The sequence below is a fragment of the Nonomuraea ferruginea genome (genome assembly GCF_039540635.1).
GTDB classification, from domain to species: Bacteria; Actinomycetota; Actinomycetes; order Streptosporangiales; family Streptosporangiaceae; genus Nonomuraea; species Nonomuraea ferruginea.
On record NZ_BAABFD010000022.1, the window covers coordinates 1 to 53,501 of the forward strand.

64 protein-coding genes (1 of these 64 running past the window's edge) are annotated in these 53,501 nt (G+C 70.5%); 31 read left to right on the forward strand and 33 right to left on the reverse strand.

Features of this window, described 5'->3' with window-relative positions; genetic code table 11:
• Positions 1 to 205: 205 nt before the first annotated feature.
• Positions 206 to 880 (forward strand): hypothetical protein, encoded by a 675-nt coding sequence (locus ABD999_RS34515; RefSeq protein WP_271275176.1) that lies wholly within the window; start codon positions 206 to 208, stop codon positions 878 to 880.
• Between the two features lie 8 nt (positions 881 to 888).
• Here ABD999_RS34515 and ABD999_RS34520 read toward each other — a convergent pair whose 3' ends face one another.
• The gene (locus tag ABD999_RS34520) at positions 889 to 1,182 is read right to left on the reverse strand and encodes a DUF6204 family protein (RefSeq protein ID WP_271275177.1); all 294 of its coding nucleotides are present in this window, start codon (positions 1,180 to 1,182) and stop codon (positions 889 to 891) included.
• Complete coding sequence (locus ABD999_RS34525) at positions 1,170 to 1,355, reverse strand: hypothetical protein (RefSeq protein ID WP_271275178.1); 186 nt, start codon at positions 1,353 to 1,355, stop codon at positions 1,170 to 1,172. The genes ABD999_RS34520 and ABD999_RS34525 overlap by 13 nt, the downstream gene beginning before the upstream one ends.
• A gap of 178 nt (positions 1,356 to 1,533) precedes the next feature.
• On the opposite strand from ABD999_RS34525, the gene ABD999_RS34530 reads away from it, so the two are divergent.
• A complete protein-coding gene (locus tag ABD999_RS34530) occupies positions 1,534 to 1,782 on the forward strand; it encodes an SHOCT domain-containing protein (protein WP_148036604.1) in 249 nt (82 codons plus the stop codon).
• A 19-nt stretch (positions 1,783 to 1,801) separates the two neighbouring features.
• Here ABD999_RS34530 and ABD999_RS34535 read toward each other — a convergent pair whose 3' ends face one another.
• On the reverse strand, positions 1,802 to 2,479 hold the full coding sequence (locus ABD999_RS34535) for a winged helix-turn-helix transcriptional regulator (RefSeq protein ID WP_271275179.1): 678 nt from the start codon (positions 2,477 to 2,479) through the stop codon (positions 1,802 to 1,804).
• A 134-nt stretch (positions 2,480 to 2,613) separates the two neighbouring features.
• On the opposite strand from ABD999_RS34535, the gene ABD999_RS34540 reads away from it, so the two are divergent.
• Positions 2,614 to 3,453 (forward strand): class I SAM-dependent methyltransferase, encoded by an 840-nt coding sequence (locus ABD999_RS34540; protein WP_271275180.1) that lies wholly within the window; start codon positions 2,614 to 2,616, stop codon positions 3,451 to 3,453.
• Between the two features lie 7 nt (positions 3,454 to 3,460).
• On the opposite strand, the gene ABD999_RS34545 is transcribed toward ABD999_RS34540, so the two are convergent.
• A complete protein-coding gene (locus ABD999_RS34545; protein WP_271275181.1) occupies positions 3,461 to 4,126 on the reverse strand; it encodes a response regulator in 666 nt (221 codons plus the stop codon).
• A complete protein-coding gene (locus ABD999_RS34550; RefSeq protein ID WP_271275182.1) occupies positions 4,123 to 4,995 on the reverse strand; it encodes a sensor histidine kinase in 873 nt (290 codons plus the stop codon). The genes ABD999_RS34545 and ABD999_RS34550 overlap by 4 nt, the downstream gene beginning before the upstream one ends.
• Positions 4,996 to 5,465: 470 nt before the next feature.
• Here ABD999_RS34550 and ABD999_RS34555 point away from each other — a divergent pair, with 470 nt between their 5' ends.
• Positions 5,466 to 6,140 (forward strand): hypothetical protein, encoded by a 675-nt coding sequence (locus ABD999_RS34555; protein ID WP_271275183.1) that lies wholly within the window; start codon positions 5,466 to 5,468, stop codon positions 6,138 to 6,140.
• 9 nt (positions 6,141 to 6,149) lie between these two features.
• On the opposite strand, the gene ABD999_RS34560 is transcribed toward ABD999_RS34555, so the two are convergent.
• Both ABD999_RS34560 and ABD999_RS34565 read right to left on the reverse strand, forming a co-directional pair.
• Positions 6,150 to 6,842 carry a hypothetical protein gene (locus ABD999_RS34560; RefSeq protein WP_271275184.1) on the reverse strand — a complete coding sequence of 231 codons (693 nt, stop codon included), beginning with the start codon at positions 6,840 to 6,842 and terminating at the stop codon, positions 6,150 to 6,152.
• A gap of 89 nt (positions 6,843 to 6,931) precedes the next feature.
• Positions 6,932 to 7,510: a hypothetical protein gene (locus ABD999_RS34565; RefSeq protein WP_271275185.1), complete on the reverse strand. Its 579-nt coding sequence runs from the start codon at positions 7,508 to 7,510 to the stop codon at positions 6,932 to 6,934.
• 99 nt (positions 7,511 to 7,609) lie between these two features.
• Here ABD999_RS34565 and ABD999_RS34570 point away from each other — a divergent pair, with 99 nt between their 5' ends.
• The gene (locus ABD999_RS34570) at positions 7,610 to 7,837 is read left to right on the forward strand and encodes a hypothetical protein (protein ID WP_148036611.1); all 228 of its coding nucleotides are present in this window, start codon (positions 7,610 to 7,612) and stop codon (positions 7,835 to 7,837) included.
• Positions 7,838 to 7,902: 65 nt separating this feature from the next.
• Here ABD999_RS34570 and ABD999_RS34575 read toward each other — a convergent pair whose 3' ends face one another.
• From ABD999_RS34575 to ABD999_RS34585, 3 genes are all read right to left on the reverse strand, one after another.
• Positions 7,903 to 8,607: a class I SAM-dependent methyltransferase gene (locus ABD999_RS34575; RefSeq protein WP_271275186.1), complete on the reverse strand. Its 705-nt coding sequence runs from the start codon at positions 8,605 to 8,607 to the stop codon at positions 7,903 to 7,905.
• 86 nt (positions 8,608 to 8,693) lie between these two features.
• Entirely contained in the window at positions 8,694 to 9,131 is a 438-nt protein-coding gene (locus tag ABD999_RS34580) for a VOC family protein (RefSeq protein ID WP_271275187.1), read from the reverse strand.
• A 25-nt stretch (positions 9,132 to 9,156) separates the two neighbouring features.
• Positions 9,157 to 9,993: an inositol monophosphatase family protein gene (locus ABD999_RS34585; protein ID WP_271275188.1), complete on the reverse strand. Its 837-nt coding sequence runs from the start codon at positions 9,991 to 9,993 to the stop codon at positions 9,157 to 9,159.
• 100 nt (positions 9,994 to 10,093) lie between these two features.
• On the opposite strand from ABD999_RS34585, the gene ABD999_RS34590 reads away from it, so the two are divergent.
• The 6 genes from ABD999_RS34590 (at position 10,094) to ABD999_RS34615 (ending at position 15,577) form a co-directional block, all read left to right on the forward strand.
• Positions 10,094 to 11,659, forward strand: a complete 1,566-nt coding sequence (locus ABD999_RS34590; protein WP_271275189.1) for a BCCT family transporter — start codon at positions 10,094 to 10,096, stop codon at positions 11,657 to 11,659.
• A 298-nt stretch (positions 11,660 to 11,957) separates the two neighbouring features.
• Positions 11,958 to 12,656, forward strand: a complete 699-nt coding sequence (locus ABD999_RS34595) for a helix-turn-helix domain-containing protein (protein ID WP_148036616.1) — start codon at positions 11,958 to 11,960, stop codon at positions 12,654 to 12,656.
• 55 nt (positions 12,657 to 12,711) lie between these two features.
• Entirely contained in the window at positions 12,712 to 13,257 is a 546-nt protein-coding gene (locus tag ABD999_RS34600) for a dihydrofolate reductase family protein (protein WP_148036617.1), read from the forward strand.
• A 79-nt stretch (positions 13,258 to 13,336) separates the two neighbouring features.
• Positions 13,337 to 14,296 carry a PQQ-binding-like beta-propeller repeat protein gene (locus ABD999_RS34605; protein ID WP_271275190.1) on the forward strand — a complete coding sequence of 320 codons (960 nt, stop codon included), beginning with the start codon at positions 13,337 to 13,339 and terminating at the stop codon, positions 14,294 to 14,296.
• 29 nt (positions 14,297 to 14,325) lie between these two features.
• Positions 14,326 to 14,502, forward strand: a complete 177-nt coding sequence (locus ABD999_RS34610) for a hypothetical protein (RefSeq protein WP_271275191.1) — start codon at positions 14,326 to 14,328, stop codon at positions 14,500 to 14,502.
• Positions 14,503 to 14,572: 70 nt separating this feature from the next.
• Complete coding sequence (locus ABD999_RS34615) at positions 14,573 to 15,577, forward strand: 1-aminocyclopropane-1-carboxylate deaminase (protein ID WP_271275192.1); 1,005 nt, start codon at positions 14,573 to 14,575, stop codon at positions 15,575 to 15,577.
• Between the two features lies 1 nt (position 15,578).
• On the opposite strand, the gene ABD999_RS34620 is transcribed toward ABD999_RS34615, so the two are convergent.
• The 7 genes from ABD999_RS34620 to ABD999_RS34650 all read right to left on the reverse strand — a co-directional run bounded on the left by ABD999_RS34620 (position 15,579) and on the right by ABD999_RS34650 (position 21,678).
• Complete coding sequence (locus ABD999_RS34620) at positions 15,579 to 16,406, reverse strand: phosphotransferase enzyme family protein (protein WP_271275193.1); 828 nt, start codon at positions 16,404 to 16,406, stop codon at positions 15,579 to 15,581.
• Between the two features lie 108 nt (positions 16,407 to 16,514).
• Positions 16,515 to 17,285, reverse strand: a complete 771-nt coding sequence (locus tag ABD999_RS34625) for an alpha/beta fold hydrolase (RefSeq protein ID WP_271275194.1) — start codon at positions 17,283 to 17,285, stop codon at positions 16,515 to 16,517.
• Positions 17,286 to 17,367: 82 nt separating this feature from the next.
• Positions 17,368 to 18,342, reverse strand: coding sequence for a sigma-70 family RNA polymerase sigma factor (locus tag ABD999_RS34630; protein WP_271275195.1), 975 nt, complete (start codon positions 18,340 to 18,342; stop codon positions 17,368 to 17,370).
• Between the two features lie 214 nt (positions 18,343 to 18,556).
• The gene (locus ABD999_RS34635) at positions 18,557 to 19,984 is read right to left on the reverse strand and encodes an aldehyde dehydrogenase (RefSeq protein ID WP_271275196.1); all 1,428 of its coding nucleotides are present in this window, start codon (positions 19,982 to 19,984) and stop codon (positions 18,557 to 18,559) included.
• Positions 19,981 to 20,178 (reverse strand): 2-hydroxymuconate tautomerase, encoded by a 198-nt coding sequence (locus ABD999_RS34640; RefSeq protein ID WP_271275197.1) that lies wholly within the window; start codon positions 20,176 to 20,178, stop codon positions 19,981 to 19,983. The genes ABD999_RS34635 and ABD999_RS34640 overlap by 4 nt, the downstream gene beginning before the upstream one ends.
• Positions 20,165 to 21,163, reverse strand: coding sequence for an amidohydrolase family protein (locus tag ABD999_RS34645; protein WP_148036624.1), 999 nt, complete (start codon positions 21,161 to 21,163; stop codon positions 20,165 to 20,167). The genes ABD999_RS34640 and ABD999_RS34645 overlap by 14 nt, the downstream gene beginning before the upstream one ends.
• Positions 21,160 to 21,678 (reverse strand): MarR family winged helix-turn-helix transcriptional regulator, encoded by a 519-nt coding sequence (locus ABD999_RS34650; RefSeq protein WP_219546115.1) that lies wholly within the window; start codon positions 21,676 to 21,678, stop codon positions 21,160 to 21,162. Before ABD999_RS34650 ends, ABD999_RS34645 begins: the two co-directional genes overlap by 4 nt.
• 81 nt (positions 21,679 to 21,759) lie before the next feature.
• Here ABD999_RS34650 and ABD999_RS34655 point away from each other — a divergent pair, with 81 nt between their 5' ends.
• On the forward strand, positions 21,760 to 22,824 hold the full coding sequence (locus ABD999_RS34655; RefSeq protein WP_271275198.1) for a class III extradiol ring-cleavage dioxygenase family protein: 1,065 nt from the start codon (positions 21,760 to 21,762) through the stop codon (positions 22,822 to 22,824).
• Between the two features lie 11 nt (positions 22,825 to 22,835).
• Here ABD999_RS34655 and ABD999_RS34660 read toward each other — a convergent pair whose 3' ends face one another.
• Entirely contained in the window at positions 22,836 to 23,741 is a 906-nt protein-coding gene (locus ABD999_RS34660) for an RpnC/YadD family protein (protein WP_271275199.1), read from the reverse strand.
• Positions 23,742 to 24,311: 570 nt separating this feature from the next.
• Between ABD999_RS34660 and ABD999_RS34665 the strand changes: the two genes are divergently transcribed.
• Positions 24,312 to 24,830 carry a P-loop NTPase family protein gene (locus ABD999_RS34665; RefSeq protein ID WP_148036626.1) on the forward strand — a complete coding sequence of 173 codons (519 nt, stop codon included), beginning with the start codon at positions 24,312 to 24,314 and terminating at the stop codon, positions 24,828 to 24,830.
• Here ABD999_RS34665 and ABD999_RS34670 read toward each other — a convergent pair whose 3' ends face one another.
• Together ABD999_RS34670 and rplK are read right to left on the reverse strand one after the other, a co-directional pair.
• A complete protein-coding gene (locus ABD999_RS34670; protein ID WP_271275200.1) occupies positions 24,831 to 25,778 on the reverse strand; it encodes a DNA polymerase domain-containing protein in 948 nt (315 codons plus the stop codon).
• 30 nt (positions 25,779 to 25,808) lie between these two features.
• Positions 25,809 to 26,234 (reverse strand): 50S ribosomal protein L11, encoded by a 426-nt coding sequence (rplK, locus tag ABD999_RS34675; protein WP_219546123.1) that lies wholly within the window; start codon positions 26,232 to 26,234, stop codon positions 25,809 to 25,811.
• A gap of 38 nt (positions 26,235 to 26,272) precedes the next feature.
• On the opposite strand from rplK, the gene ABD999_RS34680 reads away from it, so the two are divergent.
• Together ABD999_RS34680 and ABD999_RS34685 are read left to right on the forward strand one after the other, a co-directional pair.
• A complete protein-coding gene (locus ABD999_RS34680; RefSeq protein ID WP_148036629.1) occupies positions 26,273 to 27,187 on the forward strand; it encodes a helix-turn-helix domain-containing protein in 915 nt (304 codons plus the stop codon).
• Positions 27,188 to 27,208: 21 nt separating this feature from the next.
• Positions 27,209 to 27,766, forward strand: coding sequence for a DUF305 domain-containing protein (locus ABD999_RS34685; protein WP_271275201.1), 558 nt, complete (start codon positions 27,209 to 27,211; stop codon positions 27,764 to 27,766).
• A 56-nt stretch (positions 27,767 to 27,822) separates the two neighbouring features.
• On the opposite strand, the gene ABD999_RS34690 is transcribed toward ABD999_RS34685, so the two are convergent.
• The 3 genes from ABD999_RS34690 to ABD999_RS34700 form a co-directional block, all read right to left on the reverse strand.
• Complete coding sequence (locus ABD999_RS34690; protein WP_148036631.1) at positions 27,823 to 29,955, reverse strand: carbon starvation CstA family protein; 2,133 nt, start codon at positions 29,953 to 29,955, stop codon at positions 27,823 to 27,825.
• 3 nt (positions 29,956 to 29,958) lie between these two features.
• Positions 29,959 to 30,285 carry a hypothetical protein gene (locus tag ABD999_RS34695; protein WP_271275202.1) on the reverse strand — a complete coding sequence of 109 codons (327 nt, stop codon included), beginning with the start codon at positions 30,283 to 30,285 and terminating at the stop codon, positions 29,959 to 29,961.
• Between the two features lie 108 nt (positions 30,286 to 30,393).
• Positions 30,394 to 30,894 (reverse strand): bactofilin family protein, encoded by a 501-nt coding sequence (locus ABD999_RS34700; protein WP_271275203.1) that lies wholly within the window; start codon positions 30,892 to 30,894, stop codon positions 30,394 to 30,396.
• Between the two features lie 116 nt (positions 30,895 to 31,010).
• On the opposite strand from ABD999_RS34700, the gene ABD999_RS34705 reads away from it, so the two are divergent.
• The 4 genes from ABD999_RS34705 (at position 31,011) to ABD999_RS34720 (ending at position 35,131) form a co-directional block, all read left to right on the forward strand.
• Positions 31,011 to 31,586, forward strand: a complete 576-nt coding sequence (locus ABD999_RS34705) for a DinB family protein (protein WP_222709286.1) — start codon at positions 31,011 to 31,013, stop codon at positions 31,584 to 31,586.
• Positions 31,587 to 32,493: 907 nt separating this feature from the next.
• Entirely contained in the window at positions 32,494 to 33,897 is a 1,404-nt protein-coding gene (locus ABD999_RS34710; protein ID WP_271275219.1) for an AAA family ATPase, read from the forward strand.
• Between the two features lie 32 nt (positions 33,898 to 33,929).
• Positions 33,930 to 34,370, forward strand: a complete 441-nt coding sequence (locus ABD999_RS34715; protein WP_271275204.1) for a hypothetical protein — start codon at positions 33,930 to 33,932, stop codon at positions 34,368 to 34,370.
• A gap of 164 nt (positions 34,371 to 34,534) precedes the next feature.
• Positions 34,535 to 35,131, forward strand: coding sequence for a PadR family transcriptional regulator (locus ABD999_RS34720; RefSeq protein ID WP_271275205.1), 597 nt, complete (start codon positions 34,535 to 34,537; stop codon positions 35,129 to 35,131).
• A gap of 51 nt (positions 35,132 to 35,182) precedes the next feature.
• Here ABD999_RS34720 and ABD999_RS34725 read toward each other — a convergent pair whose 3' ends face one another.
• From ABD999_RS34725 to ABD999_RS34745, 5 genes are all read right to left on the reverse strand, one after another.
• A complete protein-coding gene (locus tag ABD999_RS34725) occupies positions 35,183 to 35,788 on the reverse strand; it encodes an energy-coupling factor transporter transmembrane component T family protein (RefSeq protein ID WP_219546130.1) in 606 nt (201 codons plus the stop codon).
• Positions 35,785 to 36,459: an energy-coupling factor ABC transporter ATP-binding protein gene (locus tag ABD999_RS34730; protein ID WP_271275206.1), complete on the reverse strand. Its 675-nt coding sequence runs from the start codon at positions 36,457 to 36,459 to the stop codon at positions 35,785 to 35,787. The genes ABD999_RS34725 and ABD999_RS34730 overlap by 4 nt, the downstream gene beginning before the upstream one ends.
• A gap of 77 nt (positions 36,460 to 36,536) precedes the next feature.
• Positions 36,537 to 37,883, reverse strand: coding sequence for a thiolase family protein (locus ABD999_RS34735; protein ID WP_271275207.1), 1,347 nt, complete (start codon positions 37,881 to 37,883; stop codon positions 36,537 to 36,539).
• Positions 37,884 to 38,116: 233 nt separating this feature from the next.
• Positions 38,117 to 39,691, reverse strand: a complete 1,575-nt coding sequence (locus ABD999_RS34740) for an ANL family adenylate-forming protein (protein ID WP_271275208.1) — start codon at positions 39,689 to 39,691, stop codon at positions 38,117 to 38,119.
• Between the two features lie 7 nt (positions 39,692 to 39,698).
• Positions 39,699 to 40,286 carry a biotin transporter BioY gene (locus tag ABD999_RS34745; protein WP_148036642.1) on the reverse strand — a complete coding sequence of 196 codons (588 nt, stop codon included), beginning with the start codon at positions 40,284 to 40,286 and terminating at the stop codon, positions 39,699 to 39,701.
• Positions 40,287 to 40,463: 177 nt separating this feature from the next.
• On the opposite strand from ABD999_RS34745, the gene ABD999_RS34750 reads away from it, so the two are divergent.
• Complete coding sequence (locus tag ABD999_RS34750) at positions 40,464 to 41,096, forward strand: DedA family protein (protein ID WP_271275209.1); 633 nt, start codon at positions 40,464 to 40,466, stop codon at positions 41,094 to 41,096.
• Between the two features lie 6 nt (positions 41,097 to 41,102).
• On the opposite strand, the gene ABD999_RS34755 is transcribed toward ABD999_RS34750, so the two are convergent.
• Positions 41,103 to 41,705 carry a dienelactone hydrolase family protein gene (locus tag ABD999_RS34755; RefSeq protein WP_148036644.1) on the reverse strand — a complete coding sequence of 201 codons (603 nt, stop codon included), beginning with the start codon at positions 41,703 to 41,705 and terminating at the stop codon, positions 41,103 to 41,105.
• Positions 41,706 to 41,774: 69 nt separating this feature from the next.
• Here ABD999_RS34755 and ABD999_RS34760 point away from each other — a divergent pair, with 69 nt between their 5' ends.
• Positions 41,775 to 42,968: an FUSC family protein gene (locus ABD999_RS34760; protein ID WP_148036645.1), complete on the forward strand. Its 1,194-nt coding sequence runs from the start codon at positions 41,775 to 41,777 to the stop codon at positions 42,966 to 42,968.
• Positions 42,969 to 42,977: 9 nt separating this feature from the next.
• Here ABD999_RS34760 and ABD999_RS34765 read toward each other — a convergent pair whose 3' ends face one another.
• The 3 genes from ABD999_RS34765 to ABD999_RS34775 all read right to left on the reverse strand — a co-directional run bounded on the left by ABD999_RS34765 (position 42,978) and on the right by ABD999_RS34775 (position 47,695).
• On the reverse strand, positions 42,978 to 43,346 hold the full coding sequence (locus ABD999_RS34765) for a hypothetical protein (RefSeq protein WP_148036646.1): 369 nt from the start codon (positions 43,344 to 43,346) through the stop codon (positions 42,978 to 42,980).
• 85 nt (positions 43,347 to 43,431) lie between these two features.
• Positions 43,432 to 46,884: a tetratricopeptide repeat protein gene (locus tag ABD999_RS34770; protein ID WP_271275210.1), complete on the reverse strand. Its 3,453-nt coding sequence runs from the start codon at positions 46,882 to 46,884 to the stop codon at positions 43,432 to 43,434.
• Positions 46,885 to 47,002: 118 nt separating this feature from the next.
• Positions 47,003 to 47,695 carry a response regulator transcription factor gene (locus ABD999_RS34775; protein ID WP_148036648.1) on the reverse strand — a complete coding sequence of 231 codons (693 nt, stop codon included), beginning with the start codon at positions 47,693 to 47,695 and terminating at the stop codon, positions 47,003 to 47,005.
• 175 nt (positions 47,696 to 47,870) lie between these two features.
• Between ABD999_RS34775 and ABD999_RS34780 the strand changes: the two genes are divergently transcribed.
• The 9 genes from ABD999_RS34780 (at position 47,871) to ABD999_RS34815 (ending at position 52,438) form a co-directional block, all read left to right on the forward strand.
• Entirely contained in the window at positions 47,871 to 48,122 is a 252-nt protein-coding gene (locus tag ABD999_RS34780) for a MoaD/ThiS family protein (protein ID WP_271275211.1), read from the forward strand.
• Between the two features lie 65 nt (positions 48,123 to 48,187).
• Positions 48,188 to 48,853: an LmeA family phospholipid-binding protein gene (locus ABD999_RS34785; RefSeq protein ID WP_271275212.1), complete on the forward strand. Its 666-nt coding sequence runs from the start codon at positions 48,188 to 48,190 to the stop codon at positions 48,851 to 48,853.
• Positions 48,854 to 48,890: 37 nt separating this feature from the next.
• Complete coding sequence (locus tag ABD999_RS34790; protein ID WP_148036651.1) at positions 48,891 to 49,403, forward strand: sigma-70 family RNA polymerase sigma factor; 513 nt, start codon at positions 48,891 to 48,893, stop codon at positions 49,401 to 49,403.
• Complete coding sequence (locus ABD999_RS34795; RefSeq protein ID WP_271275213.1) at positions 49,400 to 50,245, forward strand: zf-HC2 domain-containing protein; 846 nt, start codon at positions 49,400 to 49,402, stop codon at positions 50,243 to 50,245. Before ABD999_RS34790 ends, ABD999_RS34795 begins: the two co-directional genes overlap by 4 nt.
• 28 nt (positions 50,246 to 50,273) lie before the next feature.
• Complete coding sequence (locus ABD999_RS34800; protein WP_219546141.1) at positions 50,274 to 50,714, forward strand: TlpA family protein disulfide reductase; 441 nt, start codon at positions 50,274 to 50,276, stop codon at positions 50,712 to 50,714.
• A 32-nt stretch (positions 50,715 to 50,746) separates the two neighbouring features.
• Positions 50,747 to 50,830: a putative leader peptide gene (locus ABD999_RS44025; RefSeq protein WP_350668905.1), complete on the forward strand. Its 84-nt coding sequence runs from the start codon at positions 50,747 to 50,749 to the stop codon at positions 50,828 to 50,830.
• 62 nt (positions 50,831 to 50,892) lie between these two features.
• Entirely contained in the window at positions 50,893 to 51,306 is a 414-nt protein-coding gene (locus tag ABD999_RS34805) for a DUF4395 domain-containing protein (protein ID WP_219546142.1), read from the forward strand.
• Positions 51,303 to 52,142 (forward strand): sulfurtransferase, encoded by an 840-nt coding sequence (locus tag ABD999_RS34810; RefSeq protein ID WP_148036655.1) that lies wholly within the window; start codon positions 51,303 to 51,305, stop codon positions 52,140 to 52,142. The genes ABD999_RS34805 and ABD999_RS34810 overlap by 4 nt, the downstream gene beginning before the upstream one ends.
• On the forward strand, positions 52,139 to 52,438 hold the full coding sequence (locus ABD999_RS34815; protein WP_148036656.1) for a DUF1416 domain-containing protein: 300 nt from the start codon (positions 52,139 to 52,141) through the stop codon (positions 52,436 to 52,438). The genes ABD999_RS34810 and ABD999_RS34815 overlap by 4 nt, the downstream gene beginning before the upstream one ends.
• Positions 52,439 to 52,523: 85 nt before the next feature.
• On the opposite strand, the gene ABD999_RS34820 is transcribed toward ABD999_RS34815, so the two are convergent.
• On the reverse strand, positions 52,524 to 52,958 hold the full coding sequence (locus ABD999_RS34820; protein ID WP_271275214.1) for a hypothetical protein: 435 nt from the start codon (positions 52,956 to 52,958) through the stop codon (positions 52,524 to 52,526).
• Between the two features lie 135 nt (positions 52,959 to 53,093).
• Between ABD999_RS34820 and ABD999_RS34825 the strand changes: the two genes are divergently transcribed.
• Positions 53,094 to 53,501: the 5' portion of a helix-turn-helix domain-containing protein gene (locus ABD999_RS34825; protein ID WP_271275215.1), read on the forward strand. It continues 396 nt past the right edge of the window; only the first 408 of its 804 coding nucleotides appear in the window; the start codon lies at positions 53,094 to 53,096; its stop codon lies off the right edge, out of view.

Genomic DNA, 53,501 nt, shown 5'->3' on the forward strand with positions numbered 1-53,501 from the left:
GCCACCGAGAAAAAGGATGAAGAAGACATAGATGATGCAAGTGTGACAATGAATGGTATTGCTGCTTAAATAGCACCAGATCGCAGAGTGGCCTCATTCTCATACACCACGATCTTGGACGCGGCCCGACAGAGTGATCGCCCGGCCCGTCTCTGACAGGCTCGCCCCCGTGAAAACGCTCTTTCCCGGACGGTGGATCGGCGGTGTGACACTCGTCTTGGGGCCGGTGGTCATGTGCGCCGGATATCTGCTGCGTTACCTGAGCACAGTCACCGCCCTCACCCCTCAGCAGCAGGGGTGGGCCGAGGCGCAGCCGTTCGCCGCCTACGGTCAACTCCTCGCATACACCTCCGAACCCGCCCTTCTCACCCTCGCTTACGCGGTCTTCGCGCTGGGAGCGGTGCTGCTCTTCCCCGCCTTCGTCGCGCTGGCTCAGCGGGTCGGTGGCGGCCTCGCCTTCTGGGGCGCCGCCCTGCTGGTCGCCGGGCTTTTCTCCCGCCTGTACTTCGCCGGCGCCGACCAGACCGCCTTCCAGCTCACCGAGGTCATCGGGCTGGACCAGGCGACGAATGCGATCATGAAGGAGTACGTCGACATCTCCTACGGGCCGTGGCGGATCCCGGTCTGGGCCTCGGTCGGCCAGTACGCGGGCTCGCTCCTCTTGGCCGTCGCCGCCTGGCGCTCAGGCCTCTTCGGCACCGCCCGAGCCGCGATGCTGCTGCTGGCAGGAGGCACCTGGATGGGCGTGCTGAAGGGCGCATCCATCCCCGACGTCCTGGTCACCGGCCTGCTCTGCGTGGCCCTGGTCCCGCTGGGCGCGCAGGTGCTACGGGACCGGCTGCCTGCCCCAACCGGGCGTTCGAAGATACTCAGCTGGTAGGACAGTGGTCATCGTGCGGGACGCCGGCGCATCTTGATGTCGCGCATGTCGGTCACCGCGACACGCAGGACGTCGTACGCCTGACTGTAGGCGTCGAGCGCCGCGAGGGCGCGCCGGGTGGCGTCGTGCTCGCCGTCGTCCGGCCCGGCCGGCACCTGGCAGCGGAAGGTGAACGCGGACAGGGTGCCGTCGTGGGTGAAGGCGCCCCGCTCGGTGAAGCCCACCTCGGACGCGGCGAGTACGGCGGCGCGGCCGGTCTCGTCGAGATCGCCGAACTTGCCGGAGACGATCACTCTGAACACTGTGGGTCCTTCCTGACGGCGTAGGTGAGGATGTGGCCGCCGAGCAGTTCCTCGGCCGCGTCGAGGATGCCGAGGACGGCCGCGGCGATGGTGTCGGGCTCCTTCCCGATGGCCGTGCGCCGGCCGATCTCCGTGTACACGAGTGAGTGCAGGGCGCCGATCTGCCAGGCCACCACGCGGGGCGGTGAGGGACGCGCCGATCTCCTCGGCGAGTGGGGAAATTTTAAGCTGACTCTATATTTGGAGTCCACTGGATTTTTCTGCAGGGGTGCTGCCGACGGCCCTACCGATCAGCCTCGCCGTCGTGGCATGTTGAAAGGGAGGAACCTCCTGGGAGGAGGGTCGGGGGACATGATGTGGGATTACGGGGCCGGCTCCTGGTTGGTCGGGGGCATCACCATGATCTTGATCTGGGCGCTGATCATCACTGCGATTGTGGCGCTGGTCCGCTACATCGGCGGCTCCCGGAACACGGGGATGCCGTGGAACCGGCAGGGATCGCTGCGGCCCGAGGACGTGCTCGCCGAGCGGCTCGCCCGAGGAGAGGTCGACGTCGACGAGTACAAGCGTCGTCTGGAACTGCTGCAGGGGCGAAGATGAGTTCCACGCGACACCGGCGCTAGGCAGGACGGGGCACGGAGGCCCACTCGGGGAGGGTGAACCACCGGGGCACGGCGCGGCGTAGCGCCTCGGGACCCTGCACCTCGACCGCCTGGAGGCGCAGGGCGTCCGGCCAGCTCAGGTTGCCGCGCCAGACCTCGACCATGCTGCGCACATCGGCGGTCACCGTCACGGTCACGGCGTGGCCGGGGTCCGTGTCGCAGACGTCGACCTCGTCACTGGTGATCACGAGCCACCAGCGGCGACTGTTGGACGGCACGTCCGGGAACCGGAACTCGATGACCGTCCGCCCGTCCGGAACGGCGGTCCGGTCGACGTTGCGGTGCATGTCCCACAGCAGCAGCTTCGGGTCCAGGTCCTCGTCGCCCAGCTCTCCGATCCAGCGGATGCCCCAGGCGGCGAGTGCCTCGACCACGGGGCGCAGCTCGTGGCCGGCCTGGGTCAGGACGTATCGCACGTCGTTGTCCTTGACGTGCCTCTCCACGATGCCTGCCTGGGTGAGCTGGTGCAGCCGCCGGGACAGCAGCGTGGGGGACATGCGCGGCAGTCCGCGGCGCAGCTCGTTGAAACGCTCGGTCCCGCACACCAGCTCCCGGATGACGAGCAGGGTCCAGCGTTCGTCGAGCAGTTCGACGGCCTTGGCCACGGGACAGAACTGGTGGTAGGAGGAGCCCATGTCCCGGAGTCTAGATTCGGCCGCCACGAATGCCAGTGGCAGCCGGATGCCGGTACAGATCGTGTACTAGATAGCGCATCCGCCCCTCCTTACCGTCGATTCCAGTCCACCGATCACGACGAGGGAGCAGTGCGATGACCGTCCCGAGCGACCCGACAGAGGCCGACCGTGCCCTGAAGGCCAAGCACCGCGCCATGTGGGCGCAGGGCGACTACGCCGCGGTCGCCGCCGAGGTCATCCCCGACCTGGGCGCGATCCTGACCGAGGCCTGCGGGGTGGGGCCCGGGGACCGGGTGCTGGACGTGGCCGCCGGGTCCGGCAACGCCGCCATTCCCGCCGCGCTGGCCGGGGCGAGCGTGGTGGCCGGCGACCTGACCCCCGAACTGCTGGAGGCCGGACGGGCCCTGGCGGCGCGGCGCGGCGCGGAGGTCGAGTGGCGGCAGGCCGACGCGGAGGCCCTGCCGTTCGCGGACGGCGAGTTCGACACGGTCGTGTCCTGTGTCGGGGTCATGTTCGCTCCCCACCACCAGGCCAGTGCCGACGAGCTGGTCCGGGTCTGCCGCCCGGGAGGCACGATCGGCCTGCTCAACTGGACGCCGGAGGGGTTCATCGGCCAGATGTTCGCGACGATGAAACCGTTCGTGGCCCCGCCTCCGCCCGGCGCGCAACCCCCTCCGCTGTGGGGCGACGAGGACCACGTCCGTGCGCTGCTCGGGGACGCGGTCACCGAGGTCGTCGCGCGCCGGCAGCTGGTCACGGTCGACCGGTTCGCTCACCCCGGCGCGTTCCTCGACTACTTCAAGGCCAACTACGGCCCGACCATCGCCGCCTACCGGGGGATGGCCGGGGACCCCGAACGGGTCGCCGCCCTGGACCACGCTCTCACCGAGCTGGCCCGCGACCATCTGCGAGGTGAGGAGAAAGCGGTGATGGAATGGGAGTATCTCCTCCTCACAGCACGCAAGCGCGCCTGACGTCGCCTCACCACTCGCGCGCCGCGCGCCGGGGCAGCACCACGCCGACCTCGTACGCGAGCACCACCGCCTGCACGCGGTCCCGCACGCCGAGTTTGGCGAAGATGCGGTTGATGTGCGTCTTCACGGTCGCCTCGCCGAGATGCAGCTCACCGGAGATCTCCCGGTTGGAGAGTCCCCGAGCCAGCAACCGCAGCACCTCGGCCTCCCGGGCGGTCAGGTCGGTCAGGCCAGGAGCGCTGACCGGTGGCGCCAAGGAGGTGTAGTGGTCGATCAGACGGCGGGTGATCTCGGGTGAGAGCAGCGTGTCTCCACGGACGACGGCGTGCAGCGCGCCCGCCAGCTCCTTCGGCGGAGTGGTCTTGAGCAGGAAACCGCAGGCGCCTGCGCGTAACGACCGGTAGACGTACTCGTCGAGGTCGAACGTGGTCAGCATGACGACGCGGCGGTCGGGGCGGTCCGCGAGGATCCGCTCCGTCGCGGCCACGCCGTCGAGCCTCGGCATGTGGATGTCCATCAGCACGACGTCCGGCTCGTGCCGGGCAGTCAGTCTCAGCGCCTCCTCGCCGTCCGCGGCCTCCGCGACCACCTCGATGCCGGGCTGGGTGCCGAGGATCATCCGCAGGCCGGTGCGTACGAGCACCTCGTCGTCCGCGATGAGGACGCGCGTCACACCGACGCTCCCGTACGCGACGGCGTGGAGCTTCCGCTCAAGGGCAGCTCCACCCGCACCTCGAACCCGCCGCCCTTCCCCGGACCGGTGGTGGCCGTGCCTCCGAAGAGCTCGACACGCTCGCTGATCCCCGTCACCCCGAGACCACTGCCGTCGCTCCGGCGGACGATCCGGGGGCCGTCGTCGACGACGTGGATCCTGAGATCGGTGTGTCCGACCTCGATCGCGACGGAGACCGCGGCCCCCGGGGCGTGTTTGACCACGTTGGTGAGGGCCTCCTGCAGCACCCGGTAGCCGCTGACGTCGACGGCCGCGGGAACCCTGCCGAGGTCGCCGTCGGCGGTGACGTCGACCCGCACGCCGGCGGCCCGGACTCCGCTCAGGAGCGGATCGAGGTGCCGTAACGAGGGCAGCCGCTCCAGACTCCCCTCAGCCCGGAGGACGACGAGCAGGCGGCGCAACTCGGTGACGACGTCACGACCGACGTCCTGCACCGCGTCCAGTGACTCATGGGCCTGCCGGACGTCGGAGTCGAGCACGGCCTGGGCGGCTCCGGCCTGCAGCACCATCACGGCGACGCCGTGCGAGACGATGTCGTGCAGCTCGCGGGCCACCCGGAGCCGCTCGTCGGTGCGGGCGGCGGCCTCCCGTTCGGCGGCGAGCGCGACCAGGCGTTCGGCCTCGGCACGCCGCATGCGTACGGCGTAGGCCGGTCCCATGACGGCGAGCGCGACGAAGACGATGAAGGCCCAGTCGGGGTCGTCCGCGATCGTGGTCTCGATCCCGGCCGCGAGGAAGTAGGAGACGGCGGCGATCACCGGCCCGTGGCGGCCGCCCACCGCGACGCACGCGAAGCAGACGACGACCAACGCCGCGAGCGGCGTGACCGGCGATTCGGGGAAGGAGCGGCGTGAGGCTCTGCGCGACGAAGCAGGCCCCGGCCAGGACCACCGCGGCCCGTGGGTAGGTGCCGCAGGCGGCGACCGCGAGGCAGTAGCCGGCGAGCAGCACGGTCAGCACGGCCATCCAGCCGCCGGACAACTCGGTGGGGCTGGGACCGTCGCCCTCGACGTACGGGGCGAGCGGCACGTAGAGCTCGGCCAGGCCGAACCCGAACAGCGCGAGACCCGCGGCGACAGTCACGAGGTCACGCCGCCCGATGCCCCGGAGCCATCCCATGGCAGGGAGCGTATGCGAACCGCCCGCCGCCTGGCATCAACCCACGGGTTGATCGGCGTCCCGCGGAATCAACCCGTGGTTCAACGTCCCGGCCGACGACCTGGGCGGTGCGGCGCTCCTAGCCTCTGCGTCGTCGGCCGGATCATGACAGGAGATGTCGATGGATGACCAGACCACCAGACCGTACGGCTCGCGTTTCGCGGCGGTCGCGATGGCGGGCGGCGGTGTTCTCTACAGCGCGGCCGGCGCCTTCTACTGGGCGATGTTCCCGGACGAGGTGTCCGAGACCGCGGCGAACGCGGACGTGGCCGCTTCCGCCCTCGGCGCCTGGCGGGTGGAGACGCTCCTCTTCGCGCTGGCGCACCTGCTGCTCCTGCCCGCGATGGCGGGTCTGATCGTGGCGGTCGGCCGCCGCAAGCGCCTGGTCGCCACCATCGGCGGGGCCTTCGTCGTTCCCGCTCTCTACTTCTCGGCGGTCCACCTCTGGTACTACAACGCCTTCTTCGGGGCCCTCGCCGGAGGGGGCGTGACGGCGGACGCGGCCCGGCCGGTCGTCGACGCCCTCGACAACGACCCGCTGGTGGTGGCGTCGTTCCTGGTCTGGATCCTGGGCTGGCTGATCGGGCTCCTGATCCTGACCTTCGGCGCGTGGCGAGCACGCCTCGTGTCCCTGTGGGTGCCGCTCGTCCTCACCGCCGGCATGGTGCTCGAGGCCGTCTCCAGCGGCCTGGCGCCCAAACTCGGGGTGAGCGCGCTGATGGCCGCCGGGCTGATCGGGCTGGCGCGGGGTCTCCGCCCGAGCCGCGTGGAGAGCGTGTCGGTGGCCGGGCGGTAGCCGCCCCGCTCAACCGGCCATGCCCAGGAGCACCGCCGCGGTGCCCATGGCGAGGGCCAGAGGATAGGCCCACCATCGCGGAGCCGGGCCGTCCTTGAGCACACGCACCCCTAGCGGCACGAGCGCCACGCACAGGCCGGCAGCGGCGACGACGGACATCGGTCCGGTGCCTTTGAGCACGCCGATCGGCAGGGCGCTCATCGATGCCAGGGCCACGGATCCGGTGATCCCCAGCACGCGCGCCCGCCACGTCCCCACGGCCAGCACGACCCAGCCGAAGAAGATCGCGAAGGACAGGGCGTGGAACACGTGGAAGGCGCTGTAGGAGGCGGCGACGGCCTGCTGAGCCGTCCGCAGGCCCTGGACGTCGACGAGCTGGAAGGCGAGATGGTCGACGCCGGCGTGGAAGGTCCGGGCGAACAGGCCGAACAGGACCAGCACGCCGCCCCACAGCGCCCATCGCGGCTGCGTCACCCACACCCGCCGGACCAGGGCGATGACCGCGGGCCACAGCAGGACGTTCCCGGCGACGAAGGCGCTGTACGACAGGCTGATCCGGCCCGGGCTCGTGGCGAAGGCGGCGAGCTGCGCGGGGAAGAAGCCGTCCGCGTCCACGCGGAGGAGGACGCCGACGAGCATCAGAAGCGGCCCGAGGAGAAGCCCTGCCGCCTCGACCCAGCGACCGGGGAATGCGGTTGTCATGCCGTCGATCCAAGCGGTGGCGCCCTCGTCGCACATTGGCGGAAGGGCGAGCCTTCCGGGTAGCCCCGGCACTACCCCGGCTCCCCGCGTCAACGGGTGAGGCGGTCGTTGACCAGGCGCCGTCGTTCCGGAGACAGACCGCGAGCCGTCATGGCCCGCTCCAGGAGGTCGGGGTCGAAGCCCCGCCGCGCCATGTGGTCGATGAGGGGTTCGTACCGGTCGGCCCGGTCGCGCAGGAGCTCGGTGGCCAGCCGCAGTTCCAGGCGCACCACGGGAACGCGATGCGAGCCACAGTCGACCAATACGTAGTGCTGCCACGGGCCGCTGCCGATGCACTCCATCACGTCGGAGTCGGTCTCATGCTCGACCGTGCTGATCTCCACCTGGACCCCGTCGACCTCGTACCTGGTGAAGTACTGCGAGGCTCCCGGGAGCCAGGATGCCGCGTACAGGCAGGGAAAGGACGACAGAGCGGCGGCGAACGTGTCCACGTCCTCCCGCCGAGCCACCAGGAGATCGACATCCCCGGCGGGAAGCCGGACACCTTGCAGCAGAGCGGCACTCGTGCCGCCCACGCGGTATGTCGGGCCGGCTCCCAGGGCGGTCAGAGCCGTCTCCAGCGCCGCCGTCACGTCCTCCAGCCGCAGAGACGCCCCACCTGTGCTCATGACGGCCAGCGTATCGAGCGCCGGGAAGATCTTGATCATTTTGGACGATTTCAGTCCCCCGGTGGCGAGCGTTCTCACGGGCGGCACATACTGGAGGGGATGAAGCCAGCCAGCGGTGCGTCCCATCGCCACCTGCCCACAAGTCCCTTCAAGCCCCGGCCTCCCGCCCCGCCTGTCGAGCGGTTCAGCGTGGACGACCGAGTGACCCACGATCGGTACGGTCTCGGCGTCGTCATCGCCGTGGAAGACGAGATCGCCGTGTTCGTCGATTTCGGATCGCGCCAGGAGCGGATCACTACACCGTTCAACAAGCTGTACAAGCTCTGAGGCCCGCCCGACGGAGGAGAAGCTGCCGGACCTGAGCCCGGCAGCCATGTCGTGTCCCGCCCGACTCAGGCGAGCCGCCAGGCGAGGAGCCCCTCAGGCGCGTCCGCTTGCGCGAAACCCGCCGTGACCAGCTCTTCCTGGATCACCTCCCGCCCAGGACGGTAGGCGTTGCCGACGATCTCCTCCTCGCTGAGCACCTTGTCGCCCTCGGTGACCCGGTAGAGGTAACGGGCCTTGCAGGCTTCCCCGCTGGACTCGATGATCTCCGACAGGACCGTGTAGGTGTGCCGGCCCACCTGGCGTGACTCCAGCTCCCGGAGGGGAGACGGGGCCGGAGGGCCGCCGTCGCGCCAGGTGAAGATCAGCAGGCCACCCGGCTCCAGATGTGCCGCCAGCACCGGCCAGAGGCGCCGGCGATAGTCCGGTTCCAGGGCGTACATCACTCTGATCATCACCATGGCCTCGACCGGCTCGTCCAGGTCCAGGCTCAGCGCGTCACAGGAGAGCACGGTCACGCGTTCCAGCAGTTCCGCGCGCGCGTTCAGCCGTGACAGCAGCATCCCGCGCATGCCTGCCGAGGGCTCCAGGGCGAAGATCTCGGCCGGTGTCGAGTCGGCCAGCGACGTGGTGATCAGGCCGGTTCCCGCACCGATCTCCAGGATGCTCCGCCGTACGCCTGAGAGAAGCGAAGGCAGTTTCCGGCGGATCTCGACCCCGTGCTCGTTCTCGTGGAACAGGTCATAGAAGGGAAGGGAGACGAAGTCGGTCATGGCGGGCCACGCTACTCCCGTACGAGATTCCTGACAGGCGGGAAGTCCTCTTCGCCTCTCACGGGCGGAGGCACGACGAGAGCGCGTCACACCAGGCAGAACTCGTTTCCCTCAGGGTCGGCCATCACCACGTGATCCGGTCTTTCCCGCAGGTCGTCCTGGCGGATCACCGTCGCGCCCGCGGCGGTCAACCGCTCGACCGCCTCGACCACACGCGGCCACCGCACCTCCCAGGGCGTGCCGCGGCCTCCGCCGACCTGTACGTCGAGGTGCAGCCGGTTCTTGACCACCTTCGACTCCGGCACCTGCAGGAAGGACAAGTCAGGACCTACCCCGTCGGGATCGGACAGATAGGCGCCCTCATCCCACTCCTCCTCCGGGACGTCGTGATGCGCGAACCACTCCTCCCAGCTGTCGAAGCCCGCCGGGGGCGGCTTCTCGACATATCCCAAGGCAAGGGCCCAGAACCTCGCCAGCTTCGCCGGCTGCGCGCAGTCAATCGTCAGACTCCATCTGGTCGCCAAAGGACTCTCCTCTTCGCAGCCACGCTCAGACTTCAGGATGATCGCCCAGTGAGAAGGCCCGCGTATGGGCAGTGAACTGGGTGGCGATCAGTTCCAGCAAGGCGGCGTGTGTCTCTTCGTCGGCGGCCGCGACCAGGCCGCCGGCGCCGGTGTGGGGCGGCCGGCCGTGCAGGTCGGTCACCACGCATCCGGCGGCCCGGCACAGCGCGATCCCGGCGGCGAAGTGGACGCTGTCCTGGAGATGGCCGTCGGTGACGTACGCGGCTCGCCGGCCGGCGGCGACCCAGGCCACGGCGAGGGTCGTGGAGACGACGCGGGGGCGGAACCGCTCGGCGAACGCGGGCTCGGCGAGCAGCCGCACAGCCCGGAAGGCCGGGTCATTGGGGAACGGCGGGTCGAGGTTGACGTCGACCAGGCGCGTGTCGGGCGACGGTGTGAGCCGCTCGTCCGCGCCGTCGTGGCGGAGGTACGCGTGAGCGCCGTCCGTCCAGAAGACTTCGCCGGCGAACGGATCGGACGAGGCCGCCACCGTGATGTCCGGGCCCACCCGCAGGGCGACGTTCACCGCCACCAGCATGTTCCGCGCGGCGTAGTTCAGCGTGCCGCACAGGGGGTCGACCAGCCACATGCGCTCCGCGGCTCCTGAACCCGTGCGGCCGCTTTCCTCACCGGTGACGGAATCGTCCGGCCGAGCCGTACGGATGACGTCCAGGATGGCCTGCTCCGCTTCGAGGTCGGCGGAGGTGGCGAAGTCGCCCCCGGATTTCGGGAAGCGCGCCAGCGGCGCGCCGTATCGGGCCGCCACGACGGCCGCTCCCGCCTGCGCCGCCTTGACGGCCACTTCCTCGTCTGTGATCAGCACGCGTGCAGGATAGGCGGGGTCTCCGGGCGGGGGTGGAGCGGGGTTAGGGGTATTGACGGAGGGGATTACTGGTCTCACCGAGAGTAGTGATCCTGGAGGTATGATGCGCCGGCAGAGGCCCGATCTCCCGCTGCTGGCCGTCGCCGTCGGGTTGCTGCTGGCGGTGGTCCTGTGGGGGGCGGTCTTCACCGAGTCCCTCACCGTGGCCGGGGACGCCGCGCTCGGCTGGGTGGTGGGCAACTTCGGCTGGTTGTTCGTGGTGGCCGCCGACTTCTTCCTGATCCTGGCAGTGGTGCTCGCGCTCAGCCGGTACGGGCGGATCCGGCTCGGCAAGGATGACGACGTCCCGGAGTTCAGCAACCTGGCCTGGACGGCGATGATGTTCAGCTCCGGGATGGGCATCGGGCTGATGTTCTACGGCGTCGGCGAGCCGATCACGCACATGCTCAGCCCGCCGCCCGGCCTGGGCATCGAGGCGGGCTCGCCCCTGGCCGCGCGGACGGCGATGGAGTACTCCCTGTTCCACTGGGCCCTGCACCCGTGGGCCATCTACGCCGTCACCGGCATGGCGCTGGCCTACTCCACCTTCCGCATGGGACGGGGCAACCGGTTCAGCGAGGCGTTCACCCCGCTGTTCGGCGGACGGTCCAGGCCGATGGTGGGGCGGGCGCTGGATCTGCTGGCGATCCTGGCCACGGCCTTCGGCACCGCGACCAGCCTGGGCCTGGGGGCGCTCCAGGTGGAGTACGGCCTGAACGAGCTGCTCGGGATCAGCGGGCGGCGGCTGGAGGTGGCCGTCATCGTCGTGCTGACGGGCGCGTTCGTCCTCTCGGCGTTCACCGGGGTGCACCGCGGCGTGCGCGTGCTCAGCACGGTCAACGTCTACCTGGTGGCCGTGCTGGCGGTGTTCATCTTCCTGTTCGGCCCGACCGTGGCGATACTCAACCTGATCCCCGCCTCGCTCGGCGGCTACCTGAACGACCTGCTCGCGCTGTCGTCCCGTACGGGCGTGTTCGTCGACAAGGCCTGGCTCGGCACCTGGACTCTCTTCTACTGGGCGTGGTGGATGTCCTGGGCGCCGTTCGTGGGCGCCTTCATCGCCCGGATCTCCCGGGGCCGCACCATCCGCGAGTTCGTCATCGGCGTGCTGCTCGTCCCGTCCGGCGCCAGCCTGCTGTGGTTCTCGATCAGCGGCGGCAGCGCCGTCTGGATGCAACTGTCGGGTACGGCGGACTTCACGGCGGAGATCGCGCAAGGCGCCGAGGCGGCGTTGTTCGCCCTCCTCGACCAGCTGCCGCTCGCCCTGCTCTCCACCGTGCTCGTGGTGGTGCTGGTCGGGCTCTACTTCGTGACCAGCGCGGACTCGGCCTCTCTGGTGCTCGGGTCGCTCTCCGCCCGGGGCTCGCTCGATCCCTCCCGGCTCCTGGTGGTGATGTGGGGCGTGCTGGTCGGGGTGGTCGCGCTGGCGCTGCTGCTGGCCGGCGGCCTGACGGCGCTGCAGCAGGCGACGATCGTGGTCGCGCTGCCGTTCATGATCGTCATGCTCCTGCTCTGCCTGGCGCTGGTGAAGGAGCTGCGCGAGGACCCCGGCGCGGGGCCGCTGCCGCGCCGCGCCCCGCGCGGCCTGCCGGGCGCGTTCCGCCGGGTCGGCGGCGAGGACGAGTGAACGGGTCGGTCCTGGTGGAGCCGGAGCAGCCGGGCGGCGTCGTCCTTCGTGATCAGTGACCTCCCCTCGTCTTTGATCTCCAGCTCGGCGAAGTCGGCCGGCCACCGGTCCGGCCTGATCAGGTTGTGGTCGGAGCCGAACAGCGAGTTCGCCTGCCGGACGAGTTGCGGCACGCTGGGGTGGAACGTGAAGCCCGCACACCGTACTCCTCGACCAGGCGGCGACCACGGTGTGCGGCTGTGCGGGATCCGTGACGTCGTACTGTGGAAGCGGCTGTCCCGGGAGGAGGTCGACGCGGATGGGTCTGGAGGTCGAGAGCCGGCCGTCCGATTCGCCGTACATCGAGCGGGTGTGGCGGAGCAGCAGCGGCGACGGGCTCGAACGGATGACGTCGGTGGCCACGGCCCACGGGGAGCTGGTCCTCTGGGAGGAACGCGGCCGGGTCAGCGTCTCGGTCCGGGGGCCGGAGACGCGGGCGAGCCGGGCTCCGGTGCCCGAGGACGCCACGTTCTTCGGGATCGTCTTCTCCGCCGGCACGTTGATGCCGCACCTGCCCTTCCACCGGCTCGTCGACCTCGACGTGGAGATCCCCGAGGTGACGCGCAGGTCGTTCTGGCTGAAGGGGTCCGCCTGGCATCTTCCCGGTTACGACAACGCGGAGTCGTTCGTACGGCGGATGGTCCGTGAGGGCGTGCTGGAGCGCGACCCGATCGTCGCCGAGGTGCTCCGCGGCGCGTCGCCGGACCTGTCCGAGCGCACGATCCAGCGGCGGTTCGTGGCGGCCACCGGGCTCACCCGCGGCGCCATCCGGCAGATCGACCGGGCCAGGCGGGCGGCCGTCCTCATCCAGGAGGAGGTGCCGATCCCCGACGTGATCGACCGGCTCGGATACTTCGACCAGCCACACCTGGCGCGGTCGCTCTCGCGCTACATCGGGCGGACCGCCACGCGGCTGAGCGACCCGTCGGAGCCGCTGTCGCTTCTGTACAAGACCTGAGCGTCCCTTCGCACCTAGTCTCCACTGTCGATCCGAACGACAGAGGAGCAGAGTCATGGCGAAGATCATTTCTAACTTCTTCATCTCGCTGGACGGCGTGGTGGAGTCGCCGGACCAGTGGCACTTCCCGTACTGGAACGACGAGATGGGCGCCGTGGTCCAGGCGGGCCTGCAGAGCCAGGCGGCGATGCTGATGGGCCGCAAGCTGTACGAGGAGTCGTCGGCCTACTGGACCACGACCGACCAGGACCAGGAGATCGCCGCGCTTTTCAACGCCGCCCCCAAGTACGTCGTGTCGAGCACCCTGGAGAAGGCCGACTGGAACAACACCACGGTCATCGGCGGCGACGTCGCGGCCGGGCTTCGCGAACTCAAGGAGCGGCTCGACGGCGACATCCAGATGTCCGGCTCCGCGACGACCGTGCGGTGGCTTCTCGCGAACGGGCTGCTCGACGAGCTGAAGCTGCTGGTCCACCCGATCGTCGTCGGCCGTGGTCAGCGGCTGTTCGAGGACACCCCGACCCACCCGCTCAAGCTGGTCGAGTCCCAGACGTTCCAGACCGGGGTTCTCAACCTGACCTACGTCCCGGACACCGACTGACGTCGTCGCCGTTCCTGTCGCCCAGGTGCTCTAGTCTCCAGCCATTGATCAAGCCCGGCGAGTCTGGAGAAGCACGGACATGAAGGCCGGCCAGACGAAGGTCACCGCCTCCCCACCGCGGCAGGCCGCGGCGGCGAAGAAGATCGGCGAGAAGACCCGCAAGGGCTACGCGCCCGCCGTGCGCGGGGTGCGGCAGCGCCGGGCCGTGACCCGCCGCGCCATCACCAGCACCCGCTCGACCGCCCGGCAGGCGCCGGTCCTGTGGCGCTTCGACAGCGGCGCGCCCGCGTTCGGCATCTTCGTGGAGGGCGAGCGCTGCTGGGTCGGCAACCAGCGCGGCGACGTCTGCACCGTCACCCACTCCGGCACCGTGACCGGCCGCTTCCGGCTGCCCGACGGCGTCAAGTGCATCGTGGCCGACGACTTCTGGATCTACGCCGGGTGCGACGACGGCCGCGTGTACGACCTGAGCGGCAAGGTGCCCAGGTCCGCGTACGAGATCGCCGCCGGTGTGGACATCTACTGGCTGGACATCCACGACGGCGTGCTCGGCGTCTCCGACCGGGCGGGGCGGATCACCACGATCGACTACGAGGACGAGTTCCAGTGGGCGCGGACCGGCGCCGGCGACTCGGCCTGGATGGTCCGGTGCGACGAGGACGCCCTCTACCACGGCCACTCGAACGGCGTCGCCCGCTACGACGCCGCCGACGGGACGCTCGTCTGGGAGAACAAGGTGGCCGACGACGTGCTGTTCGGCTGGCAGGAAACGCACTCGGTCTACGCCGGCACGGCCCGCCGCACCGTGCACGAGGTGGTCCTGGAGACCTCCGGCGGGGGCGACGGCGTGGTGGTGGAGTGCGTCAGGGACGGCGAGCGGCTCCGGGTCCGCGTGGTCAGCCCCGGCTACGAGTCGTGGAACGTACAGTTCCCGAAGGACATCCGCGAAGCGGGCGCCCGCTACCTGGTCGACGGCGTGCGCTCGGCCGGCCGCGGCGGTTTCTACCGCGCGTACGGCGAGATCAGGCGCCTGCTCTGACCCGATCCGCCCCCCGAAAGGACGAGACAGTGACTGAACCAGGACAGGACCGGTACCGATCCGTCGCCATGATCGGCCTGGTGAGTTCGGTGAGCTTGAGTTGCCTGGTGGGCTGGGCGGAGCTGCCCGCCGTCATCGTCGTCTTCCTGGCCGTTCCCGGGCTCCTGTGCGTCGTCTACCTGCTCTGGGCCATCCTGCGGGAGTGAGACCGCTCTTGACAGTTGGCCGAATGATGCATGCAATATATTGCACATCGCCAACCCGAGGAGCTGCGGCGTGTCCATCGACGACTTCGAGCGCTACCCCCTGACCTTCGGCCCCAGCCCCGTCCACCCCCTGGAGCGGCTCAGCGACCACCTGGGCGGGGCGCGGATCTGGGCCAAGCGCGAAGACTGCAACAGCGGCCTGGCCTTCGGCGGCAACAAGACCCGCAAGCTGGAGTACCTGATCCCCGACGCGCTCCGGCAGGGCGCCGACACGCTGGTGACCATCGGCGGCGTGCAGTCCAACCACACCAGGCAGGTCGCGGCGGTGGCGGCCAAGCTCGGGCTGAAGGCCGTCCTCGTACAGGAGAGCTGGGTCGACTGGCCCGACGCGGTCAACGACAAGGTGGGCAACATCCTGCTGTCGAGGATCATGGGCGCGCAGGTCCGGCTCGTCGAGGCCGAGTTCGGCATCGGCTACAAGGACAGCTGGACCGACGCCATCGAAGGCGTCCGATCCTCGGGCGGCACCCCGTACGCCATCCCGGCGGGCGCCTCCGACCACCCGCTCGGCGGGCTCGGCTTCGCCAACTGGGCGTACGAGGTGCGTCAGCAGGAGCGCGAGCTGGGCGTCTTCTTCGACACCATCGTGGTGTGCAGCGTGACCGGCAGCACCCAGGCCGGGATGATCGCCGGTTTCGCCGGGCAGGACCGCCCGCGCCGCGTCCTGGGCATCGACGCCTCCGCCAAGCCCGCCGAGACGCGGGCCCAGGTGGAGAAGATCGCCCGCGCCACCGCCGAGCTGATCGGCTTGGGCCGCGACCTGCGCGACGACGAGATCACGCTGCTGCAGGGATGGGCGGGCGACCTCTACGGCGTTCCCGTACGGTCCACGACCGACGCCATCCGGCTCACCGGGAGCCTGGAAGGGGTGATCCTCGACCCCGTCTACGAGGGCAAGTCCATGGCCGGGCTCATCGACCTCGTACGGAACGGCGACATCCCCAAGGACGGCAACGTCCTGTTCGCCCACCTCGGCGGCCAGCCCGCACTCAACGCCTACAGCGGGGCCTTCTGACTCACGCGAGAGCCGCGCGGATCTGTCCGAGCCACTCCATGCCCAGCCGGCGTCCGTCGGGGAGCTGGTCGCCCCGATCCCAGCGCCAGGTTGTGATCATCGCCAGCATGAGGATCCGGCACTCGCGCAGCAAGTCCTGGTCGACACCCGGGTAGTGCTCGCCGACCTCTTCGGGCGCGTGGGCGAGGTCGAACTCGACAGGTCCGCGGCAGCACGTCTCGAGGTCGACGAACAGCAGGCCGTTCCTCGTGGTGAGCACGTTGCCCGGGTGCGGCTCGCCGTGCAGCAGCTGCTCGGCGCCGCCGCGTTCGCCGATCGCCCGTTTCAGGCTGCTCAGCGTGCCGGCGAGCAGCTCCCGGTCGGCGTCGGCGAGCGCCGGAGTACGGTCGCGGCTCGCCACGAGTCGCTGAGCCTGCTCGACCCGGTCCGTGAAGTGCGGCGCCGGGACGTCGAGCTTGCGCATGCCGGCATGCAGCCGCCCGAGCGCGTCGGCGTAGTCGGCCGGTGGGATCTCCCGGCGTGACACGGGTTCGTGGTAGGTCCACAGCGTGACCATCAAACCGTCACGCTCATGGACGCGTGGCTCCACCCGGGGGTCGAGCGCGGCCACCGGGCACCCTGCCTCGACGAGCCGTTGCGCGAGCTCGACCTCGAACCGCGCGACCGGCTGCGCCACGGGCGCCACCCGGGCCACGACGTCGCAGGGCAGCAGACGCAGGGTGAGCGCGTTCGAGTCGTGCAGAACGATCGCGTCGTCCGCCGTCAGGCCGAGTGACGAGGCGACCGACGTGGCCGCGGCCACCGCACGCGTGGCATCTGCTGTCTGCATCGTCGCGAGCCATCCTCCCCAAGCGGTGCAACCCGGGCACCCTACCAACGGCCCCCGACGCGGAAAAAGCGGTTTAGCGGCTGCCCAGGGTGGCGTCGGTACGGGAGATCAGCTCGGGCTTGCCGGTGACCTTCGGAGAGGCATCCAGGTGGGCTGGGGGCCGGTGGTCAGGAAGTCCTCGACCACTCTGGTGCACCAGTCGGGCTTCTCCTGGAGGAGGGTGTGGGACGTGCCGGGGACGACGGTCAGATAGCCGTCGGGCAGGCTCCGATACAGCTCCACGGTGTGCTCCAGCGTCACGATGTCGTCGTCGGCGGCCATGACCAGCGCCGGACAGGTCACGGCACCGAGATCAGCCGGCTTCAGCCCGCGGTCCTCGGCCACCGCCCGCACGATCTTGGCCACCACCACCGGAAGATGGTCGGCGCCGTCAGGGGACACCTCCGCGTACGCCTCCACCAGGGGCGGAGGCAGCGGCCCCTCACCGGAGGGCCGCACGATCATGCCCTCCATGTCGAAGGCGCCACTGATCAGGACAAGCCGGTCGACGAGGTCGGGGCGGCGCACGGCCACCCACAGCGCCACGGTCGCACCGGCGCTGTAGCCGACGAGCCGCACCGGCCCGCCGACGACCTCGTCCAGGAACGCGATGGTGTCCTGCGCCATCAACTCGACCGTGATCGGCCCCGGCACGTCGGCCGTGTGACCGTGACCGCGGCGTTCGGGCAGCAGCACCCGGAAACGGCCGGCCAGCGCGCCGAGGTTGCCGTGGAAGTCCCTGCTGTCGGAGAAACCGCCGTGCAGCAGCACCAGCGGCTCCCCTTCGCCGCGCTCGTCGTACCAGGTGCGCACGCCGTTCACAGCCACATAGCCCGCCATCGGGTCGTCCCTTCGTCGCCGCCCCGGTGACCGTCACCGGGGTACACAGGTCATACGGCGCGGAGGGCGGAAACTCATCGCTTCAGGACACGGTTTCCAGCACACCGGGCAGGCCGAACAGCGGGAACAGCCGGTCGGCGTCGAGGTGGGTCGTCACCTCCGTGATCAGCCCGCCGGACAGGGTGAGGGTCACCAGCGCGAACCGCTCAAGCCTGCCGTCAGGTCCCGGCAGATACTGGGCGAACGCGGGCGAGCCGTTGGCCGCGGTCGGCACGAGGCGCGCGCCCGCGCAGGGATGCCCGGCGGCGAGCAGCGTCCGGCGGATCTCCGCCCGCCCGCGCAGCCACCACCGGAACGGCGGCATCGACATGACGACGTCCTCGTGCAGCAGCGCCGCCATGGCCTCGACGTCGTACCGCTCGAAGGCGTCGCAGTAACGGGCGAGGAGCCGCCGCTGCGCCTGGTCGAGCGGAGGGTGGGGCTCGTCGGGGCTCACGGAGGCGGCCCGCAGCTTCGACCGGGCGCGTTGCAGCGCGCTGGTGACGGACGCGACGGAGGTGTCGAGCAGCCGGGCGACCTCGTCAGCTCTGCAGCACAGCACGTCGCGCAGGATCAGCACCGCCCGCTGCCGGGGCGGCAGCCGCTGCAGCGCGGCGACGAACGCCAGCCGGATCGTGTCACGCCGCGCGGCCAGCTCCGCCGGATCGCCGCCGGCCGGCAGCACGCGGGCGTCGGGGACCGGCTCGACGAACGCGCTGTGGGGGAGCGGCTCACCGAGGTCGGGACCGGCCTGCGCGGACGGGCCGAGGTCGATCGCCCGGGCCCGGCGCCGCGCGCCCCGCAGCAGGTCGAGACAGACGTTGGTGGCGATGGCGTAGAGCCACGACCGCATCGGCGCCCGGCTCTCGTCGAACCGGTCGAGACTCCGCCAGGCGCGCACCAGGGTCTCCTGCACCGCGTCCTCCGCCTCGAACGGCGACCCGAGCATCCGGTAGCAGTAACCCGTCAGGGCGATCCGGTGCTGCTCCAGCAGATCCGATGCTTCTGGCTCACCCATGCCCGCGAGGCTACCGCCGCCCTCCGACAACTCCGCGAGGTCAAGCCGCCGCCACCACGCGGCTTGACCTCGCGCGCCTCGCCGGCCCTGCCGGTCGGTGTCGCACCGCCATCGCCACCCATGGTCGCGTACGAGCATCTCGCCGAGACAGGCGCCCGCGCCCATAATCACGCTGTGGGTGCGGCCGGCAAGGCTCCCACACGCGTACGACGATTCACGCGTCCGTGATCTGCATGACCACCGCCTTCGGCTCGGTGAAGAACTCGCGGCTGAAGTCGCCGCCCTCCCGGCCGATGCCCGAGTCGCCGACGCCGCCGAACGGGGCCCGTAGGTCTCTGATGAAGAAGCAGTTGAGCCAGACCGTGCCCGCGCGGAGCGCCGCCGAGACGCGGTGGGCGCGGTTGACGTTCTCGGTGAACAGCATGGCGTTCAGCCCGTAGCGGGTCGCGTTGGCCGCGGTGACGGCCTCGGCCTCGGTGTCGAAGGGCTGGACGACGACCACCGGGCCGAAGATCTCCTCGCGCCAGTGGCGGGCGGACGGGTCGACGTCCGCGAGCACGGTCGGCCGGACCGACCAGCCGTCGCCGAGCCCGCCGGTCAGCATCGTGCCGGGCGCGTTCTCGACGTACGAGCGGACCTTGGCGAAGTGGGACTCGCTGGCGAGCGGGCCGAGTTCGGTGGCCGGGTCCTTGGGGTCGCCGGTGCGGAGCGACTCGGCCTTCTTGACGAACCGGTCCAGGAACTCGCCGTAGACGGCCCGCTCGACGTAGAGCCTGCTGCCGGCCAGGCACACCTGGCCGGCGTTGCGGAAAATCGCCTCGGCGGACCAGTGGACGGCGTTGTCGAGGTCGGCGTCGGCGAACACCAGGTTGGCGCCCTTGCCGCCGAGCTCCAGGCTGACCGGGGTGAGGTTGGCGGCGGCGGCCCGGGTGATGGCGCGGCCGGTCACGGACTCGCCGGTGAACGTGACCCGGTCGACCCGCGGGTCCTCGGTGAGCGCCTGGCCGGCGGAGTCGGGGCCGTAGCCGTGCACGACGTTGAGCACGCCCGGCGGCAGCCCGGCTTCGAGCGCGAGCCTGGCCAGGAGCGTGGCGGAAATCGGGGTGTCCTCGGCGGGCTTGAGCACGACCGTGTTGCCCCAGGCCAGCGCGGGGGCGATCTTCCACGACTCCAGCATGAGAGGGAAGTTCCACGGCGCGATGGCGGCGGCGACGCCGGCGGGCTCGTAGCGGGTGTAGGCGTGGTGGCCGGAGTCCATCGGCAGCGCCTGCCCGGTCGACAGGCGGGCGTGGTCGGCGAAGAAGCGGAGGTTGGCGGCGGCGCGCAGCACGTCGTGGCCGCTCTGGGCGACCGGTTTGCCCATGTCGCGGGTGTCGGCCAGGCTCAGCTCGGCGCGGTGCTCCTCGACGAGGTCGGCGAGCCGGTGCAGGAGCCTGCCGCGCTCGGCGAACCCCATCCGGGGCCACGGCCCCTCGTCGAACGCCCGCCGGGCCGCCGCCACCGCCCGCGCGGCGTCGTCGGCCCCGCCGAGCGCGACCTCGGCCCACGGTTCCCGCGTCCACGGGTCGACGCTGGGCATCCGACGCCCGTCGAGGGATCCGGTCTCCTCGCCGTCGATGACGTGACCGTAGAAGCCGGTCATGAGCGCGGCCCCCTCTCGGCGATCGTGACGTCGCCCGCGGCCCAGTGGGTCGGCGGGATCTCCCGTACGATCACGCGGACGCTCTCCTTGGGCGAGCCGACGGAGGCGACGACGGCCTCGGTGACGTTGGAGATCAGCGCGCGGATGCTCTCGGCCGGACGGCCCTGGATGAGTGTGACTTCAACGAGAGGCATGGACACCACCTGGGAAGAGGTCGGCGGCGGTCCCGGTGCGGACCGCACGTTCCTGGTCGGGGGCGAGGCCGGCCGGGGCCAGGGCGGCTCCGGCGGGGCGTTCGGCGATGGGGAAGGGGTAGTCGGTGCCGACCATGACGCGGTCGGCGCCGACGGTCTCGACGAGCGTGCGGAGTGTGCCGGGGTCGTAGACGAGCGAGTCGTACCAGAACCGGCGCAGATACTCCCGCACCGGTCGTTCGGGCGCCCGGACGCCGGGGAGCATGGCCACGCACCGTTCGATGCGCGGCAGCATGGCGAGCAGCGCGCCGCCGCCGTGCGCGAGCACGACCCGCAGGCCCGGGTGCCGGTCCAGGACGCCGCCGAGGATGAGCGTGGCGGCCGCGGCGGCGGTCTCGGCCGGCATGCCGACCGCGTACAGCAGCCCGTGCGCGCCGAGCCGGTCGGCGCCCAGCACCTGCCAGGGGTGCACGAACAGCACCGCGTCGCGTTCGGCGACGGCCGCGTAGAAGACGTCCAGCGCCCGGTCGTCGAGCGGGCGGCCGTCGACGTTGGTGCCGATCTCGACGCCGGCCAGCCCGAGCCCGTCGACGCACTCGCCGACCATGGCGGCGGCGACGTCCGGCTCCTGCAGCGGCACCGTGCCGAGCCCGGTGAAGCGGCGGGGCTCGGCGGCGACGAGACCGGCGATCCACTCGTTCTGCGCGCGGGAGAGCTCGATCGCGCCGTCGACCGGGAGTCCGTAGCCGAACGTGACCGGGATCGGGGACACCACCTGGGAGGTCACGCCTTCGGCCGCCATGTCGGCGAGCCGCCGCCCGGTGTCCCAGCAGCGGTCGTCCAGGGCGCGGAAGAACCGGCCGCCCAGCTGGAGGTCGGCCGTGCACGGTCCGGTGGCCCGCAGGCCGGGCCAGGCTCCTGCGTACCTCTCGGACAGGCGCGGCAGGTCGCGCGGGATCGCGTGCGTGTGGACGTCGACGGTCACGGCGCCACCACCTGGGCGGTCTCGATGGACCCGCGCAGCTTGGCCAGCAGCGCGGTCAGCGTGCGGCGCTCGTCGCCGCTGAGCTGCCAGGCGATCGCGTCCAGGTAGCGCCAGTGGGACGGCAGGAACCCCGCCAGGAACCGCTCGCCCGCCTCCGTGTTGGCCACCAGGAACGAGCGGCGGTCGCCGGGGTTGACCCGCCGCTCCACGTACGACCGCGCCACCAGCCCGTCGACCACGCTCGTCAGGTTGGCCGGGCGCACCGAGATGGCCTGGGCCAGCTCGCCCATGTTGAGCGGCCGGTCGGCGCGGTGCAGGACGGTGAGGATGTTGAGCTGGCTTACTGTCAGCCCGTGGGGCGCCAGCTCGGCGGTGCCGGCCCGGTCGAACGACGACATCGCGCGGTAGAGAGTGAGGGTGAGCTTCAGCAGGTCGGGGTCGAACTCCGGGCCGTGCTCGTCCGCCGCGCGGGCGACCTGCCACTCGACGTCCTGGAAACCGGGCTCTTCGGCCACGCGGCCCCCTGGTTATTCGAAACGTAGATATTTATGGTGGATGATAATACAGATCCACTTCGAAATCCTGGAGGGCCCGGAATGGGCGAAGTCCTGGGCGTCGGCGTCACGCACTACCCTCCGTTCAGCGGCACGGACGCGGACATGGCCGGCCTCTTACGGCGCACCATGGCCGACCCCGGCATCCCCGCCGAGGTGAAGGACCCCGCCAACTGGACCGATAACGCCCGCCGCGAGTGGGGCGACGACGGCGGCGCCACCGGTGCCGCGGAGCACCGCGAGGCTCTGATCAAGGGCTTCGAGCAGGTACGGGCCGCCATCGACGACTTCAATCCCGACGCCGTCCTGATCTGGGGCGACGACCAGTACGAGAACTTCCACGAGGACCTCATCCCGCCCTACGCGGTGCTCGCCTACCCCGACCTGGAGCTCCGGCCTTGGGCGCAGGCCGGCTACTCGGCGGACATGCAGGGCAAGCCGAACGTGTGGGACGAACCGTACAACACCACCTTCCGGGTGCGCGGCCGGCCCGACATCGCCCGGCATCTCGCCTCCGGGCTGCTGGAACGCGGCGTCGACGTGGCCTACGCCTACAAGCAGGCGCACCATCCGGGGCTGCCGCACGCGTTCCTCAACGCCGTCCTCTACCTGGACTACCACCGCACCGGCTTCGACTACCCGGTCATCCCGTTCCCGATCAACTGCTACGGCCGGCGGGTCGTCAGCTACCGCGGCTTCATGAGCGAGATCGAGGACAGGCGCGAGCTGGACCCGCCGTCGCCGTCGCCCGCCCGGCTGATGCAGGTCGGGGCGGAGGTGGCGCGGCTCTGCGCCGAGTCGCCGTGGCGGATCGCGCTGCTCGCCTCCTCCAGCTGGTCGCACGCCTTCCTGTGCGACCGCACCTGGCGGATGTGGCCCGACACGCCCGCCGACGCCCGCCTGTACGAGGCCCTCGTCAAGGGCGACCTGGACGTGTGGCGCGCCACCACGCTGGCCGACGTCGAGGCGGCGGGGCAGCACGAACTGCTCAACTGGTTCCCCCTGGTGGCGGCCATGGAGGCGCTCGGCCGGCCGGCGCCGCAGTGGTCGGCGTTCGTGAAGACCGAGGTGTTCAACTCGAACAAGGTGTTCGCGGTCTACCGGTGACGCCTGCCGGGTCAGTCGAACAGGTCGTCGAGGGTCTGGACGGTGATGGCCCGGGTGGCCCAGGTTTCGAGCTGGTCGAGGTCGGCGCAGGCGGTGATGCGGGCCCGGGTGTCGTCCGGGATGTCGAGGCCGCGGGTTTCCAGGAGCAGCAGCACCAGGCGTGCGGCCTCTTCCGCCTTGCCTTCTGCCTTACCTTCGGCTTTGCCCTCGACTTTGCCTCGGGCTTGGCCTTCTTCGAGGCCGCGGCCGAAGTGTTCGCGCGCGAAAGGGCTGTAGACGGGCCAGGTGGTGGATTTCATGATCTCCTCCAGGAGGCGCCGGATCTCGGGCGCGGCCATGCTGTAGGCGTATTCATAGTACTTCGGAGCGTGTTCGTCGCGCAGTTCGGCCAGTGCCATGGCGAACGCCTCGATGACCTTGCGGTCGCGGCCGTGGACCATGACCGCCATGGCCGCCAGTCCGGGCTGGGCTGCGGCCTGGTGGGGGTCGGTGATGGCGGGGATGTCGTCCGGTCCCAGCACGTGGGCCTGGAGGCGGTATCCGGTCAGGCCGGAGTCGATCGGCTGGGCGTAGTAGGCGGCGGCCGCACGGTCGGGGCAGATCACCAGGACGGTGACGTCGCAGCCGAGCAGCAGCCACAGCGCGGCGGCGTAGCGGGCGAGTTGGTGGGGTGCCTTGGATTTGTCTTGCTGGATCTCCACGATGATGGCGTGGGCGGGGCTCTGGGGCGGGCCCATGACGAGGACCAGGTCGGCCTCGAAGTCGCCGGAGGGCCGAGTGTTGAACGTGCTGTCCTCCACACGGATCAGCGGGGTGACGGGCACGTCCACGCCCATGAGGTCGCGCAGGATCTCCACGGCCAGTTGGGGGCGTTCACTGATCATCTGGATGAGGGCGTCGTGTGAGGGGGACGGCATGTCGCCTATTGTGACATGAATATTACTTAGAGCGATGTCGATCGCGTTGCAGATGATGCCGACAGGGGAAGCGACACTCTTTCAAGATCGCTGAATGCCGCGATCAGCCACCACGCTCCTGGCGGCGGTGCTGGTGTTCAGCGGTCATCTTCTGATCGGACCCCTCGCGTTCGAAGACCATGCCGCACGCGCCGTTGGCGCACCAGCGGACCCGAATCGGGGCGTACACAAGGGCTTCGCCCCCCAGGCGCTCCGCGCCATCTCAGCTCAGGCGCTCCGATAAGGCGCCTTCGGCGCAACCCCCTGCGCCTCCGGCGCCTTCGCGCGCCCTGTCAGCCGTGGGATTCAAGGAGCGCGGACCCCTGGCGAGGAGCCGTCGGAAGGCGGGCTTACCTGGCTCACTCTGTTTCCCCGGCCGGCCCGCGGCACGCGCGAGGGCGCCGAAAGGCGCGGGGGTTGCGCCGAAGGCGCCTCAATGAAACGCCTGAGCTGTGGGGGCGCGGAGCGCCTGACGAGTGAAGACCTTTGGGCCGTGGAGCGGGGAGCCGGGGATGGGAGTACATTCTTCCGGTGCGTCGCATCTCTGTCGTGGGCAACTCCGGGTCGGGCAAGTCGACGGTGGCGGCGGAGCTGGCCGGGAGGCTGGGTGTGCCGTGGCTGGAGCTGGACTCGATCTTCCACATGCCGGGCTGGACCCCGCGCCCCGTGGACGAGTTCCGGGCCGAGGTCGACGCGTTCACCGCGGGCGACGGGTGGGTGGTCGACGGGAACTACTCGGCCGTGCGGGAGCTGGTGTGGTCGCGTAGTGACACCGTGGTCTGGGTGGATCCGCCGAGGGCCACGGTGATGCGCAGGCTCGCGGCCAGGACGCTGCGCCGGATGGCCACCGGGGCCGAGTTGTGGAACGGGAACCGGGAGAGGTTCCGGTTCCTGTTCACGAAGGACGAGTCGATCCTGCGCTGGGCGTGGGTGAAGCATGACGAATACCGCGAGCGGTACGCGAAGGCCGCCGTGGATCCGGCGTACGGGCATCTGAGGTTCGTCCGCGTCACGTCGAGCGGCGAGCTGGCGCGCGTCCTGGACGGCTGATCACTCGCCGCGCCGGGCGCGGGCGGCCCGGCGTTTGCCCTCGTGCATGGCCTGGACGCGGGCGACCGGGATGGTGTGGCCCTCCTCGATCAGGTCGGGGGGCAGCGACTGCGGCGAGGGCAGCCCAGCGGCCCACGGGTCGCCGTCGCCGAGCAGGCCGGGGGCGGTCCTGATGGTGAAGTCGCGCGGCGTCACCCGGTCGAGCTCGTCCCACCCGACCGGGAACGAGACCGGCGTCCCGGGCCTGATCCGCGGGCTGTAGGCGGCCACCACGGTGGCCCCGCCGGCCCTGGTCGAGTCGAGGAACACCTTGCCCTGGCGGTCTTCCCTGATGAACGCGGTGGTGGCCAGGGCGGGGTCGAGCCGCTCGGCCCGCGCGGCGACGGCCCGGGTGGCCGCGGCCAGGTCCTCCATGGAGATCCCGGCCACGACGGGCACGAACACGTGCAGGCCCTTGGCCCCGGAGGTCTTGACCGCCCCGGACAGCCCGGCCTGGGTGAGCGCCTCCCTGATCAGCCCGGCGGCCCGCACCACCAGCGAGAAGTCGCCGCCCTCCGGCGGGTCGAGGTCGAGCACCAGGTGCGTGAAGTGGTCGCCGACGAGCAGGGCGGGGTGGTATTCGACGGCCCGCTGGTTGGCGAACCAGAGCAGCGTCCGCCGGTCGTCGCAGAGCGCGTAGGAGACCTGGCGGTGCGACGCCTCCGCCCAGATGGTCACCGTGCGGATCCACGAGGGGGCGTACTTGGGGAGGTTCTTCTGCATGAAGGGCGCCTGCCCCGGCCGCACCCGCATCACCGACAGCGCCCGCCCGCGCAGTGCGGGCAGGATGCGGTCGTGTACCGCGTCGAGGTAGTCGACCAGATCACGCTTGGTCGCGTCAGCCCCGTCGAACAGCGGCTGGTCGAGATTGGTCAGCCGCACCTCGTCGCGCGTCTCATCGCCGGTCACCCCGCCCACGATAACCGCCGGGGACGACAATCAGTCCTTGACGTCCAGCCCCATGGACCTGGCCGTGCCTGCCACGATCTTGACCGCCTGGTCGAGGTCGTCGGTGTTGAGGTCGGGCAGCTTGGCCTCGGCCACCTGCCTGAGCTGGGCCGTGGTGACGACGCCGCCGCTCTGGTGGCCGGGGCGGGGGCTGCCGCCGTTCAGCCCGGTCACCTGGCGGATCAGCGAGGCCGTGGTGGGCTGCTTGACGGTGATGTCGAAGGCCCGGTCCTCGTAGACCGTGACCACGGCCGGTATCACGTAGCCGCGCCGGCCGGCGGTCAGCTCGTTGTACTGCTTGCAGAACTGCATGAGGTTGATGCCGAGCGGGCCGAGGTCCTTGCCGACGGTCGCCGGGCCGGCCTCGCCCGCGTTCAGGTGCATGGTGACGACCCTGGTCACCTTGTTCTTCGCCATGCGGGCTAAGCTAAAGTCTCCCGTAACAGGAGACTCAAATGGATTATTCGATCGGCAAGCTGGCGCAGCTGACCGGTCTCTCCGTCAAGACCATCCGGTTCTACTCCGACGAGGGCGTGCTGCCCGCGCCCGGCCGCACCCCCTCGGGCTACCGCCGCTACACCGACGAGCACCGCGTCCACCTGGAGCTCGTACGCACACTGCGGGAGATCGGCGTCGACCTGGCCACGATCCGCTCGCTGGGGCGGCGCGGGCTCAAGGACGTGCTCGCCCTCCACCTGCGGGCCGTGGAGACCCAGCTCACCGCGCTGCAGCGGACCCGGGCCGTGCTGCGCGCCACTCTCGCCAAGGACGACCCCGCCGACGAGGACCTGCGCCGGCTGCACACGCTCGGGCGGCTGGGCGCGGCCGAGATGGAGACGCTGCTGGACACGTTCATCGACGACGTGGGCGGCAGCCCTGCCCAGCGGGAGTGGCTGGCGGACATGCGCGCGTGCATGGCCCCCGAGCTGCCCGAGGACCCCACGGCCGCCCAGCTCGACGCGTGGCTGGAGCTGATGGACCTGCTGGCCGACGACGGGTTCCGGCGCAACCTGCGGGAGACGTCCGCGGACTTCTGGGACCGCCCGTACGACCATGGGACGTGGCAGCGGGAGAGCGCGGCCATGGCGGAGGAGGCGCTGCGGGCGGTCGAGGCGGGGGTCTCGCCCGCCGCGCCCGAGGCGGTCCCGGTGCTCGAACGCGCCCTCGCCGTCATGGGCGGCGACCGCGACGAGGTCCTGCGCGCCTTCGACCGGCACGATCCGCGCGCCGCGCGCTACTGGGAGCTGGTCGCGGCCGTACGGGGCCTCGCCCCCGAGCCCTCACCCATGGCCGTCGCGTACGACTGGATCCACCGAGGGCTCAGAACCAATCGTGAACTTTCTCCGCAACCGGCGCGTACCTCGGAGTGATCGAACCATCGAGGGGAGCTGATGCGGGTGCGGACCCGCCTGCTGATCGCCGCCTTGGCCCTGTGCGTGCCCGCGTCCGCCGCGTGCGCGCCCGCCACCGGAGAACCGCTGCCCGCCGCGCAGGCCGCGTACGGGGAGGCCGACATCCGGTTCTCCCAGGAGATGATCCCGCACCACCGGCAGACCATCCAGCTCGCCGGACTGGCGGAGGGCCGGGCCGACAACCTGTACGTGCAGGATCTGGGCGGGAGGCTGATCGCCCTGGAGCAGGCCGACATCGTCAAGATGGCGTCCTGGCTGCGCGAGTGGAAACGGAAGGTGCCGCCGGACGACGCGAAGGTCGCGCACTCCATGCCCGGCATGCTGTCGGCCGAGCAGATCAAGGTGCTGGAAGGGATGTCGGGCGCGGAGTTCGACAAGTCCTGGCTGACGGTGCTGTCGAGACACCTGGCCTCCGGCACCGAGATGGCCGAGAAGGTGCTCGACCAGGGCAGACACCAGCCGACCCTGCGCCTGGCGAAAGAGATGATCAAGAATCAGCGGGCCACCATCGCCGAGATAGCCGGGCTGCTGGCCTGACCGGACCGGCAGGGCGGGTCGCCGCCGGGAAAGGCGCCCGCCCTGCCCGCCCCGCGTCAGTCTCCCTTCGGAGGACCGGCCGCGCCTGCCATAAGCTCGCGCTCCTCACGCGTCGCGATGAGCCCGGCCGGTGCCACGATCTTCGACTCCTCGTACGGGGCCTCCGTGTCGGGCAGCGGCGCCCGGGAGCGGATCGCGACGATCCAGACCCGTGCGGCGTCCACGATCACGATGATGATGAGGATCGCGAACAGCGCGGCCAGGACGCCGTCGACGGTGGAGTTGAACACGACCCGTTCCATGTCGCCGATCGACTTGGCCGGGGCCAGGACCTCTCCCTGGTCGAGTGCGGTCTGGTAGCGGTCGCGCTGGGCGAAGAACCCGAGGCCGGGGTCGGGCGAGAACACCTTCTGGTAGCTCGCCGTCAGCGTGACCGCGACGTCCCACGCCAGCGGGACACCGGTCACCCAGGCCCATTTCAGCCGCCCGCTCTTGATCAGCAGCGTGGTGGCGACGGTGAGCGCCACCGCCGCGAGCAACTGGTTGGCGATGCCGAACAGCGGGAAGAGCTGGTTGATGCCGCCCAGCGGATCGTTGACGCCCTGGTAGAGGAAGTAGCCCCAGGCCCCCACCACGATCGCGCTGGTCGCGAGGAGCCCCGGCCACCAGCTGACCTTGCGCATCGGCTTCCACACGTTGCCCAGCGTGTCCTGGAGCATGAACCGGCCCACGCGGGTGCCGGCGTCGACCGTGGTGAGGATGAACAGCGCCTCGAACATGATCGCGAAGTGGTACCAGAAGGCCTTCAGCGCGGCGCCGCCGAGGAACCCGGAGAAGATCTCCGAGATGCCGACGGCCAGCGTGGGCGCTCCTCCGGTACGGGCGATCAGGGTCTCCTCCTGGACCGCCGCCGCGGCCGCCTGGAGTTCCTGGGGCGTGATGACGAAGCCCATGTTGGTGACCGCCTCGGACGCCGTCTGGACCGTGGCGCCGAGCACCCCCGCGGGCGAGTTCATCGCGAAGTAGAGGCCGGGGCTCAGGATGGACGCCGCGGCGATGGCCATGACCGCCACGAACGACTCCATCAGCATGGAGCCGTAGCCGATCATCCGTACCTGGGACTCCTTCTGGATCATCTTCGGGGTCGTGCCGGAGGAGATCAGCGCGTGGAACCCGGACAGCGCGCCGCAGGCGATGATGATGAACACGAACGGGAACAGCGACCCGGCGAACACCGGCCCCTTGCCGTTGAACGCGAACTCGGTGAACGCGGTGTTCTGCATCGCCGGCATCGTGACCAGGATGCCGACCGCCATCAGCGCGATCGTGCCGATCTTCATGAACGTCGACAGGTAGTCGCGCGGCGCGAGCAGCATCCACACCGGCAGCACCGCCGCGATGAACCCGTACGCGATCAGCCACAGCGCCAGCGCCGACGGGCTCAGCGTGAAGACCCCGGCCCAGCTCGAGTCCTGCACCCACCCGCCGGCGACGATGGCGAGGATCAGCAGCGCGACGCCGATGACCGAGACCTCCACGACCTTGCCCGGCCGGAGCACTCGCAGGTAGAAGCCCATGAACAGGGCGATCGGGATCGTCATCGCGATCGAGAACACGCCCCACGGCGACTGCGCCAGCGCGTTCACCACGACCAGCGCCAGCACCGCCAGCAGGATGATCATGATGGCGAAGACCGCGATCAGCGCCGCCACCCCGCCGACCGGCCCGATCTCGTCGCGGGCCATCTGACCGAGGCTGCGCCCGTTGCGGCGCATGGAGAAGAACAGGATCACCATGTCCTGCACCGCCCCGGCGAAGATCACGCCGGCCACGATCCAGATGGTGCCGGGCAGGTAGCCCATCTGGGCCGCCAGCACCGGCCCGACCAGCGGGCCCGCCCCGGCGATGGCGGCGAAGTGGTGACCGAACAGGATCCGCCGGTCGGTGGGCTGGTAGTCGATGCCGTTGTCGAGCCGTTCGGCGGGCGTCGCCCGCCGGTCGTCGGTGCGGAGGACCTTGCGCTGGATGAAGCGGGCGTAGAAGCGGTAGGCGATGGCGTACGAGCCGAGTGCGGCGGCGAGCAACCAGACCGCGTTGACGTTCTCACCCCTGGACAGGGCGAGCACGCCCCAGCCGGCGGCGCCTATCAAGGCGACCGCTGTCCAGATGATGATGGAGCGCACCTTCACCGATTACCTCCCATATATGGGACGGCCCAGGCAGCAGCGGAGTCCGGCGTCCGGTGGCAGATCGGTGGTGAAGCGCCGCCAGCGCCACAGCGGACGGCAGTCGATCGTCACGGGCAGCTCGACCAGATGCACCCAGGCGGAGGGGTGGGCGTACACCAGATCGGTCCCCAGCCTCCGGGCCCTTCGCGGCAACCGGGACCGCCGCAACGGCCTGACTGAGAACTCCCCGGCGTCGGCGCAGCAGAGGCCCGTGACGTGCCAATCGAAGAAGACCACTTCGTCGGCGCGAAGGAAATCCTGTGCGGCGGCCGTGAGCGTGATGCGAGACATCTGGGGCTCCTGAAATAATTGGTGCTCAGAAGCTAAAGACGCCCTTACCCGGGTTATTGACTACCAAAACGCTGTCTTGACCGGGGTAATCCCTCCGCAATGGAGCTGTTAGAAACGGCGGCACTGGCCTTCCTTGTCGCCCTCCACACGGTTGCCCTTACCGGTGGGCGCGGGACGGTTCTCCTCGCACTGGAGGTTGCCGCCGACCTTGTTCTTGTAGATCTTGACCCGGCCGCGGTTCTCCTCGATCTGGATGTCGCCGTCCACCCGGGCCGAGCTGACGGTGACGGTCCCGCTCTCCTTGACCTGGATGTTGCCGTCCACCTTCGAGCCCTTGGTCACCGACACGCGCCGCGCCTCCTCGGCCTGGATGTCGCCGTCCACCCGGATGCCGCGCGCTACAAGGGTGGCGCCCTCGCCCACCTTGACGTTGCCGTCCACCTTCGTACCGACGAGCGTGCACTTCTCGCCCTTGGGCACCTTGATGTCGCCGTCGACGGACACCGCGCGGATGACGCCCCGGCACGTCCGGTCGTCCGCGTACGCGGGAGCGGCGGCGAAAACGGAGCCGAGCAGGGCGCCGGCCACAACCAGGGAGATCTTCTTCATGTCAGTCCTCTTTCTCGTTCGTACTGGTTAAAAGCATTTCGTCCCGTGGTGAGCGGTCAGTGAGCCGAACATGAGGGCACTCTCATCTGTCGGTGGCGTCTCGTACGGTGTGGAGGGTGACCGAGAAGGAGATCCTGCGCGCGAGCCTCCAAGAGGTACGCGACGCGATGCTGTTCAAGCTCGACGGGCTGAGCGACGCCGACATGCGGATGCCCATGGTGCCCTCGGGCACCAACCTGCTCGGCCTGGTCAAACACCTGGCCGGCCTGGAGTACGGCTATCTGGGCGAGGTGTTCGGGCGGCCCGCGCCGGAGCGGATGTCATGGCACGACGACGGCACCATCTGGGACGGCGCCGACATGTGGGCGGCCGAAGGCGAGACCACCGACTACCTCACCGGCCTCTACCGCCGCGCCTGCACCCACGCCGACGAGACCATCGAGGCCCTCGACCTCGCCGCCGTCGGCACCGTCCCGTGGTGGCCGGAGGGGCGCAGGGAGGCGTCGCTGCGGCAGCTCGTGGTCCGCATGATCCAGGAGACGTCCCGGCACGCCGGCCACGCCGACATCATCAGGGAGCTCATCGACGGCTCGGGCGGGCGCCACCCGGGCGACACGTCCTTCCCTGAGCCGGGCGACCCTTACTGGCGCGACTACGCCACCCGCATCCGCGAAGCGGCATCCAAGGCCTGACCCCTGGACCCTGGGCCAGAGCCGCAGCTCAGCCGTTCTTCTGAGGCGCCTCCGGCGCAACCCCGGCGCCTGCGGCGCCCAAAGGGCTTCGCCCAGCAGGCGCTTCGCGCAATCCAGCTCAGGCGTGCCCAAAAGGCGCCTTCGCGCGGGTTGTGGCCGTGAGAGGGATGTACGAGTTTGACATGGTCAGCAGGTGTGGCGTCGTGAGATGAGAACGGTCATCGCGTGATCGACGGCTGCGGAGGCGCTTCGGGCGCAGCCGTTCGTCGCGGCTGTCCAGGGCGCTGTTGCACACGACCCACGCTGCTCCGGTGCAGCTCAAGGGCATGGACGAACAGCTCCCCCGCACAACATCACCCAGTACCAGCTCGTAGGTGCTCTGGTCCTGCTCCGGGACGGCCACATCGACGCGCTCGCGCGCGCAGTGGCCACTGCCCAGGCGTGGCCCGTCAGCACGACCCGCTGCCGCACCCCATCCCGCGTCCTCGACGCCCTGACAGATAAGGGCTGCCCCTAGCTAGAGGCCACGAAGAGCTGCGCGGCCTGGTCGGCTAGGGTCGGCCAGACCTCGCAAGGAGCGTATTCGGTCGAGTTCGGTGAGACCCGGCTCGTCGAGCTCGACCTGTGCGAGAGGAACGCGCAAGCTTATGCCCTTGCCAGTCCTCGTCTGGCAGGCGGCTGGTCCGCTGGCATCATGGCGGGATGAATGTCTACCGGTGGCTCCAGCCTTGGTACGGAAGGCAACGCGAGTGGTGACCACAGGACTCATCGCCAGATCTCCGCGAGCCTCAACATCAGGATGTCAGACGTCTCTGATTCTGGCGGGATCGGTGACTTACCCGCTCTTAACTACTAAGGTTCTTGCTGGGTAACTATGGCGCACAGGTTTCCGGAGGGTGAGGTTTCGATGATAACACATCTAAGGCTGCAAAACTTCAAGGCGTGGGAAGATAGTGGAAACGTCAAATTCGGTCCGATCACCGCCTTTTTCGGGAGTAATTCATCTGGAAAGACGAGTTTTCTGCAGAGTATGTTGCTGCTCAAGCAAACGGCGGAATCTGCGGATAGGGGTCGCGTCTTCGATCTAGGTGGATCGGCATCGCTGGTGAGTCTGGGAACCTTCAATGACATCACGTTTCGGCACGATCCTGAACGCACAGTCGGAATTGACATCGGATGGCACGAAGACGAGCCTTTTGAGATTCGAAATACGGAGACGAAGAGGCGTAATATAATTGCTACAAGTAGCGATCTCAGTCTGTCCGCTCTGGTCCGCGAAGTGCGAAGCTTTCCGGTAGTTCAGCGAGTTGAGTACGGCCTTGGCGATTTTCGCTTCTCGCTGACGCGTAGTAGAATCGGTAAAGACGAGTACTCGCTCGAATCCAATCACTACCCCTTCAAGCGCGTTTCCGGCAGGCCGTGGCCACTGCCTTCTCCCGGCAAGTTCTATAGTTTTCCCGACCAGGTGCGCGCATATTTTCAGAACGCCGCCTTCTTGTCCGACCTGGAGCTTCAGTTTGAGAAGCTCTGCAGTCGGATCTACTATCTTGGCCCTCTGAGGCAGGATCCCGCACGTCAGTACATCTGGTCGGGAGGACGGCCGATCGACGTGGGCAGGCGAGGTGAACTTGCGGTTGAGGCGTTGATCGCTTCACAGGCAGACAAAAAGACCAACGCACGTGGGTTCGTGCATCGAAAAGATGGCCCACGCCGCACTAAACTCATCACGGTAGAAGAGCACGTCGCCTCCTGGCTTCAAGAACTCGGGCTTATCCATTCCTTTGCGGTGGAGTCAGTTGACGACAGAGGGACTCTTTACCGTGTTCAGGTGAGACGCTCTGCTGAGAGCACGCCGGTTCTTCTGACGGACGTCGGATTCGGTGTCAGTCAGGTGCTTCCGGTGTTGGTTCTACTCGCCTATGCACCTGAAAGGTCTACGGTACTTCTTGAGCAGCCAGAAATTCACCTACATCCTGCGGTGCAAAGCGGGCTGGCGGATGTGATCATCGAGGTGGCTAAAGTTCGCAACATTCAAGTTGTGGTCGAGAGTCACTCCGAGCATTTCCTCATGCGTCTGCAACGCCGTATTGCCGAAAGAGATGTCGGCAGAGGGATAAGACTCGAGCCGGAGGATTGCCTTCTCTACTTCTGTCAGACGACGGGAGCGGCGGCTACCATCAGTCGGCTTGGTATCGATTCCTTCGGGAACATCACCAACTGGCCTGACGATTTCTTCGGAAATCAGTTCGAAGAGGCTGCCGCTATGAGCCGCGCAGCACGTAGGCGAGCGACGGAAGAGAAAACCGCTTGAACTATCCACCGCGTGTCGTTATAGACACCAATGTGTTGATCGTTGCCAACGGCAAGGCCGATCACGTTTTTTCCGACTGTACGAATTCGGCAGTTGAATTTCTCGAGCACGCCGAGAGCGACGGAGTTGTCGTGCTCGACAACTCCTGGCACATCTTCGAAGAGTACGAGAATTACTGCTCATTCAAAGGGCAACCTGGAGTTGGCGACCACTTCTTCCTTCACTTGCATCGCCGGCAGGCTGACCCTCGTCACGTTCAGAAGGTGGACATAACTCCTGATGGTTACGGCTCCTACGAAGAGATCCCTGACGGTTTACGAGCTTTCGATCCATCCGACCAAAAATTCGTGGCCACTGTTATAGCAGATGAGCGGAAGTCGGTCATCGTCAATTGCACAGACTCGGACTGGCGGGAAGCAGCGCGGGCCCTGGAGCAAAATCAAATCGTGGTCATGGAGATATGTGGCGATTGATGCTTCCATGAGACCGCTCAACCGTCCCCGCTCACGCCCCCGAATCATATGTTCCTGCACGATCAACTACAGCGACGCACGGTGATCCCGTCGCAACCGCTGATCACGAGTGTGAGCCGCCCTCTCTGACTATGGTGGATCCCTCAAAGATCGAGGGAGTGGCGATGTCGGTGGTGCGGCTGCTGGTGCTCGGGGCCGTGCGGCGGCGCGGCAGCGCGCACGGCTACCAGGTCCGCTCCGACCTGGAGTCGTGGGGCGCGCACGAGTGGGCGGGGCTCAAACCGGGCTCGATCTACCACGCGCTGCGCCAGATGGCCGCCGAGGGACTGCTGCGCGCGGACGAGGAGGCGCCCAGCACCGCCGGCGGCCCGCCACGGATCGACTACGAGATCACCGAGGCGGGCGAGGCCGACTACTTCGCGCTGCTCCGCCACGCGCTCTCCAAGGCCGACCAGCGGCTCGACATGCTGAGCGCCGGAGCGGGCCTGATGGACGACCTGCCCAGGGCCGAGGCGGTCGAGCTGCTGAAGACGCGGGTGCGGGCGCTGGAGGAGTGGCGTTCCCGGGTCCGGCGCGACTGGTCGCCGGACGAGGACCCGGAGGCGTGGGGCATGGTGGGGGAGGTGCTCGGCATGTGGGTGCACACCGCCGAGAGCGCCGCCGAGTGGACCCGCGGCCTCATCGAGCGCCTGGAACGCGGCGCGTACGTGATGGCGGGTGAGAAACCCCGCACGGCGGTAAGCCGTCCAGACCGCGGGTGAAGAAGACATCAGGCCGCGGACCGGCGGGCGCTGAGTGACCCCTGCGGGCGGTCAGTCGTCCAGACCCCGGGCGCTGAGTGCTTCGCCCAGGGCGTCGGCGTGCCGCAGCGCGCCCACCACCAGCGGCACCGCGAACGCGCGCATGCTCCACTCGACGCCCCTGGCCCGCTGCGCCTCCCGTACGCGGGTGGCGAGCGCGGCGATGACCGGGATGCTGCGGATGGTGAGCGAGAGCAGCAGCGACAGCCGGAACGGGTCCAGCCCCACCCGCCGGGCGGGCCGCAGGGCACGCTCCAGCGTGGCCATCATGGCCGAGGTCCTGGTCGTCAGCGTGACCAGCCCGGCCAGCGCGACCGCCAGCACGATCCGGGACGTCACCAGGACCGCGGCCGACGGACCGGCGAGGACGAGCTGGATCACGAACAGCGCCGCCACGAACCAGAGGACCGGCCGCACCTGCGCCCACGCCGCTGCCGCGCCCACCCGCGCGACCGCGTACAGCAGCACGACCACCACGGCCGCGCCCGCCATCGCCCACACGCTGGGCAGCAGGATCAGCCCGGTGCAGCAGACCGCCAGAACCGCCAGCTTGGCCCCGGTCGGCATCCGGTGCAGGAACGAGTCGCCCGGCACGTAAGCGCCGGTGAGGGCGTTCACGCCATCAGCCCGCGGTAGTGGCCGATCGCCTCGGCCGGCGGTGCGTCGGCGACCACCCGGCCGTCGTCCAGCACCAGCACCCGGTCGAAGTCCGCCAGCAGCGACAGGTCATGGGTGACCACCACCACCTGCTGGGGCAGGACGCGCAGGTGCTCGGCCACCAGCCTGGAGTGGCGCAGGTCGAGCAGCGTCGTCGGCTCGTCCATGATCAGGATCTCCGGCTCCAGCACCAGCACCGAGCAGAGCGCCAGCAGCTGCTTCTGCCCGCCGGACAGCTGGTGCGCCGGATGGTCGGCGTGCTCGGCCAGCCCGTGCCGCTCCAGCACGGCCGCCACCATGTCCCGCACCTCCTCGGCGGGGAGCTTGTGGCGGCGCAGCGAGAACGCCACGTCCTCGGCCACGGTCGGCATCACGATCTGCGCGTCCGGGTCGGTGAACAGGAACCCCACCCGCCGCCGGATCTTGGCCGCCTGCCGCCGCGTGTCGTGACCCAGCACGGTCACCGTCCCCGAGGTGGGCAGCGCCAGCCCGTTGAACAGCCGGGCGAGCGTGCTCTTGCCCGACCCGTTGGCCCCGATCACACCGATCCGCCGCTCGGCCAGCGTCGCGCTCACCCCGCGCAGCACCTCGCGCTCCCCGAGCCGGACACGCACGTCAGCGAGCTCGATCACTCACACCACCTCGACCGGACATAGACGTCAGCGAACGCGAGCACTCCGACCACCTCGGCGAGGACGAGCCCCTTCACTCAAACCACCTCGAACAGGGCGGCGACGCCGAGCCCGCCGCCGACCGCCGCCGTCGCCAGCCCGAGTGTCCCCCGGGGCGCCCCGGCCCGCACCAGCCGGGTGAACAGCCGCGTCACCACGACCGCGCCGCTGGCCCCCCACGGGTGCCCGAGCGCGATCGCGCCACCGTCCGCGCACACCCGCCCGGCGTCCGCGCCCAGCGGGTCGAGCCCGAGCGCGTCGGTGACGGCCAGCGTCTGCGCGGCGAACGCCTCCACGATCTCCACCGCCGCCACCCGTTCCAGGCTCGTGCCGGTACGGGCGAGCAGCCGGCGCACGGCGGGCACCGGCCCCCAGCCGGGCAGCGCCGGGTCGCACCCCACCACCGCGCCCGCCACCAGCCGCAGCCCTGGCCTGCCATCACGCAGCCGCTCCGGCACGACGGCCACCGCAGCGGCGCCGTCGCTGTTGGGCGAGCAGTTGCCCGCGGTCACCGCGCCCCCCGGCACGAACGCCCCGGGCAGCCGCGCCAGCGTCGCCGGGCGCAGCGTCCGCGGCCGCTGGTCGCTGGAGTGCTCCCCGACCGGGACGATCTCCGCCGCGAACCTGCCCGCCGCACGGGCGTCCACCGCCTTGGCGTGGCTGGCGGCCGCATAGGAGTCCTGGCGCTCACGGCTCACGCCGCGCGCCGCGCCGAGGGCCTCCGCCGCTTCCCCCATGTCCGGATCCGGGTGCCCTTCCGGGGCAAAAGGAGCACGCTCGTACGAGGACCCGTCCCGAAACGCCCGCACCGGCGCGGTCGACGCGCTCTCGGCGCCCCCGGCGATCACGAACTCCATGTCCCCGCTCCGCACGGCCTGGGCGGCGATCAGAATGGCGGCCAGCCCGCTCCCGCACTGCCGGTCCACCGTCACCCCCGGCACGTCTTCCCCCAGCCCGGCCCTCAGCGCCGCCACCCGCGCCACATTCCCTCCGGGCCCCATGCAGTTCCCCAGCACGACGTCCTCGACCCAGGCGAACGCCCCGTGTCGAGCGGGGCCGACCGCACCCGGGTCACGCTCCGCGAGAACCCCGCTCGGGGTGAGGTCGCGGACGCTGGGACGAGGTTCTGCGTGCTCCCCAAGGTCTGGGTCGCGTCCGTGCCCCCCGCAGGTGAGGTCGTGCGCGTTCGCGCGGTCCTGGTCCCGGCCGTCGGGGAGGTGGTCCCGGTCGTGCTCCGGCGAGGGCCCGCGACGGGCGTCGCGGGCCACTGCGCCGATCACCGCGGCGGCCAGGGCATCGACCGTGACCGTTTTGAACGCGTGGCCGGCGGTGCCGATCGGGGTCCGGCGGGCGGCCACGATCACCGGATCGTGCGGGCCCGTCATTAGAGTCCCCGCAGGTCGGCGTCGCCGGCGGTCGGGTGGCCCGTCACGGGAGTCTCCGCAGGTCAGGGTTGCCGGTGGTCGGGCGGCGCGCCATGAGAGTTCCCGCAGGTTGGGATTGCCGGTGGTCGGGTGGCCCCGTCATGGGAGTCTCCGCAGGTCAGGGTTGCCGGTGGTCGGGCGGCGCGCCATGAGAGTTCCCGCAGGTTGGGATTGCCGGTGGTCGGGTGGCCCCGTCATGGGAGTCTCCGCAGGTCGGGGTCGGTGGTGGTCAGGCGGGCCGCTACCTGGGCGCGGGCGGGCTTGCCGGTCGGGGTGCGGGGGAGGTCGGTGATCGCGTACCAGCGGCGGGGGCGCTGGGCGGCGGCCAGGCCGTCGCGTGCCACCTTCTCCAGAGTGGTCCTGGACGGGAGCGGGCCGGCGCCGGCCTCGACCACGGCGGTCACGACCGCTCCCAGCTCGGGGTGCGGGGAACCGACGACCACGACGTCACCCACGCCGGGCGCGCGCCGGAGCACCTCCTCGACGTCCTCGGGGACCACCGTCGCGCCGCCGGTCTGGATCGCGCCGTCGCCACGGCCGCGCAGGCGCAGCGGCTCTCCCGGCGTGTACGGATCGGCGAGGTCGCCGACGCTCATCCACTTGTCCTCGGCCTTGAGCGGGCCGGCCACGCCGCCCAGGTAGCCCTCGGCCAGCCAGGGGGAGCGCGCCCACACCTCGCCCAGGGGCGGCCTGACCTCGATCTCCACCCCGGGGAACGGCCGCAGTCCGCCGCCGTCGGCGTCCACGGCCACGAAGGACAACTCGGTGGCGCCGTAGTAGGCGACCACCCGCACGTCCCCGGCGCGTTCCCGCACCTCAGGCGGGAGCGCGGCCCCGCCCACCACGACGACCCGTAGGGGCGCGTCCTCGGGCAGGGCGTCCAGCAGCCGTGGCAGCAGGTGCGGCACCACATGCACCGCCGTCGCCCGCCGCGCCAGCTCCGGCAGCGACCCCGGCGCCCACCGGCCGGGCGCCAGCACCGTCGCGCCCACGGCCAGGGCGTGCACGGCCGCGAACCCGTACAGGGAAGACGTCAGCGGCCCCGGGACCAGCACCACATCATCCGCGCCGATCCCGGTGATCTCGCTCACCGGCCCGAACGACCCCGTCCACGACTCCCGCGTACGGACGACGGCACGAGGCCGCCCGGTGCTCCCCGAACTGAAACACGCCCACGCCAGATCACCAGGCGACGGCGCGAACCCTCCTCTGAAGGGCAAGGACCGGGTGACCGAACCCGCCGAGCCGACCCCGGCGAGGTGGGTCTGTGCGCCCGGGCCCATCGGTCCGGCCCCGACGGGCGAGGGCTGGGTGTTGGGGTGGGTTGGGTCGGCCCCGACGGGCGAGGGCTGGGTGTTCGGGTCGGTCGGACCGGTGGTGAGCAGGGTCTCGATGAGGAGGTCCGCTGGGATGCCATCGCGCAGTGTCGGTTCGTACAGCAGTGGTGTGGCCCCCGTCAGGTCGGCGGCCAGGATGGCGATCAGTTGCTCGACGGGGTCACGCAGGCAGATGCCCACGACCGGCGCCCTCGTCCGGGCAGCAGCCGTGATGGCGCGCCCGTCCGCCGGGGGCGGGGAGAGCGCCGGTGGGGTGTCCCGGGCCGCGGCCGGAGCAGCGATCGGCCGGGGGAGGGCGGCCGTGAGGGACGCCGCCTCGCCCAGCGCGCGACGGGCCAGGGCGCCGTACGTGATGTCGCCGTACGGGCCGGAGACCGCGACCCGGTCGGGGTGGGTGGAGGCGTGCCGGATGACCTGTGCTGCGACTGGCATGCCCCGGTCAGCCCTCCTCGCCGGATCTCGGACGCTTGTGGACGGTGGGGATCGCGCCCGGGTAGGCGCGCTGCACCCCTCGCGCGATCCACGAGGCCAGCACCGCCTTGGCCAGGTCGCCCGGCACGAAGGTCAGGGTGAACAGGGCCGCGCCGCCCAGCGTGAGATCACCGAAGATCGCGTACACCGGGATGCCGCACAGGTAGATGACCCCCATGCCGCCGACCAGGCACGCTACCAGCAGCCGGACCATGCTCGGGCTGCGCCCCCCGCGCTCCGCGATCCACCCGGTGACGAACGCGCCCGGCAGCCACCCGATCAGGAACCCCGCGGACGGCTGGGTGAAGACGCCGAGCCCGCCCCGGCCCCCGGCCAGGAGCGGCAGCCCCACCGCCACCAGCGCGAGCAGCACCAGCACTGCCAGCGCCCCCCGCCGCGAGCCGAGTATCAGCCCGGCGAGCATGACCCCCAGGGTCTGAGCCGTGACGGGCACCAGGCCGCCGAAGAGGCTCACCCCAGGAACCAGCCCCAGCACCGCGATCAGCGCGGCGAAGACGGCCACCCGGGCGACGTCTGCAGGGGAGAACCACTTCATCGCTCCTCCTCGATTGTGTGTGCGGATTCGATCCCACACCACGGGGCGGGATTCACGCATGGAGGGTTGCCACAACGTTCCCCGCCGAGGAATGTCTCAGATGGATGGCCGAGAGACGGACCGGGAGGAATACGCGCCTGCGTACGGGAAGAGACTACGTGCGACGAAGGGACGAGGATGACTTCCAGCGGTCTGGGCGGAATCGTCGAGTGGGTCACCGGTCTCATGGAGACGCTCGGCGCGCCCGGCGCGGGCATCGCGGTCGCGCTGGAGAACCTGTTCCCGCCGATCCCGAGCGAGGTCATCCTGCCGCTGGCCGGGTTCACGGTGAGCAGGGGCGGGCTGGTGTTCTGGCACGTCCTGCTGTGGACCACGATCGGCTCGGTGGTGGGCGCGCTCGCGCTCTACGCGATCGGGGCGCTGCTGGGCAGGCGGCGGGTGCACGCGCTGTACGCGAAGGTGCCGCTGCTCAAGCCGGAGGACGTGGACAAGAGCGAGCAGTGGTTCGCCAGGCACGGTCGCAAGACGGTGTTCTTCGGGCGGATGGTGCCGCTGTTCAGGAGCCTGATCTCGATCCCGGCCGGCTTCGAGCGGATGCCGCTGCCCACGTTCGTGCTGCTCACCGCGGTGGGCAGCTTCATCTGGAACACCGCGCTCGTGACCGCCGGCTACTTCCTGGGCCGGCAGTGGTCGATCGTCGAGACGTACGTCGGGATCTTCACGTACGTGGTGATCGGCCTGGTCGTGCTGGCCGTCGGGGTGTTCGTCTGGAAGCGGCTGTCGGAGCGCCGCGGCGCCCGGCAGAACTGACGCGGGTCACGTGAAGTGGGTGACGAACCAGGAGCCGGTCAGGTCGGCGACCTGGTCCAGGGCTCCGGGCTCCTCGAACAGGTGGGTGGCGCCGGGCACGATCTCCAGGCGGCTCTCGCCGCCCAGCTCCCGCTGGGCCTCCCGGTTCAGTTCGAGCACCTGCTCGTCGTGGCCGCCCACGATGAGCAGCGTCGGCGCCCGTACGGAAGCGAGACGCGGGCCCGCGAGATCCGGGCGGCCGCCCCGTGAGACGATCGCGGCCACGTCGGCGTCCGGCTCGGCCGCGGCGCTGAGGGCGGCGGCGGCGCCGGTGCTCGCGCCGAAGTAGCCGAGCGGCAGGTTCGCCGCGGCCGGCTGCTCCCGCACCCGCTCCGTCGCCGTCAGCAGCCTGCCTGCCAGCAGTTCGATGTCGAACACGTTGGCCCGGTCGTACTCCTCCTCCGGCGTCAGCAGGTCGAACAGCAGGGTGCCCAGCCCGGCCTCGTTCAGCGCGGCGGCCACGTACCTGTTGCGCGGGCTGCGGCCGCTGCTGCCGCTGCCGTGCGCGAACAGCACCACGCCGCGCGCCCCGTCCGGGACCACCAGCTGACCTGAAAGTTCGGCGTCCATCCTCACCACCTCCACTCAAGCAGGGTGTCTACCCAGCTCACGCGGGTGTCTTCCTGCGACGATGCCGGGATGGGGGAGCGATCGAGGCAGGGGCTGCCGCCGTTCGAGCGGATCTCCAGGCAGAGCAGGCTGATCCTGGAGCGCGCTCGCAGCCTGGGACTGCCCGGATGGCTGCGCGCCGAGCGTGAGCCGCTGCTCCAGGGGATCAAGCTGACGGCCGCGTGCGTGCTCGCCTGGTGGCTGGTGGCCCGGGTGCTGCAGGACAGGATGCCGGTGCTGGGGGCGATCGGGGTGCTGCTCACGTTCTCGGCCACCGCCTACGGCACGGTCGTGCGCGGGGTGCAGCAGGTCGGGGCCGTCACGGTCGGGCTCTTCGGCGCCGGTGGGCTGATCCTCCTGCTCGGCATCAACGGGATCACGCTCGCCATCCTGGTCGCGGGCGGGCTGGTGGTGACCCGGCTGCTCAACCTCCCCAAGCAGAACGTGCAGATCCCGATCACCGCCCTGCTGGTGTTCGCGCTGGGCGCCACGTACAGCCTGGAGCGCCTGGTCGACCTGCTGCTGGGCGCCGTCATCGGCATCCTGGCCAACCTGGTCGTGCTCCCGCCCCGGTACGTGGAGGAGGCGCGCAGGGAGATGGCCGAGCTGGCCGGTGACCTGTCGTCGCTGTCCGCCGCCATGGGCAAGGGCGTGCGCGGCGCGTGGGGTGAGGACGAGGCGAGAAGCTGGCTGGAGCGGTCCCGCGAGGTGGACGCGCGCCTGCGGGAGAGCCAGGAGGTGGCCGAGCAGGCCGCCGAGTCGGTCCGGCTGGTGCCGCTCCGGCGGCGACGGCAGGACGAGCAGCTCGACCAGGTGGCCGAGGCCATGACCTGCCTCGACCACGCGGGCCTGCAACTGCGCGGCATCGCCAGGTCGCTCACCGACCTGGCGGCCGGGGTGCGCGGGCTGCCCGCGGAGGACGTCCACCGGGTGCCCGCGGCGCTCGGCGACGAACTGCTGGCCATCTCCAAGGCCTTCGCCGCGTTCGGCCGGCTCCAGCTCGGCCGGGGCAGCGTGCGCGACCTCGGCCGGCTGCGGACCGCGCTGCGCGAGAGCGGCGAGCACCAGGTGCTGGTCGCCGAGCGCGTCCCCGACACCGAGAACGTCCAGCTGTGGTCGTTGCACGGGGCGATGCTGGACCAGTGCGCGACCATCAGGCACGAGCTCGACCCGGAGAACGGGCCGCACCAGGCGGCGTTCCCCGCCTGGCTCATCCCCGGCTGACGGTCCCGGTCAGGTCATGACCAGCACGGTGACGAACTGCAGTACGTGCCAGGCCACGTAGGCGCCCGCCGCGATGAACGCCCACTCCTTGGCCCTGGAGACGCGGGTGACGCGGCGCAGCACCTCGACCGGCTCCCGCCGCGCCCGCGCGGACCTGGCCAGGAAGTACGCCGACGTGAACCAGGCCGCGCCCGACACCGCCAGCAGCCCTGCCGAAAGCAGGAACAGCAGCTCCGGCTCGGGCATCGCGTCGCCCGGGGCGAGCTGGCGGGTCCACGCGGCCGGCACCAGGGTGAGGACCAGGACGGTGATCCGCCTGTCCCCGCGCGCCTGTCGCCTCAACCACCGCAGGTCTCGACGCAGATGGTTCTTGAGCATCCGGATCACCTCCGCTGTCCGTGGCCGGTGAGACCAGTTGAACGCCGGTGACCTGATCAGATCTGCGACCTCCCCCGGGCGGAATTCACGACATTCGTCGGAGTTCCTGGGCGGCCTTTCTCGCCTCGACCACGTCGCCCACCTCGTCGAGGGTGCGCACCGCCTCTCCCAGATGGGCCACGGCGGCCGCGGCGTCGCCCCGCCGCCACGCGATCAGGCCGAGCGCCCGCAGCGCGCAGCCCAGGTCGCGGCGGGTACCGCAGGCGTGGTGGACCTCCCTGGCCCGCGCGGCGTGCACGTACGCCTCCTCGGGCCGGTTCAGGTCGAGCAGGATCATGGCGAGCGTGGTGAGCGCCGCACCCCAGCGGTCGCGCGTACCGGTCTCGTGCAGCAGCTCGACGGTCTGGCGCGCGTACGCCAGCGCGGGGGACGGGCGGCCCGCGGTGTGCAGCGCCAGCGCGATCGACAGCAGCGCGCTGGCCTTGTCGTCGCGCATCTCCTCCCTGATCTCCAGCGACCGCCTGGCCGCGCGGATCGCGTCCTGGTGCCGGCCGAGCGACAGGTACGTGTTCGCGAGCGTCTCCTGGACGTCGGCCTCGGCCCTGCGGCCGCCGGCGGCCTGCACGATGTCCAGCGCCTCCAGCGCGTACACGAACGCCACCTGCGACTGGCCCTGCCTGCGCCGCACCCGGGCCAGCCGGTTCAGCATGCGCGCCTCCATGGGCAGGTCGCGGATCACCCGGCTGATGGCCAGCGCCTGCGTGAGGTACTCGTCGGCGCGCAGGTAGTCGGCCAGCCGCCAGTGCACCAGCCCGATGTCGCCGAGCGTCTCGGCCTTGCCCTGCTCGTGGTGGAGCTCGACCTGTACGGCCAGCGCCTGCTCGAAGTGGGCCAGCGCCTCGTCGTACCGGGAGCCGTTGCGCGCGATGCGGCCCAGCGCGCACAGCGCCCGGCCCGAGCCGTGCTGGTCGCCGGTGGCGGTGTAGCCGGCCAGCGCCCGCTCGGCGTCGCGCCGGGCGTCGTGCGGCAGCCGCAGCGTGTCGTACACCTCGGCCAGGCAGAGCAGCGTCTCGGCCTCGGCGTGCTCGTCGCCCAGCTCGTGGCAGATCGACAGCGCCTCCAGCCCTTCCGACAGCGCGGCGTTCGGCTCGCCGAGGCTCTGCTGCACCCGGGCCAGCATGATCAGGCTCTGGGCGGTGCCGCGCCGGTCGCCCAGCTCCTCCCGTACCTCCAGCGCCTGGCCGGCGTGGTGGAGCGCCGGCTCGTGCCGTCCCTGGGACAGGTGGAGGCGGGACAGCGCGTGCAGGCTGTCGGCCACCCCGGCCAGGTCGCCGATCTCCTGGTAGCCGCAGAGCGCCTCGTCCGCCGCCTTCAGCGCGTCCTCCAGGTTGCCCGCGATGCCGTGCACCTCGGCCAGGTCGATGAGCGCGCGGGCGCGGCCCTCCCGGTCGCCGAGCGTGGCGAAGTCGGCCAGCGCCTCGCCGATGTAGCGGGCCGCCCGGGTGGACGGGCCGATGTCGCGGTGGATCGAGCCCAGATGGCTGCGCATCAGCGCGACGGCCCGCCGGTTGCCGATCCGCTGCGCGCACTCCAGCCCCGCCTGCTGGATCTCCAGGTTGTTCTCGTAGTACCGCAGCCGCCTGAACGGCTCGAACACGGCGTGCGCGAGCTGCCAGGCGATCCCGTACGCGCCGCTCTCCTCGGCGGTGCGCACCACCGACACCAGGGCCCGCCGTTCGGCCTCGAACCACTCGCCCGGCGTGCCCGGCTCCGTGGCGGTCATCAGGTAGTGGTCGAGCAGCCGTACCCTGGCTTCCCGCACGCCCGCCTCGGCGTGCCTGCCCAGCTCCCTGGCCAGCCGCTTGACCAGGTCGTGCACCCGGTAGCGGGAGCCGGGCAGCGGCTCGACCAGATACGCCCGGTGCAGCCCGGCCAGTGACGCCAGCGCCTCCGGCACCGGCACGCCGAGCGCCGCGGCCAGCACCTCGGGCGTGAAAGGGCCGCCGGGCAGCAGCCCGATGTGCCGGAAGGCACGCCGCTGCGCCGGGCCGAGCGACTCGTACGCCAGATCCAGCGCCGACCCGAAGGCCTGCTCCGGGTCGCCGGGGAACCGCTGCTGCCGCTCCGGGCGGCGCAGCTCCTGCACCCGGGAGGCGACGCTCAGCTCGGGGTTCTCGGCGAGCTTGGCGGCCGAGATGCGCAGCGCGAACGGATGGTACGAGCACACCCGTGCCAGCTCGGCCAGCCCGTCGCGGTCGGCCGCCCGGGGAGAGTCCTCACCCAGCAGCCCGACCAGCAGCGCCACCGCGTTGCCCGGGTCGAGGACGTGCAGGTCCATCAGGTCCGCCTGGCCGGTGGCGCGCAGCGGCGCCATCCTGGTCCGGCTGGTCACCAGCACCACGCAGTCCTTGCCGCCGGGCAGCAGCGTGCGCACCTGGGCCGGGTCGGCGGCGTTGTCCAGGATGAGCAGCAGCCTGCGCCCGGCGATCCGGCTGCGGTAGAGCAGCATCAGCTCGGCCTCGTCGGCGGCCGGCATGTGCTCGCCGACTCCGAGCGAGCGCAGGATCTGGCCGAGCGCCTCCGCCGTGGTCATCGGGGGCTGGGCGGGCGACTGGCCGCGCAGGTCGATGACGATCTGCCCGTCGGGGAACCGGCCGGCGTGCAGGTGCGCCCAGTGGGTGACCAGCGCCGTCTTGCCGACGCCCGGCAGGCCCTGGATCACCATCGTGTTCGTCCTGCGGGTCCGCTCCAGCCATTCGGTGAGCAGGTCCAGGCTCTGCTGCCGCCCGGTGAAGTCGGGCACGTCCGCGGGGAGCTGCGCGGGACGGGGCACCTCGGCGGCGGGCAGCGGCTCGGCCGGCGCGCCGGGCCCGGTGAGGAACGGGGTGATCCGGCCCTCCCACGGCACGGCCAGATGCTCCCAGTCGCCGGCCAGCGTCCGCATCGCGGCCGGGTCGGCGACGCGTAACCGGCGGTAGCCGGGACGCACCAGCCAGCCGCGCCGCACCCACTGGGCGAGGGTCCGCTGCACCACGTCGGGCACGCTGCCGACCAGGTCGGCCAGCGTCTCCATGGACAGCGGCGGGGCCGACTCGGAGGCCAGCCCGTAGCGGGCGTCCAGGTTGAGCAGCCACACGGCCAGCCGGGTCGCCACCGGGGCCCTGGCCAGCGCCTCGTGCCCGCGCGCCGCCACGTTCCTGGCGAACAGCTCCTGCACCAGCGCGGTCGCCACGGCCGTGCTGGACGCGGCGTGCTCACGCAGCCGCCGCATGTCGATCGGCCAGGCGCGCACCTCGGTCAGCGCGTCGACCTTCACCCGCTCCCCGGGGTGCCAGAACGCCGGCTCGCCCACCAGGTCGCCGCGGGACCGCAGGTCGTGCACGATCTCGCGGTCGCCGCCGGGGAGGTACTCCCTGGCGTAGCCGTGCTCGATCAGGTAGACGCGGCCGGTGGGCCGGAGCGGGGAGCACAGCCATTCACCGCGCCGGTAGACCCGGGCGCGGGCGTTCTCCTCGACGAGGGATCGGAACACGTTCACCGGCACCACCCATCTCGGGACGGCGGTGTCCGCGGCATGACAGCACGACCCAGGTCGGGGGCAGACCTGTCAGGACAGTCCAACCCGGGGAAAGGGCCCTGTCAACCGGAGGGGGCGATCAGACGGTCGCGGTGTCGGCCCGGTCGGGAACGAAGCGGTAGCCGACGTTGCGGACCGTGCCGATGAGCGACTCGTACTCGGTGCCGAGCTTGGCCCGCAGCCGCCGCACGTGCACGTCGACGGTCCTGGTGCCGCCGAAGTAGTCGTAGCCCCAGACCTCCTGCAGCAGCTGGGCGCGGGTGAACACCCGGCCGGGGTGCTGCGCGAGGTATTTCAGCAGCTCGAACTCCTTGAACGTCAGGTCGAGCACTCTGCCCCGCAGCCGCGCGGTGTAGGTGGCCTCGTCGATGGACAGGTCACCGCTGCGGATCTCGTCGGGCACGTCCTCGCCGGAAGCCTGGGAGATGCGGCCGATGGCCATGCGCAGCCGTGCCTCCACCTCCGCCGGGCCCGCCTTGTCGAGCAGGACGTCGTCGACTCCCCACTCCGCCGTCATCGCGGCCAGCCCGCCCTCGGTGACGATCACCATCAGGGGGCAGTCGACGCCGGTGGTGCGGATCAGCCGGCACAGGCTCTTGGCCTGCACGAGCTCTTTGCGCGCGTCGACGATCACGGCGTCCGACGGAGGCGCGTCGAGGAGGGCGGACGCCTCCGCGGGGGCCACGCGGACCGAGTGGAGCAGCAGCCCCAGAGCCGGGAGCACCTCCGCGGACGGCTCGAGCGCGTTGGTGAGCAGAAGCAGGTTGCTCATGGCGGCCTCCTCGAACAAGTAAGGACCCGGGGGCTACGTCGCCCGAGTCCTGTAGGCGAGGATATCCCAGGAGCAAGTCGCGTCCATTGAGCGTCCGGCAGGTGAACGACGCATCGCATGAAACAACCAGGTTAACAGGAACGCACAATGGTGGAGAAGGATCGGTGAGACAGCCATGGCCTCGGGAAAAGTGCGTTATTGGGCGGCGGCGAAGGCGGCGGCAGGTGTGGCCGAAGAGGAGTTCGAGGCGGTCACACTGGGCGAACTCATGACGAAAATCACAGCAGATCGCGCCGAACTCGCCCGTGTGGTCAGCAGATCGTCATTTCTGATCGACGGTTCTCCCGTCGGTAAAAGACCCCATGGCGAGGTCGAACTCTCCGACGGCGTGACCGTGGAGGTGCTGCCGCCGTTCGCCGGCGGGTGATCCGCCCGTCTCGCGGGGAATGGAGCCGATAAGCTTCTTGACCCCCGCCCGAGACAGGGAGTGCGATGCGCAAGCTGCTCGTTTTCCTGATCCTGCTGATCATCCTCCTCGCCGTGCTCGACCGGGTGGCGGTCGCGGGCGTGCAGCGCGACCTCGCCAACAGGATCGCCGCCGCCGCCGACGTGCGGGGCACCCCGGAGGTGGAGATCACCGGCATCCCCTTCCTGACCCAGGCGATCTCCGGCCACTACCAGGAGGTCCGCTTCGACCTCGGCACCCTGCGTTACGGCGGGGTGCCGATCGAGGGTCTCAAGGGAGCCGCGTACGACGTGACCGCGCCGCTCGCCGACCTCCTCCAGAACCGCGCCGACATCCGGGCCGGGCGGGTCGCCGTCACCGGCACGCTGACGGACGCGACCATCGACAGGTTCGCCCCGCAGGGCGTGAAGGTCAGCGGCAAGGGCGACCGGTTCGTCGCCTCGGGCGAGCTGGCGGTGGGCGCGCAGAAGGTGAAGTTCACCGCGGAGATGAAGGTCGAGATGACCGACGAGGGCATCCGGCTGCAGGCGGAGAAGATCGAGGGGGTGCCCGCCCAGCTCGCCCGGTTCGTGACCTACACGATCCCGTTCCAGGGGAAGCTGCCCTTCGACGTGAAGGTGACCGAGGTCAAGAGCGTGTCCGGAGGTCTGCGGATCTCCGCCGAAGCGTCTGACGTGCCGCTCCGTGGATGAGCGTGAACCGTCCCGCCCTCTCGTACGTGATGAGGGGGTGAGCTCAGCTGGCACCGCCGACGAGGAACTCGTGAGGACCCTGTTCGACGAGCACGCCGGGCCACTGTACGGATACGTGCTGCGACTGACGGGCGACTCGGGACGGGCGGAGGACGTGGTGCAGGAGACGCTGCTGCGGGCGTGGCGGCATCCCGGCGCACTGGAGGGCCGCCCGATCCGCGCCTGGCTGTTCACCGTGGCCCGCAACCTCGTCGTCGACCAGCACCGCGCCCGCCGGGCGCGGCCCCCCGAGACGGGCGACGAGGCGCTGGCGGTGCTGCCGGCCGACGACGAGCTGGAGCGCGCGGTCGAGTCGTGGGCCGTGGCCGAGGCGTTAGCCGCGCTGCGGCCCGAGCACCGCGAGGTGCTCATGGAGGTCTACTACCGGGGGCGATCGGTGAAGGAGGCGTCGGCGAAACTGGGCATCCCGGCGGGCACGGTCAAGTCGCGCACCTACTACGCGCTGCGGGCGCTCAAGCTCGCGCTGGAAGAGCGGGGGCTGGCGCCATGACGACGTGTGAGGAGGTCCGGCTGGCGCTCGGCGCGCACGCGCTCGGCGCGCTCGACCCGCAGGAGGCCGAGGAGATCGACCTCCACCTGGCCACCTGCGAGGAGTGCGGCGGCGAGCTGGAGGAGCTGGCGGGCGTCGCCGGGTTCCTGGGCAAGGTGTCCGAGCGCGACGTCGAGCTGGTCGCCAGCCCGCCGCGGCGGGTGCTCGAACGGCTGCTCACCGACCGCGCCAGGCGGCGCAGGCGGGGCCGCGCGCTCATGGCCGTCGCGGCCGCGGCGGCGGTGGTGGGCGTGGGCGGCGTCGTGTGGTCCGCCATGCCCGGCGAGGCTCCGACGGCCGCCTCGGCGCCGGCCGCCGAGCGGGCCAGCCAGTTCAGCGCCGGCGAGGGCGACGCCGCCCAGTCGGAGCTCGCCGAGGACAACAGCGCCGAGGACAACAGCGCAGAGGCGCAGGACAGCGAGAAGCTCACCACCCGGCAGGAGTCCTCACCGGCGCCTTCGGACTCGCGCGCGCCCGCCCCGCTGCGCTCCCCGCTGGGACGCGCGTTCACCGGCGCCGACGCCGGCTACCGGGCGACCGTGACCGCCGCGCCCGACGGCCGCCGCACGGATCTGATGGTGCAGGTCGAAGGGATCCCGCCCGGCACGGAGTGCAGGCTCGTGGTCGTCGCCGCCGACGGCTCCCGCGAACGGACCGAGCCGTGGCAGGTCACCCGCGAGATGTACGAGGACAACGCGGTCTTCCGGCACGAGACGCGCACCGCGATGGCCGACATCGCCGCGTTCGAGATCACCGATGCCGGCGTCGAGGTGCTGGTGCGGATCCCGGTGACGGGGAAGTAATCCGCGGGGCCGGTGGTTGCAGCGGAAGATGACCGGAGTGTGGATCGCGCTGGCCACGCTGGCGCTCGGAGCGGCGATCGGGGTGATCAGGCTGCGCGCCGACGGACGCCTGCGCGACCGTGATCCCGGCGACCGGCTGGGAGCCGGCGAGCTGGGCGCGGAGCTGGGGGAGCGGGCCACGCTCGTGCAGTTCTCCACCGCCTTCTGCCAGCCGTGCCGCGCGACGCGCCGGATCCTCGCCGACGTGAGCGCGCTGGTCCCCGGCGTGGCGCACGTGGAGATCGACGCCGAGTCCAGGCTCGACCTCGTACGGCGGCTCGACGTGCTGCGCACCCCGACCGTCTTCGTGCTCGACGGCCGGGGAGCCATCGTGCGCAAGGCGTCAGGGCAGCCCAGGAAGGCCGACGTGCTGAACGCGCTCGCCGCGGTCGTGTCTCACGACCCGTCTCACAAGCCGGACGACATGTGACAGATGTCGAGACGCCGAGTAGTCTTCTCGGCATGAACCCATCGACAGAGCTGCTGACGAAGCGGCGCGCGGTTGATTTCTGCCGCGTCGCGACCGCGCTCTGTCGCGCTGCCTGAGGACGGTCTCGCGCGGACTTCCGATCCGCCTCTTCCCGACCCCCTTGCAGGAGCATCCCACGATGCGTGCCGATCCCAGAGCGCTGCGCTTCGGCGCGGCCATGACCACTCTGATCCTCCTCCTCGTCCTGGTGACGGGCAGCGCCTGGCTGCTCGCCGCCCAGGCCGTGGTGTTCGCGTTCGGCATCGCGGGCAGATCACCGTACGGGATGCTTTTCGGGGCGTTCGTCAGGAGCGCCCCTAAGGAGACCGAAGACTCCCGCCCGCCGCGTTTCGCGCAGGGGGTGGGGCTGGTCTTCGCGGTCGCGGGGCTGGCCGGATTCGCCACCGGGATCATGTCGCTGGCCCTCGTGGCCACGGCCGCGGCCCTCCTCGCCGCATTCCTCAACGCAGCCTTCGGATTCTGCCTTGGCTGCGAAATGTATCTGCTGATCCGCCGTATATTGCCCGCCGCCAACATGGAGGTACCACAATGAGCCGCTCCGCCGTCCTGGTGGATGCCGACTGGGTCGAGGCCAACCTCGACACCCCTGGTGTCGTCTACGTCGAGGTCGACGAAGACACCAGCGCCTACGACAAGGGCCACATCCGTGGCGCAGTGAAGATCGATTGGCGGCAGGACCTGCAGGACCCGGTCCGCCGCGACTTCGTCGACAGGACCGGTTTCGAGGCGCTGCTCTCCGACCGCGGCATCGCCAACGACGACACCGTGATCCTCTACGGCGGCAACAACAACTGGTTCGCGGCCTACGCCTACTGGTACTTCAAGCTGTACGGCCACGAGAACGTCAAGCTTCTCGACGGTGGCCGCAAGAAGTGGGAGCTGGAGTCCCGCGAGCTGGTCACCGACGTGCCGGAGCGTGCCAAGACCCAGTACGTCGTCGCCCAGGAGGACACGTCCATCCGCGCCTTCCGCGACGACGTGGTCGCCGCGATCGGCAAGCTCAACCTGGTCGACGTCCGCTCGCCCGACGAGTTCACCGGCAAGCTGATCGCCCCGGCCCACCTGCCGCAGGAGTCGGCGCAGCGCGGCGGCCACGTGCCGACCGCCCGCAGCATCCCGTGGTCCAAGGCGGCCAACGACGACGGCACCTTCAAGTCCGACGACGAACTGCGCACCCTCTACACCGAGGCGGGCGTCGACTTCGGCAAGGACACCATCGCCTACTGCCGCATCGGCGAGCGTTCCGCCCACACCTGGTTCGTCCTGCACGAGCTGCTCGACCAGGAGAACGTGAAGAACTACGACGGTTCGTGGACCGAGTACGGCTCGCTCGTGGGCGTGCCGATCGAGCTGGGGGAGGCCCGATGAGCGCGCAGGGTTGCGGAGCGCCGGAGCAGACCATCGCGCTGCCGGCCGGGATCGATCTGTCCAACCAGGCGGTGATCCAGGGCAGGGTCACCGGCGTCGGCACCGCCTACGCGCGGCTGCTCGACCACACCGGCGAGTTCACCGGTGAGGTCGTGGTGTCCGACGAGGGAGTGTTCCGCTTCTTCGCCGGCCCCGGCGACTGGACCGTACGCATCATCGCGGGCGGCGGCGTCACCCGCGACGTCCAGGTGAGCGCCAAGCTCGGTGAGGTGTCCGAGCTGGCCGTCGCCGTCTGATCGTCGATCGTCAAAGGGGCCCGCGTCCTTCCCGGACGCGGGCCCTTCGCGTGCGGCCGGGCCGGACTCCCGCGCGGCCGCCCGTTCACTCCGTCCGGGCGCGCCGGAGCCCGAGGAACTCCAGCCCCGCGTACACCGCCACCACCGCGGCCCCGGTCAGCATGAAAGCCACGCCCAGGCCGCTGAGCGGAATCGCCCCGGTCAGCACCAGGGCCACGAGAGCCACGCACGACAGCGCGTTGCCCGCGACGACCAGCGCCACGTACCGCACGGGGATCCGGGGGTAGCCGGCGATCAGGCCGAGCGCGGCGGCGCCGCCGAGCATGGCCACGCCGAACGGCACCGACCAGGCGGGCGGCAGCCCGAACCAGCCGGAGAACGGCCGCCACGCGGCGAGCAGGACCACGCCGAAGACGGCGGTGCTCCAGCCGTCGATCCGCAGGATCACGCGGAGCCGTTCCGCCGCCGCGCCGCCGACCGTGGTACGCCGGGCGACCTCCGCCCCTGTCGCCGTGCTCATACCGGTCACTCCTCCCCCTCGGGTCCGCCCCCGGAAGGGCCTGTCCGGAACGACCATGTCACCGCCCGGATCACGGTCTCAATAACCTCCGAGGTCATGGCGGCGCCCACCTGGTGACGGCCTAGGCTCCTCCGCATGGACACACGACAGCCGTCACCGGCGGGGACGCTCCTGCGCGAGTGGCGTAGCCGTCGCAGGCTCAGCCAGCTCGACCTCTCGCTCCTGGCCGACACCTCCGCCCGGCACCTGTCGTACCTGGAGACCGGCCGCGCGAAGCCGAGCCGGGCGATGCTGCTGCGCCTGTCGGCCGCGCTGGACATACCGCTCAGGGAACGCAACACCCTGCTGCTCGCCGCCGGCTACGCCCCCGCGTACCGGGAGAGCAGCCTCGACGACGGCTACATGGCGTCGGTCCGGTCGGCGCTGGAGACCATGCTGACCGCGCACGAGCCGTACCCGGCGGTCGTGGTGGACCGGCTGTGGAACGTGGTGCAGGGCAACCGCGCCATGGCCGTCCTCATGGAGGGCGTCCCGGCACACCTG

Excerpts from the sequence above, each read along its gene's own strand:
- ABD999_RS34530 (WP_148036604.1), top strand. The coding sequence starts at position 1,534 with ATGATGTGGGATTACGGGGCCGGCTCCTGGTTGGTCGGGGGCATCACC.
- ABD999_RS34535 (WP_271275179.1), bottom strand. The coding sequence starts at position 2,479 with ATGGGCTCCTCCTACCACCAGTTCTGTCCCGTGGCCAAGGCCGTCGAA.
- ABD999_RS34540 (WP_271275180.1), top strand. The coding sequence starts at position 2,614 with ATGACCGTCCCGAGCGACCCGACAGAGGCCGACCGTGCCCTGAAGGCC.
- ABD999_RS34555 (WP_271275183.1), top strand. The coding sequence starts at position 5,466 with ATGGATGACCAGACCACCAGACCGTACGGCTCGCGTTTCGCGGCGGTC.
- ABD999_RS34560 (WP_271275184.1), bottom strand. The coding sequence starts at position 6,842 with ATGACAACCGCATTCCCCGGTCGCTGGGTCGAGGCGGCAGGGCTTCTC.
- ABD999_RS34565 (WP_271275185.1), bottom strand. The coding sequence starts at position 7,510 with ATGAGCACAGGTGGGGCGTCTCTGCGGCTGGAGGACGTGACGGCGGCG.
- ABD999_RS34570 (WP_148036611.1), top strand. The coding sequence starts at position 7,610 with ATGAAGCCAGCCAGCGGTGCGTCCCATCGCCACCTGCCCACAAGTCCC.
- ABD999_RS34575 (WP_271275186.1), bottom strand. The coding sequence starts at position 8,607 with ATGACCGACTTCGTCTCCCTTCCCTTCTATGACCTGTTCCACGAGAAC.
- ABD999_RS34590 (WP_271275189.1), top strand. The coding sequence starts at position 10,094 with ATGATGCGCCGGCAGAGGCCCGATCTCCCGCTGCTGGCCGTCGCCGTC.
- ABD999_RS34595 (WP_148036616.1), top strand. The coding sequence starts at position 11,958 with ATGGGTCTGGAGGTCGAGAGCCGGCCGTCCGATTCGCCGTACATCGAG.
- ABD999_RS34600 (WP_148036617.1), top strand. The coding sequence starts at position 12,712 with ATGGCGAAGATCATTTCTAACTTCTTCATCTCGCTGGACGGCGTGGTG.
- ABD999_RS34605 (WP_271275190.1), top strand. The coding sequence starts at position 13,337 with ATGAAGGCCGGCCAGACGAAGGTCACCGCCTCCCCACCGCGGCAGGCC.
- ABD999_RS34620 (WP_271275193.1), bottom strand. The coding sequence starts at position 16,406 with ATGCAGACAGCAGATGCCACGCGTGCGGTGGCCGCGGCCACGTCGGTC.
- ABD999_RS34625 (WP_271275194.1), bottom strand. The coding sequence starts at position 17,285 with ATGGCGGGCTATGTGGCTGTGAACGGCGTGCGCACCTGGTACGACGAG.
- ABD999_RS34630 (WP_271275195.1), bottom strand. The coding sequence starts at position 18,342 with ATGGGTGAGCCAGAAGCATCGGATCTGCTGGAGCAGCACCGGATCGCC.
- ABD999_RS34635 (WP_271275196.1), bottom strand. The coding sequence starts at position 19,984 with ATGACCGGCTTCTACGGTCACGTCATCGACGGCGAGGAGACCGGATCC.
- ABD999_RS34640 (WP_271275197.1), bottom strand. The coding sequence starts at position 20,178 with ATGCCTCTCGTTGAAGTCACACTCATCCAGGGCCGTCCGGCCGAGAGC.
- ABD999_RS34655 (WP_271275198.1), top strand. The coding sequence starts at position 21,760 with ATGGGCGAAGTCCTGGGCGTCGGCGTCACGCACTACCCTCCGTTCAGC.
- ABD999_RS34660 (WP_271275199.1), bottom strand. The coding sequence starts at position 23,741 with ATGCCGTCCCCCTCACACGACGCCCTCATCCAGATGATCAGTGAACGC.
- rplK (WP_219546123.1), bottom strand. The coding sequence starts at position 26,234 with ATGGCGAAGAACAAGGTGACCAGGGTCGTCACCATGCACCTGAACGCG.
- ABD999_RS34680 (WP_148036629.1), top strand. The coding sequence starts at position 26,273 with ATGGATTATTCGATCGGCAAGCTGGCGCAGCTGACCGGTCTCTCCGTC.
- ABD999_RS34685 (WP_271275201.1), top strand. The coding sequence starts at position 27,209 with ATGCGGGTGCGGACCCGCCTGCTGATCGCCGCCTTGGCCCTGTGCGTG.
- ABD999_RS34695 (WP_271275202.1), bottom strand. The coding sequence starts at position 30,285 with ATGTCTCGCATCACGCTCACGGCCGCCGCACAGGATTTCCTTCGCGCC.
- ABD999_RS34700 (WP_271275203.1), bottom strand. The coding sequence starts at position 30,894 with ATGAAGAAGATCTCCCTGGTTGTGGCCGGCGCCCTGCTCGGCTCCGTT.
- ABD999_RS34710 (WP_271275219.1), top strand. The coding sequence starts at position 32,494 with ATGATAACACATCTAAGGCTGCAAAACTTCAAGGCGTGGGAAGATAGT.
- ABD999_RS34720 (WP_271275205.1), top strand. The coding sequence starts at position 34,535 with ATGTCGGTGGTGCGGCTGCTGGTGCTCGGGGCCGTGCGGCGGCGCGGC.
- ABD999_RS34735 (WP_271275207.1), bottom strand. The coding sequence starts at position 37,883 with ATGACGGGCCCGCACGATCCGGTGATCGTGGCCGCCCGCCGGACCCCG.
- ABD999_RS34740 (WP_271275208.1), bottom strand. The coding sequence starts at position 39,691 with ATGCCAGTCGCAGCACAGGTCATCCGGCACGCCTCCACCCACCCCGAC.
- ABD999_RS34745 (WP_148036642.1), bottom strand. The coding sequence starts at position 40,286 with ATGAAGTGGTTCTCCCCTGCAGACGTCGCCCGGGTGGCCGTCTTCGCC.
- ABD999_RS34750 (WP_271275209.1), top strand. The coding sequence starts at position 40,464 with ATGACTTCCAGCGGTCTGGGCGGAATCGTCGAGTGGGTCACCGGTCTC.
- ABD999_RS34755 (WP_148036644.1), bottom strand. The coding sequence starts at position 41,705 with ATGGACGCCGAACTTTCAGGTCAGCTGGTGGTCCCGGACGGGGCGCGC.
- ABD999_RS34760 (WP_148036645.1), top strand. The coding sequence starts at position 41,775 with ATGGGGGAGCGATCGAGGCAGGGGCTGCCGCCGTTCGAGCGGATCTCC.
- ABD999_RS34765 (WP_148036646.1), bottom strand. The coding sequence starts at position 43,346 with ATGCTCAAGAACCATCTGCGTCGAGACCTGCGGTGGTTGAGGCGACAG.
- ABD999_RS34775 (WP_148036648.1), bottom strand. The coding sequence starts at position 47,695 with ATGAGCAACCTGCTTCTGCTCACCAACGCGCTCGAGCCGTCCGCGGAG.
- ABD999_RS34780 (WP_271275211.1), top strand. The coding sequence starts at position 47,871 with ATGGCCTCGGGAAAAGTGCGTTATTGGGCGGCGGCGAAGGCGGCGGCA.
- ABD999_RS34785 (WP_271275212.1), top strand. The coding sequence starts at position 48,188 with ATGCGCAAGCTGCTCGTTTTCCTGATCCTGCTGATCATCCTCCTCGCC.
- ABD999_RS34795 (WP_271275213.1), top strand. The coding sequence starts at position 49,400 with ATGACGACGTGTGAGGAGGTCCGGCTGGCGCTCGGCGCGCACGCGCTC.
- ABD999_RS34800 (WP_219546141.1), top strand. The coding sequence starts at position 50,274 with ATGACCGGAGTGTGGATCGCGCTGGCCACGCTGGCGCTCGGAGCGGCG.
- ABD999_RS44025 (WP_350668905.1), top strand. The coding sequence starts at position 50,747 with ATGAACCCATCGACAGAGCTGCTGACGAAGCGGCGCGCGGTTGATTTC.
- ABD999_RS34805 (WP_219546142.1), top strand. The coding sequence starts at position 50,893 with ATGCGTGCCGATCCCAGAGCGCTGCGCTTCGGCGCGGCCATGACCACT.
- ABD999_RS34810 (WP_148036655.1), top strand. The coding sequence starts at position 51,303 with ATGAGCCGCTCCGCCGTCCTGGTGGATGCCGACTGGGTCGAGGCCAAC.
- ABD999_RS34815 (WP_148036656.1), top strand. The coding sequence starts at position 52,139 with ATGAGCGCGCAGGGTTGCGGAGCGCCGGAGCAGACCATCGCGCTGCCG.
- ABD999_RS34820 (WP_271275214.1), bottom strand. The coding sequence starts at position 52,958 with ATGAGCACGGCGACAGGGGCGGAGGTCGCCCGGCGTACCACGGTCGGC.